At 41.1% G+C, this 57,671-nt stretch carries 56 protein-coding genes, 4 pseudogenes and 1 riboswitch (1 of these 61 running past the window's edge); of the genes and pseudogenes, 8 read left to right on the top strand and 52 right to left on the bottom strand.

Translation table 11 applies throughout. The annotated features are described in order from the left end of the window. Positions 1 to 477: the 5' portion of a YiiX/YebB-like N1pC/P60 family cysteine hydrolase gene (locus tag HFK82_RS00690; protein ID WP_154454548.1), read on the bottom strand. The gene continues 36 nt to the left of window position 1, outside the view; the window shows 477 of its 513 coding nt (coding positions 1–477); it begins with the start codon at positions 475 to 477; its stop codon lies beyond the left edge, outside the window. A gap of 98 nt (positions 478 to 575) precedes the next feature. Here HFK82_RS00690 and yaaA point away from each other — a divergent pair, with 98 nt between their 5' ends. Further along, entirely contained in the window at positions 576 to 1,307 is a 732-nt protein-coding gene (yaaA, locus tag HFK82_RS00685) for a peroxide stress protein YaaA (RefSeq protein ID WP_168260440.1), read from the top strand. Positions 1,308 to 1,364: 57 nt separating this feature from the next. Here yaaA and HFK82_RS00680 read toward each other — a convergent pair whose 3' ends face one another. The 15 genes from HFK82_RS00680 to HFK82_RS00615 all read right to left on the bottom strand — a co-directional run bounded on the left by HFK82_RS00680 (position 1,365) and on the right by HFK82_RS00615 (position 15,915). Then, positions 1,365 to 2,336, bottom strand: coding sequence for a DUF6287 domain-containing protein (locus HFK82_RS00680; protein WP_168260439.1), 972 nt, complete (start codon positions 2,334 to 2,336; stop codon positions 1,365 to 1,367). A 16-nt stretch (positions 2,337 to 2,352) separates the two neighbouring features. Continuing rightward, the gene (locus HFK82_RS08780) at positions 2,353 to 2,661 is read right to left on the bottom strand and encodes a hypothetical protein (protein ID WP_293693138.1); all 309 of its coding nucleotides are present in this window, start codon (positions 2,659 to 2,661) and stop codon (positions 2,353 to 2,355) included. 135 nt (positions 2,662 to 2,796) lie between these two features. Further along, entirely contained in the window at positions 2,797 to 3,546 is a 750-nt protein-coding gene (locus HFK82_RS08775) for an SH3 domain-containing protein (protein WP_240928792.1), read from the bottom strand. Positions 3,547 to 3,755: 209 nt separating this feature from the next. Beyond that, entirely contained in the window at positions 3,756 to 4,688 is a 933-nt protein-coding gene (locus HFK82_RS00670) for a manganese-dependent inorganic pyrophosphatase (protein ID WP_168260438.1), read from the bottom strand. A 156-nt stretch (positions 4,689 to 4,844) separates the two neighbouring features. After that, a complete protein-coding gene (locus HFK82_RS00665) occupies positions 4,845 to 5,477 on the bottom strand; it encodes a hypothetical protein (RefSeq protein ID WP_168260437.1) in 633 nt (210 codons plus the stop codon). A 54-nt stretch (positions 5,478 to 5,531) separates the two neighbouring features. Next, positions 5,532 to 6,326 carry a pyruvate formate-lyase-activating protein gene (pflA, locus tag HFK82_RS00660; RefSeq protein ID WP_206148149.1) on the bottom strand — a complete coding sequence of 265 codons (795 nt, stop codon included), beginning with the start codon at positions 6,324 to 6,326 and terminating at the stop codon, positions 5,532 to 5,534. A gap of 66 nt (positions 6,327 to 6,392) precedes the next feature. Continuing rightward, positions 6,393 to 7,724 carry a hemolysin family protein gene (locus HFK82_RS00655; protein WP_168260436.1) on the bottom strand — a complete coding sequence of 444 codons (1,332 nt, stop codon included), beginning with the start codon at positions 7,722 to 7,724 and terminating at the stop codon, positions 6,393 to 6,395. A gap of 101 nt (positions 7,725 to 7,825) precedes the next feature. Continuing rightward, positions 7,826 to 9,889, bottom strand: coding sequence for a cation:proton antiporter (locus tag HFK82_RS00650; RefSeq protein WP_168260498.1), 2,064 nt, complete (start codon positions 9,887 to 9,889; stop codon positions 7,826 to 7,828). A gap of 18 nt (positions 9,890 to 9,907) precedes the next feature. Then, positions 9,908 to 10,150, bottom strand: a complete 243-nt coding sequence (locus HFK82_RS00645) for a hypothetical protein (protein WP_154454541.1) — start codon at positions 10,148 to 10,150, stop codon at positions 9,908 to 9,910. 3 nt (positions 10,151 to 10,153) lie between these two features. Further along, a complete protein-coding gene (gene mnmM / locus HFK82_RS00640; RefSeq protein ID WP_168260435.1) occupies positions 10,154 to 10,717 on the bottom strand; it encodes a tRNA 5-(aminomethyl)-2-thiouridylate-methyltransferase MnmM in 564 nt (187 codons plus the stop codon). Next, positions 10,714 to 11,655, bottom strand: coding sequence for a tRNA modification radical SAM protein MnmL/YtqA (mnmL, locus tag HFK82_RS00635; RefSeq protein WP_168260434.1), 942 nt, complete (start codon positions 11,653 to 11,655; stop codon positions 10,714 to 10,716). Before mnmL ends, mnmM begins: the two co-directional genes overlap by 4 nt. A 101-nt stretch (positions 11,656 to 11,756) precedes the next feature. Beyond that, entirely contained in the window at positions 11,757 to 12,413 is a 657-nt protein-coding gene (locus tag HFK82_RS00630; RefSeq protein ID WP_154454586.1) for a phosphatase PAP2 family protein, read from the bottom strand. Between the two features lie 30 nt (positions 12,414 to 12,443). Next, a complete protein-coding gene (locus HFK82_RS00625; protein ID WP_168260433.1) occupies positions 12,444 to 13,007 on the bottom strand; it encodes an ECF transporter S component in 564 nt (187 codons plus the stop codon). Between the two features lie 75 nt (positions 13,008 to 13,082). Then, positions 13,083 to 13,223, bottom strand: a riboswitch (FMN riboswitch). A gap of 80 nt (positions 13,224 to 13,303) precedes the next feature. Further along, positions 13,304 to 13,849 (bottom strand): tRNA (cytidine(34)-2'-O)-methyltransferase, encoded by a 546-nt coding sequence (locus HFK82_RS00620; protein ID WP_168260432.1) that lies wholly within the window; start codon positions 13,847 to 13,849, stop codon positions 13,304 to 13,306. 218 nt (positions 13,850 to 14,067) lie between these two features. After that, positions 14,068 to 15,915, bottom strand: coding sequence for an APC family permease (locus tag HFK82_RS00615; protein WP_168260431.1), 1,848 nt, complete (start codon positions 15,913 to 15,915; stop codon positions 14,068 to 14,070). A gap of 195 nt (positions 15,916 to 16,110) precedes the next feature. Between HFK82_RS00615 and trkA the strand changes: the two genes are divergently transcribed. Then, entirely contained in the window at positions 16,111 to 17,460 is a 1,350-nt protein-coding gene (gene trkA / locus HFK82_RS00610) for a Trk system potassium transporter TrkA (RefSeq protein ID WP_168260430.1), read from the top strand. A gap of 2 nt (positions 17,461 to 17,462) precedes the next feature. Further along, positions 17,463 to 18,902: a TrkH family potassium uptake protein gene (locus HFK82_RS00605; protein WP_168260429.1), complete on the top strand. Its 1,440-nt coding sequence runs from the start codon at positions 17,463 to 17,465 to the stop codon at positions 18,900 to 18,902. A 70-nt stretch (positions 18,903 to 18,972) separates the two neighbouring features. Here the strand turns inward: HFK82_RS00605 and yidD are convergent, their stop codons facing one another. From yidD to HFK82_RS00520, 17 genes and pseudogenes are all read right to left on the bottom strand, one after another. Beyond that, positions 18,973 to 19,224, bottom strand: a complete 252-nt coding sequence (gene yidD / locus HFK82_RS00600; protein ID WP_168260428.1) for a membrane protein insertion efficiency factor YidD — start codon at positions 19,222 to 19,224, stop codon at positions 18,973 to 18,975. Next, positions 19,221 to 19,946, bottom strand: coding sequence for a pseudouridine synthase (locus HFK82_RS00595; RefSeq protein WP_168260427.1), 726 nt, complete (start codon positions 19,944 to 19,946; stop codon positions 19,221 to 19,223). The genes yidD and HFK82_RS00595 overlap by 4 nt, the downstream gene beginning before the upstream one ends. 33 nt (positions 19,947 to 19,979) lie before the next feature. Further along, the gene (gene scpB, locus HFK82_RS00590; protein WP_168260426.1) at positions 19,980 to 20,546 is read right to left on the bottom strand and encodes an SMC-Scp complex subunit ScpB; all 567 of its coding nucleotides are present in this window, start codon (positions 20,544 to 20,546) and stop codon (positions 19,980 to 19,982) included. Positions 20,547 to 20,557: 11 nt separating this feature from the next. Then, positions 20,558 to 21,292, bottom strand: a complete 735-nt coding sequence (locus HFK82_RS00585; RefSeq protein WP_168260425.1) for a segregation/condensation protein A — start codon at positions 21,290 to 21,292, stop codon at positions 20,558 to 20,560. Further along, positions 21,292 to 22,032 (bottom strand): site-specific tyrosine recombinase XerD, encoded by a 741-nt coding sequence (xerD, locus tag HFK82_RS00580; protein ID WP_168260497.1) that lies wholly within the window; start codon positions 22,030 to 22,032, stop codon positions 21,292 to 21,294. The genes HFK82_RS00585 and xerD overlap by 1 nt, the downstream gene beginning before the upstream one ends. Beyond that, positions 22,022 to 22,495, bottom strand: coding sequence for a cyclic-di-AMP-binding protein CbpB (cbpB, locus tag HFK82_RS00575; RefSeq protein ID WP_168260424.1), 474 nt, complete (start codon positions 22,493 to 22,495; stop codon positions 22,022 to 22,024). Before cbpB ends, xerD begins: the two co-directional genes overlap by 11 nt. After that, positions 22,492 to 23,016 carry a metallophosphoesterase gene (locus tag HFK82_RS00570; RefSeq protein WP_168260423.1) on the bottom strand — a complete coding sequence of 175 codons (525 nt, stop codon included), beginning with the start codon at positions 23,014 to 23,016 and terminating at the stop codon, positions 22,492 to 22,494. Before HFK82_RS00570 ends, cbpB begins: the two co-directional genes overlap by 4 nt. After that, entirely contained in the window at positions 22,995 to 24,017 is a 1,023-nt protein-coding gene (locus HFK82_RS00565; RefSeq protein ID WP_168260422.1) for a nucleoside-triphosphate diphosphatase, read from the bottom strand. The genes HFK82_RS00570 and HFK82_RS00565 overlap by 22 nt, the downstream gene beginning before the upstream one ends. Continuing rightward, entirely contained in the window at positions 24,007 to 24,840 is an 834-nt protein-coding gene (gene racE / locus HFK82_RS00560) for a glutamate racemase (protein ID WP_168260421.1), read from the bottom strand. Before racE ends, HFK82_RS00565 begins: the two co-directional genes overlap by 11 nt. Before the next feature lie 147 nt (positions 24,841 to 24,987). After that, entirely contained in the window at positions 24,988 to 25,230 is a 243-nt protein-coding gene (locus HFK82_RS00555) for a YneF family protein (protein ID WP_154454525.1), read from the bottom strand. 137 nt (positions 25,231 to 25,367) lie between these two features. Next, complete coding sequence (locus HFK82_RS00550) at positions 25,368 to 26,609, bottom strand: diaminopimelate decarboxylase (RefSeq protein WP_167510357.1); 1,242 nt, start codon at positions 26,607 to 26,609, stop codon at positions 25,368 to 25,370. Between the two features lie 115 nt (positions 26,610 to 26,724). Continuing rightward, a complete protein-coding gene (locus HFK82_RS00545; protein ID WP_168260420.1) occupies positions 26,725 to 27,414 on the bottom strand; it encodes a Bax inhibitor-1/YccA family protein in 690 nt (229 codons plus the stop codon). A 42-nt stretch (positions 27,415 to 27,456) separates the two neighbouring features. Next, a complete protein-coding gene (locus tag HFK82_RS00540) occupies positions 27,457 to 27,930 on the bottom strand; it encodes an HD domain-containing protein (RefSeq protein WP_154454522.1) in 474 nt (157 codons plus the stop codon). Positions 27,931 to 28,037: 107 nt separating this feature from the next. Further along, positions 28,038 to 28,781 (bottom strand): TrmH family RNA methyltransferase, encoded by a 744-nt coding sequence (locus HFK82_RS00535; RefSeq protein WP_168260419.1) that lies wholly within the window; start codon positions 28,779 to 28,781, stop codon positions 28,038 to 28,040. Positions 28,782 to 28,830: 49 nt separating this feature from the next. Further along, positions 28,831 to 30,104 (bottom strand): annotated as a pseudogene (locus HFK82_RS00530) (oligosaccharide MFS transporter). A gap of 17 nt (positions 30,105 to 30,121) precedes the next feature. Further along, a complete protein-coding gene (locus HFK82_RS00525; protein ID WP_168260418.1) occupies positions 30,122 to 31,498 on the bottom strand; it encodes a glycoside hydrolase family 32 protein in 1,377 nt (458 codons plus the stop codon). A 214-nt stretch (positions 31,499 to 31,712) separates the two neighbouring features. Continuing rightward, on the bottom strand, positions 31,713 to 32,711 hold the full coding sequence (locus HFK82_RS00520) for a LacI family DNA-binding transcriptional regulator (RefSeq protein ID WP_168260417.1): 999 nt from the start codon (positions 32,709 to 32,711) through the stop codon (positions 31,713 to 31,715). A 91-nt stretch (positions 32,712 to 32,802) separates the two neighbouring features. On the opposite strand from HFK82_RS00520, the gene HFK82_RS00515 reads away from it, so the two are divergent. Together HFK82_RS00515 and yidC are read left to right on the top strand one after the other, a co-directional pair. Then, positions 32,803 to 33,081, top strand: a complete 279-nt coding sequence (locus HFK82_RS00515; RefSeq protein WP_154454754.1) for an acylphosphatase — start codon at positions 32,803 to 32,805, stop codon at positions 33,079 to 33,081. A 103-nt stretch (positions 33,082 to 33,184) separates the two neighbouring features. Further along, positions 33,185 to 34,114 carry a membrane protein insertase YidC gene (yidC, locus tag HFK82_RS00510; protein WP_168260416.1) on the top strand — a complete coding sequence of 310 codons (930 nt, stop codon included), beginning with the start codon at positions 33,185 to 33,187 and terminating at the stop codon, positions 34,112 to 34,114. An 81-nt stretch (positions 34,115 to 34,195) separates the two neighbouring features. On the opposite strand, the gene greA is transcribed toward yidC, so the two are convergent. The 14 genes from greA to HFK82_RS00440 form a co-directional block, all read right to left on the bottom strand. Further along, entirely contained in the window at positions 34,196 to 34,678 is a 483-nt protein-coding gene (gene greA / locus HFK82_RS00505; RefSeq protein WP_154454756.1) for a transcription elongation factor GreA, read from the bottom strand. Between the two features lie 79 nt (positions 34,679 to 34,757). Further along, on the bottom strand, positions 34,758 to 36,437 hold the full coding sequence (gene mltG / locus HFK82_RS00500; protein WP_154454757.1) for an endolytic transglycosylase MltG: 1,680 nt from the start codon (positions 36,435 to 36,437) through the stop codon (positions 34,758 to 34,760). A 160-nt stretch (positions 36,438 to 36,597) separates the two neighbouring features. Beyond that, positions 36,598 to 37,929 carry a UDP-N-acetylmuramate--L-alanine ligase gene (gene murC, locus HFK82_RS00495; protein WP_168260415.1) on the bottom strand — a complete coding sequence of 444 codons (1,332 nt, stop codon included), beginning with the start codon at positions 37,927 to 37,929 and terminating at the stop codon, positions 36,598 to 36,600. A gap of 29 nt (positions 37,930 to 37,958) precedes the next feature. Continuing rightward, a complete protein-coding gene (locus tag HFK82_RS00490) occupies positions 37,959 to 38,552 on the bottom strand; it encodes a divisome accessory protein ZapJ (RefSeq protein WP_167829274.1) in 594 nt (197 codons plus the stop codon). Between the two features lie 180 nt (positions 38,553 to 38,732). Continuing rightward, entirely contained in the window at positions 38,733 to 41,828 is a 3,096-nt protein-coding gene (locus HFK82_RS00485; RefSeq protein WP_168260414.1) for a pilus expression-regulating Snf2 family helicase, read from the bottom strand. A gap of 128 nt (positions 41,829 to 41,956) precedes the next feature. Continuing rightward, positions 41,957 to 43,267: a ribosome biogenesis GTPase Der gene (gene der / locus HFK82_RS00480; protein ID WP_154454759.1), complete on the bottom strand. Its 1,311-nt coding sequence runs from the start codon at positions 43,265 to 43,267 to the stop codon at positions 41,957 to 41,959. A gap of 97 nt (positions 43,268 to 43,364) precedes the next feature. After that, positions 43,365 to 44,267, bottom strand: coding sequence for a primosomal protein DnaI (gene dnaI, locus HFK82_RS00475; protein ID WP_154454760.1), 903 nt, complete (start codon positions 44,265 to 44,267; stop codon positions 43,365 to 43,367). A gap of 16 nt (positions 44,268 to 44,283) precedes the next feature. Then, complete coding sequence (locus HFK82_RS00470; RefSeq protein WP_168260413.1) at positions 44,284 to 45,432, bottom strand: replication initiation and membrane attachment family protein; 1,149 nt, start codon at positions 45,430 to 45,432, stop codon at positions 44,284 to 44,286. Then, on the bottom strand, positions 45,419 to 45,916 hold the full coding sequence (gene nrdR, locus HFK82_RS00465) for a transcriptional regulator NrdR (protein ID WP_154454762.1): 498 nt from the start codon (positions 45,914 to 45,916) through the stop codon (positions 45,419 to 45,421). The genes HFK82_RS00470 and nrdR overlap by 14 nt, the downstream gene beginning before the upstream one ends. A gap of 138 nt (positions 45,917 to 46,054) precedes the next feature. Further along, the gene (locus HFK82_RS00460; protein ID WP_272869837.1) at positions 46,055 to 47,446 is read right to left on the bottom strand and encodes a sensor histidine kinase; all 1,392 of its coding nucleotides are present in this window, start codon (positions 47,444 to 47,446) and stop codon (positions 46,055 to 46,057) included. A gap of 68 nt (positions 47,447 to 47,514) precedes the next feature. Beyond that, positions 47,515 to 48,210 (bottom strand): response regulator transcription factor, encoded by a 696-nt coding sequence (locus HFK82_RS00455; protein ID WP_168260411.1) that lies wholly within the window; start codon positions 48,208 to 48,210, stop codon positions 47,515 to 47,517. 236 nt (positions 48,211 to 48,446) lie between these two features. Further along, positions 48,447 to 48,983, bottom strand: a complete 537-nt coding sequence (locus HFK82_RS00450) for a YceD family protein (protein WP_154454765.1) — start codon at positions 48,981 to 48,983, stop codon at positions 48,447 to 48,449. Between the two features lie 83 nt (positions 48,984 to 49,066). Next, positions 49,067 to 49,960, bottom strand: a complete 894-nt coding sequence (htpX, locus tag HFK82_RS00445) for a zinc metalloprotease HtpX (RefSeq protein WP_168260410.1) — start codon at positions 49,958 to 49,960, stop codon at positions 49,067 to 49,069. A 58-nt stretch (positions 49,961 to 50,018) separates the two neighbouring features. After that, positions 50,019 to 50,570, bottom strand: a complete 552-nt coding sequence (locus HFK82_RS00440; RefSeq protein ID WP_168260409.1) for a LemA family protein — start codon at positions 50,568 to 50,570, stop codon at positions 50,019 to 50,021. A 250-nt stretch (positions 50,571 to 50,820) separates the two neighbouring features. On the opposite strand from HFK82_RS00440, the gene rsmG reads away from it, so the two are divergent. From rsmG to ktrA, 3 genes are read left to right on the top strand one after another with little or no spacing between them, the layout of a single operon-like run. After that, positions 50,821 to 51,534 (top strand): 16S rRNA (guanine(527)-N(7))-methyltransferase RsmG, encoded by a 714-nt coding sequence (rsmG, locus tag HFK82_RS00435; protein WP_154454768.1) that lies wholly within the window; start codon positions 50,821 to 50,823, stop codon positions 51,532 to 51,534. Between the two features lie 11 nt (positions 51,535 to 51,545). After that, the gene (locus tag HFK82_RS00430) at positions 51,546 to 52,922 is read left to right on the top strand and encodes a TrkH family potassium uptake protein (protein ID WP_168260408.1); all 1,377 of its coding nucleotides are present in this window, start codon (positions 51,546 to 51,548) and stop codon (positions 52,920 to 52,922) included. Between the two features lie 11 nt (positions 52,923 to 52,933). Beyond that, a complete protein-coding gene (gene ktrA, locus HFK82_RS00425) occupies positions 52,934 to 53,605 on the top strand; it encodes a potassium uptake transporter gating subunit KtrA (protein ID WP_168260407.1) in 672 nt (223 codons plus the stop codon). Positions 53,606 to 53,654: 49 nt separating this feature from the next. Here the strand turns inward: ktrA and HFK82_RS00420 are convergent, their stop codons facing one another. The 5 genes and pseudogenes from HFK82_RS00420 to HFK82_RS00405 form a co-directional block, all read right to left on the bottom strand. Then, positions 53,655 to 54,485, bottom strand: coding sequence for an energy-coupling factor transporter transmembrane component T family protein (locus HFK82_RS00420; protein ID WP_154454771.1), 831 nt, complete (start codon positions 54,483 to 54,485; stop codon positions 53,655 to 53,657). Further along, positions 54,482 to 55,279 (bottom strand): annotated as a pseudogene (locus HFK82_RS09240) (energy-coupling factor ABC transporter ATP-binding protein); the annotation flags it as partial. The gene HFK82_RS00420 and the pseudogene HFK82_RS09240, both read right to left, overlap by 4 nt. A 33-nt stretch (positions 55,280 to 55,312) precedes the next feature. Then, a pseudogene (locus HFK82_RS09235) lies at positions 55,313 to 56,158 on the bottom strand (ATP-binding cassette domain-containing protein); the annotation flags it as partial. Positions 56,159 to 56,258: 100 nt separating this feature from the next. Next, positions 56,259 to 56,807, bottom strand: a complete 549-nt coding sequence (locus HFK82_RS00410) for an ECF-type riboflavin transporter substrate-binding protein (RefSeq protein WP_154454773.1) — start codon at positions 56,805 to 56,807, stop codon at positions 56,259 to 56,261. A 3-nt stretch (positions 56,808 to 56,810) separates the two neighbouring features. After that, positions 56,811 to 57,648: pseudogene (locus tag HFK82_RS00405) on the bottom strand (SAM hydrolase/SAM-dependent halogenase family protein). Between the last annotated feature and the right edge of the window lie 23 nt (positions 57,649 to 57,671).

Genomic DNA, 57,671 nt, shown 5'->3' with positions numbered 1-57,671 from the left:
CTGTGCTAATTGGCTGGGGTTGGTCCCAGGTTGATTGAATGGCACAGCAAGCCCAAGTTTATCATAATAAGCCTGCCAAAAAGGGGAAATCTCTTGATTGCCATCACCAAACTGCATGGGGATAGGGGGAAAAATAGGCAGAATACTAGCAATATATTGTGAGCAATAATAAGCATCATTGTCGGGGTAAAAGCTGTCATTGTAAGGCTTTCCGAGTAAATTTTCCGCAGCCCTAAAGACCTTTTCCACGTTTATTTGCGGATAGCGATAGACGGCAATTGCCTGCGAATGACTGGCTAAAAAAGCCGCCAAATCTTCCTTAATCACGCCCTTATCTCTCGTGGCATGGTAAATCATGTGGTCAAAATAAATGGCAACATGGCTATACTTTCCTGTTGCCTCTTGAATAGCTTGTGACAGGTCGGACGCATCCTTCACAAAAAGCAAATCCCCCGCCTGCAATTCCTGAATAGTCATAGCCTTATTATAACAAAAAACCAGCCTGACGGCTGTAAAACTTTCTCACTTAAACCGAAACATTGTAGCACGCTCTAGTGATATGCTATAATGCCAGTATGAAAATATTAATTCCTAACGCCAAAGAATTACATACCAACCAAGATGCTTTTCCAAGTCAAAACCTAACTCCTATGAGTCAAACAGTTCTCAAAACCATACGCGAATACGCTGTTGATGACTTGGCCAACTTTTACAAAATTAATTCCAACAAGGCTGACCAAGAATGGCTGCGCTGGAAACGTCTTGCTGACAGGGAAGCCAAAACCTACCACGCATGGCTATTATATGACGGTCTCATGTATCGGTATATGAAACGAACTCAGGTAACCGAAGCGGAGCGACATTATCTTGATAACCACCTTCGTATCGCTACTGCCTTATACGGTTTAATCAGTCCCATGACGTTAATCGCACCACATCGCCTTGATTTTCAAGGAAATCTCAAGATTGACAACACATCATTAAAACAATTTTGGAGACAACAATACGACGAAGAAGTCCAAGATGACGAACTCATCATTTCATTACTGTCATCAGAATTTGAGCAAGTTTTCTCTCCAAATATCCGCAAACGCATAGTTAAAATTGTCTTTATGGAAAATAGAAACGGAAAGCCAAAAGTTCATTCAACCATTTCTAAAAAAGGACGTGGTCGTTTGGTCTCACTAATGGCTGAAAAACAATTTGAAACCATTGAGCAAATCAAACACCTAACCTTTGACGGCTTCCAATTCTCACCAGAATTATCCAAAGACCAAACCCTCACCTTTATCCGTGATCAAGAATAACATCCCAAAAATAAAAAGCAAACCAATCAAACCAACGATTCGTTTGCTTTTGTTTTGTTATTCTCTATAATAATATGCTTCTGCAGGAAAGTCAATAAATTGTTGCCCAGCAATCAACCTTGATTGGGAAGAATCCGAATGATCTCCTTTGGGATTTTTGACACCAGTAGGGTAAACTTCAATAGCAAATCCACCAGGTGCACCGTTAGCTGCACCACATGCTAAGATAACTGTTCCATAAGAACTTTCTCGTGGCGAACTAATATTCATTCCTTCAAGCATTCCTTCATCACTAAATTCAAAAGTTTGCCCTCTACCATTTTTCCATGTTCCAGCTAATGATGTATAATCTCCATTAAGTATCTGGTCAATATTTAAATCACCTGAAGAAGTCTGTTCTGATGCCAAAGGTTGCCAATCCAAAATACTAAAATCAAACTCTTTTTTCCCCTTGATGTCAAAACAATCCGACAACTCTACATCTCTCCCAATCGGTACAGTAGCACTTTTTATAGTATCAATACCACTATTATCTGCTCTCAATTGATACTGGGTATCTTCCATTTTTGTTCCTGTTGACGTCCACTTAGCAGTAATAATCGTTCCATCTGTGTAAATATTTGCAGCTTCTCGATAACCACCACTTGATGCAACATAACTTTGTGCCAAATAGTCAGCTACTCCGTTATTATCATAATAAAGAGCCGCAAATTCAACTGTTCCCGTAGACTCCCAGTACCGTCCAGAAAATAGTTCATCCTGACCATTCCCATCGATATCATAATAAGCGTAATGCGTCGCTGGAGTATCACTTGTATCATTTCTAAGTTTTTCTAAAACGATATCATAAATACTATTATTACCTGTTACTTCCTCATTACTTTCTGTCTGTGATGAACTAGAAGTCGAGCTACTACTTTCATTTGAACTAGTATACCAACTGCCTGTCGCCGCTTGATTACTATCTTTTTTAGAGCAACCAAACAATATCGATAATCCCATCATTCCTAGTAAAGCTATCTTTTTCATTCTAAAATTTTTCTCCTTAATTAATTATACTATTGACGATAATAGTAAGATCAGCTGGTAAATTATATACACCATTTTGAGTTGGTACAATTCGTGGTTTAGAAGTATCCGAATTATCTCCTGTTGTCTTAAAACCAACCTTAAGCAATGCTAATAAACCTCCAGTATACCCATTACTGACTCCAATATAAGGAACACCATCACTTTCATATCTAAAAGCACCTCCCAAACTTCCTTCGCCCGTCCTTCCGCTTACTGTACTGACAACAGATCCATCTGCTTGAATGACAAGAGTATCACCTCTACCATTAACCCATGTTCCCACTAACGATTCATAATCACCTTTACTGATTGCAGTTAAATCAATATCTTTGACTGATTGTTGTTCTTGCTCATAAGCTGATTTTACTTGAAGAGCACCTGACCAAACGTAACATACTTTTCCATCAAGGATTACTTCTTACCAAGTTGAAATATCATTATATTTATCACCATTAACATAATCAGATACTTGTAGAATATCACCCTTTCGTCTTGAATCAATAATATCGGAATTTAAGCTTGGTTTAGAACGCAAATTTACCTCATCTGCATTAACAACATATTCTGTTTTATTAGGTTTTCTGTGAAAATAAACCTGTATTGCTGACTGATTTCCTTCTCCTGTTGTCAATACTTTATTTCCTTCATCATTGGCATAGCCATATAATACCTCTGTCGTTTGATCTTCTGAAAATTCAACTGTACCATTAACTCGCTGAATGTCTTCAGAAGAAATATTAATTACAATCTTAATACTCGGCATAACTGCTGTTCGACTAGGTTCTTCACCATTTACGGTCATATTTCCCGAAGTGACATAGGTTTGAATAGAATCCGATCCTTTATACTCTTCGATTGTGTATGTCCCTATCAGAGGACTTCCTTGATTATATGCCATTAGCTCTGCACCAGATCTACATAATATTGCGGTACCATCATTATTTAATGACAAGCCTCCAAACATTAATGATGATGTATTAGATTGAACATAATAATACTTATAATTTAGGTACCATTCACTATAATCTTTACTCTCTTCTTGTGATGATATATTACTACTGCTAGAAGTTTGTATTCTCTCACTACTTTGCGTTGTTTTAGTATTATTTGATTCCTGATGACAGCCTACTAATAATAAACAAGAAAAAATAAAACAAGCTTTTTTCATAATAATCTCTCATTTTTCTTTCGCTTTGTGCTCATTATATCATAACAAATACTCCTCTGAATAGATTATAGTAACTTTCTAAAAACGTTAAAAATTATGGGACAAACCCAGAAAAAAAGCGAGATACAATAATTATCTCACTTTAGTTTTAATATAAAATTCTAAGATTTTTAGACGACTCACGTCGCTTTTTTATTATCCCTTATTAATTAAGCGTTAAAGCTTTCTGTTAATTGTGGTACCACTTGTTTTTTACGTGAAACAGCGCCTGCTAAGAAAGCGTGGTTGTTTTCAAGTGTGAAGTTGAAAGCTGCTTCGACTTTGTCCATGTTTGAACCAAGTGCCAAGATTTCTGAGTTTGAGTTAAGAATATCAGTAATCATAAGTACAAAGTCAGAGTAACCATTTGCAGTATTTGCTGCTGTAATAGCTGCTTCGATTTCTGCTTGGCGTTCAAGAACTTCGTTAATATCAACTGTGTTAACTTGTGCTACACGAACTTGGTTTCCATTAAGTTCAAATGTTTTGGCGTCAATGTCAATCAATTCTTCAGCAGATTTTGTTGCCAAGTTTGTACCAGCTTTAAGCAAAGCCAAACCATATTCTTCAAGGTTTACACCTGCGATTTCTGCCAAGTCAGCAGCAACAGCTGGGTCTGTGGCATGAGTTGTTGGTGATTTAAGAAGAAGGGTATCTGAAATCAAACCAGACAAAAGCAAACCAGCCATTTCTTTAGGAATAACAACGTTATTTTCTTTGTATAGGCGGTAAACGATTGATGAAGCTGAACCAACTGGTTCTAAACGCATGTAAAGTGGGTTAGCTGTTTCAAAATTTGCAACACGGTGGTGATCAACAACTTCGATAACTTCAACGTCACGAATATCAGAGATTGATTGTTGGAATTCGTTGTGGTCTGTCAAAATAACTTGGTCAGCCCCTTCAGCTTTTGCAGATTCCACAACGCGTGGTGCTTCTACGCCAAAGTAGTCTAAAGCAAAAGCAGTTTCTTCATTTGGAGTGCCTAGGGCAACAGCTTCAGCATCAACACCAAGTTCACGTTTCAAATATGCATAAGCAACTGATGAACCGATAGCATCAGAGTCTGGATTTTGGTGACCAAAAACTAAAATTTTAGACATGTTTTCTACCTCATCATTATTATTTTACTTCTCTCTCTCATTTTAGCAAAAAAAAGCAAAAAAGGCTATATGCGAGGCGTAATACTTTCAACTTCCTAGAAGGTTGCAACAAAAGAAAAAACTCCTAGGTCAGTAATCCTCTGACTATAGAAGTTCTTAGTTTTCCTCTGTGTCCTCTTTGGAAGTTGGTGCTTGTTCTTCAGAAGCTGAAGCGTCATCGGTAGCTTTAGTTTCTGTTTGTTTGGTTTTTTCTTGTGCCAAAGCCAAACGCAACAAACGTTCTTCTTCCTCGCGGTTTTCACGATTTTGTGTGGCTTTCTTTTCCTTACGGTAAGCCATGTAGCGGCGGCTGTTATCCACCAAATGCAAACTCCGAACGCCCTTGACCAATAACCACCATACAAAAACGATAAGCGATTCTAGCAGCAGCAAAAACTCAATCAAAATGACGCCAATTAAACTCCACGCCATAAAGAGAGTTACGAGCAACTGCGAAAAGATTTTCTTGAGATTGCCCAAATCATTATTGTGGATGGCTAGGGTTTCTAAAAAGAGGTTCAAAATGCCCTGTAAAAGAGCTGATTTGGTCGAAGCCTCATCATACACAACCTTATCTGTGGCTTTTTGGCTAGGCAAAACCACTACGATATCTCCATCTTGAATATAATCAACCATATCACCCAATTTAATATCAAAATCAAATAAATCACGCGCCACTTTTTTAATCTTACCATCTTGAATCAGGTAAACAAAGGCCTCATCAAATTTTAAAACTTTGTAACTATTCATGCTTTTTTCACCTTATGCTATAACTTATCAAAGTTTTGAGGCAATGTCAATATCTCATTGGTGGATGCGTTTCATGTACTCGGTATAAGATTCGGTGTGCATCAATTCTTTGGCATTTTGGACGCGTTCCTTGGTTGGCGGTTTGACGCCTTCAAGGGTATAAGGAATCCCCAATTCACGCCACTTAAACTCACCCAAGGTATGATAAGGCAAGATTTCAAACTTATCCACATTTTTCAGCGTCGCGACAAATTTTCCTAGCTCAATCAAATCCTCATCAAAATCCGTCAAGCCAGGTACTAGCACATGGCGAATCCACACTGGCACTCCCTTGTCAGACAAGTAGCGTGCGAAGGCTAAAATATTAGTGTTAGGTTGACGCGTCACCACGATGTGTTGTTTGGGATTGATTTCCTTCAAATCCAACAAGACCAAATCTGTCACTGCTAACAACTTATCCACAACCTCGTGGTATTCTGGCGTATCGCGAAAACTAAATCCACACGTATCCAAGGTACAATGAATCCCCATAGCTTTAGCCTTGGTAAAGAGAGCCGTCACAAAATCAATTTGCAACATAGCCTCACCACCAGAAACAGTAATCCCTCCATTTTTCCCCCAATAATGGCGGTAACGAAGGGCTTCTTCTAACACATCATCAACCGTGCGTTCTCTTGATTTGTTGGTTTCCATTGCCCAGGTATCAGGGTTGTGGCAATACTGGCAGCGCATCTTGCAGCCCTGCATGAAAATCACAAATCGTACCCCTGGCCCATCAACAGAACCGAAACTCTCTGTGGAATGCACCATTCCTGTTACTTTACCATAATCTATTTCTGTCATTGTCATTTCCTTTGTAACCGTTTTTCTAATATTATTATAGCATTTTCATAAGAAAAAAGACTAAGGTTTAGCTCAGTCTTCTTCAATACTCTGTTCTATATCAGAAAAGACAACCTTCAATTTCGTGACACGGCCATCTTTCACTTTATCGTTGGTAATAGCAATATGTTTTTCTTTGGTGTCGATTTCAAAGGTTTCACGACTCTCTTGGGTTGGGATATTGCCCACACCTGTCAAGTAGAAACCAGCAATGGTATCCACATCATCGCTTTCTAGCTGCACATCAAAATAATCGTTAAACTCGTTTAGAGTCATTGTCCCAAGAACAATATAGGTATTGTCACCAATTTCGCGAACAAATTGTTCAGCCATATCGGTTTCATCATCGATTTCACCGACAATTTCTTCAAGAAGGTCTTCTAAGGTGACCAAACCAGCAACCCCACCGTACTCATCTAGCAAGATAGCCATTTGATTTTGGGTATTACGCAATTGACGCAACAAATCATCCACAAAGATAGTTTCTGGAACAAACAAAGGTTCTTGTAAAATCTTACGCAAAGCCACTTTGTCAAATCCATCGCAAAAACCAGCAGCTAACAAACGTTTGGTATGCAAGATACCGATAATCTTGTCCTTATCGTCGTCATAGACTGGGATACGTGAAAAGTTTTGTTTCAGAATTTCTTGAATATTGTCTTGGGTATCGTCGTTAATGTCAATCATGAAGGAGTCGGTACGGGGCACCATCACTTCACGCGCCATCAATTCATCCAAAGAGAAAACACCTTGGAGCATCTCAATTTCTTCTGCGCCTAACGTTTCTTCACTATTAGACAACATATAAGCAATCTCATCACGGGTCATCTTCTCATCTGCATCGTCAAATTGCATTGGAGTCAGACGCGACAAGAGATTGGTTGATGCTGAGAGTAGCCAAACAAACGGACTTACAATTTTTCCTATTAAGATAATGACTGGGGCAGAAACAACCGCTAAATTTTCCTTGAGGTTGAGGGCAATTCGTTTAGGGTAAAGCTCACCAAGAACAATGGAAATATAGGTCAAAAAGACAAGTGAAATCACACTACCTGCCGTTTGGGCCCAAACAAAATTACCAAACCAAGACGCAATCACACTTCCTAGAGAAGCTGACAAGCTCGCACCTTGGAGCAGACCAATAAAGGTAATACCAACTTGGATGGTTGATAAGAAATTGTTGGGATTGTCCAGAACAGACAATAATCTTGTATATCTCCGGTCGCCTTCTGCTGCTTTTTGCTCAACACGGGAACGGTTTAGGGAAACTAAAGCCATCTCAGAAGCTGAGAAAAAGGCATTTAGGAGCGTCAAAATCAATAATAAAACAAATTGTAATGCTAAGTTCTGACTGGGGTCTTCCATATTACATGTACTCCTGTTCTTCAAAAACTAATATGAATAAATCACTGCATCAAAATAATACAGTGATTATATTATAACATATTTTATTTTTTATGTAATCATTACTGAATAATAACGTGATTATAAGGTTCGGCTAGGTCATCTTTGAGGGAATAACTTTCAAGTTTGTTAACATTGCGGCGTAAAAAGGTCGCATAACTTGGGGTGATGTCCCCACGGCTTTCGTACTCCGCAATGACTTTTCGCTCCAAATAATAGCCACGCAACATTTCATCAATATTGTCTGAGCGCATATGAGCGATAACACGTTCGACAAAAACACCTGTTTCGATGATTTCGACTTCCTGCAAGCGAGAGCGTTTCATAAAGGCAATCAAATCGCTGTTGTAAACCCCTTCCAAATCTTGCAGACCTTCTAGCACCAATTCGGTATTGCTGAGGTAGAGTTCAGTCAGGCGTTCTCGATTTTCTTCGGTCAAGCGAATTTCTCTTGGCTGCCCTGACAAGAAACGACGCAAGGTCGGCCACAAGCTCAAACTTTCCCGAATCAAACGGCGAATGCCTCGCATGCTAATGGTAAAGAAATACGTAAAGGTCGAGATGAAACCACGGTTGATTTGACGTTCTAGATTTTGCAAATAACGTTGGTACAAGCGGTATTCTACCAACTCAATGCGGCCTTCTGAAAAGGCATGTTCCAAACCGTCACTTTCAATTCCTAAAATCATCAAACGCAAATACACCAATTCCCGTTTGACACTCGTGGGTTCTTGTTCCAAAACCAAGTGCTTGATACGGCTATTGTAATTGTCAATAGCGGCATACAGGGCTCCTTTGTCTTCGTCTTTAGTGTTTTTCAAATCATCTTCCAAGGTTTGCACCACCTCGTGCAAAATGGCGATTTGCGTGAGGTAATCGGTCTTTTCTTCACCATCTGAACTCTGAGCAAGATAAGGTAAAACCACCAAGCCCGTCACAAAACTCAATAAGGTAACCGCTGCTACGGTAAACAAAATCAAACTGTAAGCATAAGCGTTGAATTGTGGCAAAAGCAAAATGGTCGCCATAGATACCGTTCCTTTAACACCTGAAAAGGTCAAAAGGAGAATTTCTCTGATTGCTGCTCTTAGCGAACGCACCATGGTACGGTAATGAAAAGCATAGTAAAGGCTAATCATCACAAAACGCACTAAAAAGAGCAAGACCGTCACCGTCAAAACGATAGCCAGCAAACGGTAATTGTTGACTAGAGGATTGACCAAGGCTGGCTCAACGATGCGGGTTAATTCGTAACCAAAGACCGTAAAAACCAAGCCGTTTAGCATAAAGCTGACTGTTTCCCAAATAATCTGACTAACGCGGTCCAACTCAGCATCAAATAGCCGAATGCGTTTGAAACGGCGGGCTTGAGATAACCCCGCAATAACCACGGCGATGATACCTGACACCCCAAAAAGACTGGCAACAAAATAAGACACAATTGGCAGGGATAATTCTAGCAACAGCGCCCCTGTCACGTCTGCAATATCAATCTTTTCAAGGAAAGACAAAACGCCACGGTTTAGCAAGGCAAATAAGATACCGACTAAAATACCGCCGATAATAGCCCAAAAGAGGCTAAAACTCGCCGTAAGCAACGAAAAGGTTCCCGTCATCAAAGCCGCAACGGCAAATTCAAAGGAAATCAAACCGCTGGCGTCATTTAAGAGCCCTTCTAGGGTCAGGATAGACTCCACTCGCTTGGGAAATTTAAACCGTTTGGCAATGGAAAGAAAGGCGACGGCATCTGTTGGGGCTAAAGCAGCTCCCAAGGCAAAACTAGCTGCCAAGGGAATATCAACTGGCAATAATTTTCCAGTCACATAACCAACGGTCAACATGGTGATAAACACCGTTGGCAAAATTAAATAAGCCAAGATGGACTTGTATTTGACAAAGGTCATGACATCACTTTCTTGCCCCTCACAAAAGTTCAGCGGACCAATAACCAAAGCCAAAAACAGCTCCGAATTGAGTGTTAATGTGCTTTCTCTAGCTAAAACACCCACCAAAATTCCCAAGACAATCTGAATAAAAGGCAAGGGAATTTTAGGGTATAGACGATTGATGATATTAGATACAATCAGCATTAAGAAAAATGCGATAAGTAAGATAGAACTCTCGATAAGCATCACCTCTGATTCTTATTTTTGCAAACAATTCACCATAAATTGTTCCTTTTGTTTGGCAATTTTTTGGTCAATTCGTGTGACATCTCTGCCCTCTCTCAAGCAAATGCAGCGCTCTTTTTCCAAGTTTGCCAATCTTCTTTTGATAAGCAAAACACGGTCGCTCACTTCTTCTAAAGTGTAAACGGTTGGCGTTTCTGTTTCCAAGTATTTTTGGTGCATACGCTGAATGGTTTCATGAACCGTTAGGGGGTGCATAAATTAGTCCTCTTTCACTTTCTTTAATTTTTCAATCATCACAAGAAAAGGTGGTTGATTGATTTGATTTAATGGTTGGTACAACATCGCTGTAAAGAGCCTTTGGTCAAGGTTTTGCACAAAGTGCAACACAGCATCTTTTTCTTGGTCACCGCCCTCATGTCCATAATAAATCATGATGGCTAGGCGACCGCCAACTTCGAGCTGGGCCAAGATTTTCTCAATAGCCACAAGGGTTGTGTCGGGCTTTGTAACCACTGTTTTATCAGCACTTGGTAAATAACCCAAGTTGAAAATAGCCGCACGGATAGGCTCTGTGACGTACTGGTCCACCTGCTCATGCCCCGCTAAAATCAAGTGGGCATTGCAGATACCTGCTTTTTCCAAACGCTGGGCCGTACTTTTTAGGGCTTGTTCTTGAATATCAAAAGCATAAACGTTTTTTGACAAGCCAGCCAAAAAGGCTGTGTCATTGCCATTTCCCATGGTTGCATCCACAGCAATGGCTTCTTTATCTAAAACTTCCGCCAAAAAGGTATGTGACACCTGCAAAGGACGTTTTATCATACAGACACCTCTTGATTTTCTAGCTTGCAGCCTTGATAACTGCCTCGGCGCTCCATTTCTTCGTCAATGGCGTTTAAAACTTCCCATTTTTTAAGGCTCCACATTGGCCCAATAAGCATATCGCGCGGGGCATCACCCGTAATTCGGTGAATGATGATAGATTTTGGAATGATTTCCAATTGATTGCAAATGATTTGGACATATTCGTCCATTGAGAGCAATTTCAGACGCCCTTCGTGATAATCGCGTTGCATTCTGGTATTGGTCATGAGATGCAATAAATGCAGTTTAATGCCGTCAATATCGTTATCCGTCACGCAACGTCTGACATTTTCCAGCATCATCTCAGGCGTTTCCCCTGGCAAGCCATTGATTAAATGCGACACGATTTCCACCTTGGGAGCTTGTCGGTGTAGGCGTTTGACCGTTTCCACGTACAATTGGTAAGTGTGGGCTCGGTTGATGAGCTGGGACGTTTTTTCATAAGTGGTCTGTAAGCCTAGCTCAACAGTCACATGCATGCGCTCAGACAATTCCGCCAAATAAGCAATGGTTTCATCTGGCAAACAATCTGGACGAGTCCCAATGTTAATACCGACCACGCCAGGTTCATTGATGGCTTGCTCGTAACGCTCTCGAATCACTTCAACCCTATCATGGGTGTTGGTGAAATTTTGAAAATACACCAAATATTTCTGAACGCTGGGCCATTTACGATGCATAAAATCAATTTCTTTATAAAATTGGTCGCGAATCGGTGCCTCAGGGGCAACGATGGCATCACCTGAACCCGATACCGTACAAAAAGTACACCCACCGTGGGCTACCGTTCCATCACGGTTGGGACAATCAAAGCCCGCATCAATGGGAACTTTGAAAATCTTCTCCCCAAAAAGCTGACGATAATAATCATTTAATGTATTATAACGTTTTTTCATAGCACCTATTATAACATTTTACAAAAAACAAACAAACTCTTATTGCTTACTTTAATTCATCGAAAAAAGACCCAAAAGGTCTTTCCATCTTATGATGTTTTTTAATCTTGTTTGCCTTGGAAACGCCATTCAAATCGTTTTTCGGCATAAAAAGGATAGACAAATAAAACGATAGTAAAGGCTAAGAGCCAGCCACCCAAGATATCTGATGGGTAGTGTACCCCTAGATAAATGCGTGACAAGGCAGTGGCAAAAGCCAAGGCGATGAATAGCACTTGCAAGCAACGTTTAGCAAAGGTCTGTGTCAGGTGTTGGTTGACAATAACGACCAAGCTAAGGGCAACAACCATGGTTGCTGCTGCGTGCCAACTTGGGAATGAAGCTCCCATTGGCTTGGCAATAAGATAAGGAATATCTGGACGTGGGCGGTTGTAAAGGTATTTAAAACCTGTTGATAAAACGCCCATCAACAAGAGGTTACCAACCAATAAGAAAGCTTCCATCTTCCATTTCTTCCAAACATAAAAGAGAGAAGCGAGGGCAAAAACATAGATAAAGATATAGATTTCATGCCCAAAGTTGGTAATGATTTTGAAAAATGCGATCCAGTGCCGAGGCAAATCCGCACGCAAAGCGATTTGAATATCAGCATCAATACGGACTAAATCTGCTGGGTAAAATTTCACCAAGTAGCCTAGCATCATGAAAAGGACTAATGCAAATGAGCCACCTAGAAAATAAGATTGTTTATGTTTCATCATAAGAGTCATTATACCACAAAAAATGGGTTAGAGTTTAAGAAAGGTGATGCATCGGTACAAAAGGAAAAAGCAAACCGAGAAAATCACCCCTTCAATGAGGTTAAACGGAATAACCATAGCAAATAAATAATTGCCCAGTCCCAAAACAGCCTGAATATCAAAATTCGCAAACATGGCGTAAAATGGCACGGCATAGATATAATTTAAGCAGAACATGGCAACTGTCAAACCAAGTGTTCCTACAACAGAGGCAATGATGTAATTTTTAGTTGTTCGTTTCTTATTCCACAGCAAAGCCAAGGCTAAGACAAACACACCAAGAGCCACCACATTCATGGGTAAGCCAATCAGACTGGAAATGCCCCCATTATTAAGCAAGAGCTTTAAAAAGGTCCGCAGCACTAAAATGCACATAGCGCTTCTTAAATCCAAAACCACCAAGCCTATCAAAATAGGCATAATGGAAAAATCAAACTGCAAAAAGCTTGCTGCTGGAATTAAAGGAAATTGCACATACATCAGCAAAAAGGAAAGGGCTGATAAAATGGCAATATACGACAGTTTTCTTGTCCTAGACATTGTGTTAAACATAAAAAATTCCTCCAATTTTTTCAAATTGAAAGAAGCACTAAGGTATTAAGCGACACCAAAAAAGCGTAGCTAATCCTTGGTCTTCTCCCATCCAGACTATACTGTCGGTCCTAGAATCGCACTAGGTCAACTACTTCACGTAGCTCGCGGACTTTTCGCTTTGTTGCGACACAAAGCACCGCCGGTCGGGAATCTCACCCTGCCCTGAAGACATCTTTAGCATAACAAAAAAACGCCCCTGACGCAATAGATGTGACAGAAAAAAAAAGATAGCTAGAACTAGCTATCTTACAGGGTTATTTTAATTTGTCATGTGTATATGTGTGGCTCAATTCAAGGCTTGGGAAGGATTGTTGGCGAAGGGCTTCATAGACAATCATGCAGACGGTATTAGACAAGTTAAGGCTGCGAACGTGCTCATCATTCATGGGAATACGCAAGGCTTCATCCGCATGGGCACGCATAAAGGATTCTGGCAAGCCTTTATCTTCACGTCCAAAAAGGAAATAATGGTGCTTGCCGTCATTGTAATCAACGTCCGAATACACCTTGTCAGCAAATTTGCTAATTAAATGCAATTCTCCATCGCATTTATCCAAAAATTCTTCCAAACTATCGTAAAAGGTCACGTCCAGCTTGTCCCAATAGTCAAGTCCTGCACGCTTCATTTTGCGGTCGTCAATGGGAAATCCCATAGGACGAATGATGTGCAAGGGAGCGTTGGTTGCGGCACAGGTTCTTGCGATATTTCCTGTATTTTGCGGGATTTGAGGTTGAAAAAGCACGACATGGTTAATCGCTTTGCTACCTTCTTCGTGATAATCCAATTCTTCGATATTCATAGATTTCCCCTTCATTTTGACATAAAAAGAAAACCACACTGCTCGGAGTCGCGCTCAGCAAACAATGTGGTTGGTGGTGGTTCATTAACTTAAATCATAACAGGTTTGATTTAAACTAACGAATCTTCGCTAACTATTATAACACTTTGCCCTGTAAAGTCAACGGATTTGATAAGATTTTATAGCCTTTTTTACCAGCCTTTTTCAAAGATAAGGCTCTATTTTTTCAAATGATAAGAATAAGTGGCAATGATAATATCCTCATACCAACGCAAGCGGACACGTAAGCGTAGGCTCATTTGGTTGTGAAGAACGTTTTGCCAGCTGTGTTTTGGAATAAATTTTGGAATGATGACCGTCATGGTGTGGTTTTGTTTTTGGGCTTCACGGTTCATCTTGTTGACAAACAACATGGTCGGTTTAACAATATCACGGTAATTGGATTCGATATTGACAAAGGTCACTTCTGGGAAATAGGTTTTAAATTCTTTTTCAATTTCCAAGTCTTTTTGTTTGGTTTCAAGGGTGGACACGTGCATAGCAACGACGGTTTGCCCAATGCTTTTGGCATAATTGATGGCACGAATGCTGGCTTGGGTCAGATTTCCCACTAAAATCAAGACGGTATTGCCATCGTAATGAACGTTGGTCACATCCTCTGTCAAACGCAATTGCATGGCTACGTTGTTGTAGTGATTTTTAATAGAATAAAACAAAATCATCAAGGCAATAATGATTGGGAAGAATGGCCAAATCTCATTTAATCTAAAGATAAGAAGAATTAAAATGATGACATAGCAGATAATAGCCCCTAAAATATTGGCTAAAGAGTGCCTCAAAAAGCCCTTACCAATTTTGCGTTTCCAGTGAACAACCATGCCCGTTTGTGACAAGGCAAATGGAATAAAGACCCCAATGGTGTAAAGTGGAATGAGACGTTCGGTTGAACCATTGAAAATGAATAACAAGGCAATAGCACCGACGGCTAGAGTGATGATACCGTTTGAATAACCTAAACGTGCCCCTTTTTCCATAAAGAGATGCGGCATGTACTTATTTTGAGCCATGTTAAATGACAACATTGGAAAGGCTGAAAAACCAGTATTGGCTGCCACGGCCAAAATCAAGGCTGTAGATAATTGGAAAACGTAAAAGAGGGCATTTCCCACAAGAGAATCGCCAAAAATTTCCTTAGCAATTTGAGCTAAAACGGTCACATGAGCATTAGGCAAAATCCCCAACCAGTAGTTCAAGAAGGTAATGCCTGCAAACATGATTCCCAAAATCAAAGACATGATAGCCAAGGTACCAGCAGCGTTATTTTCTTTTGGTTTTTTGAAAAATGGTACTGCGTTTGAGATAGCCTCAACCCCTGTCAAAGAGGCGGAACCACTTGTAAATGCCCTTAATAACAAGATAATGGATACCCCAGGAACCACCGCACCGACGTGTGCTGTTGCGTGGTAAGGCAATTGACCCGTTACAATCTGGAAGGCACCGTACACAATCAAAAACATGGTGCTAATGATAAAGAGGTACACAGGTACCATCAAGGACCTAGCCGATTCGCGCAAGCCCCGCAAATTCATTAACATCAAGAGCAATACCAAGGCAATCGCAATTTCCAAATTGAAATTTTTGAAAGCTGGAAAGGCAGAGGTGATGGCATCTGCTCCTGAAGAAACAGACACCGCTACGGTCAACATATAGTCAATCAAAAGGCTTCCACCAGCTAATAAGCCCATGCTGGGCGATAAATTTTCATTGGAAACAATATAAGCTCCACCACCTTTGGGGTAGGCATGAATCACTTGTTGGTAAGAAATCGTCAGACTGGCTAACAAGACAAGAACCAATAGCCCGATTGGCAAAGACCACCAAATAGCTGCCGCTGAAATGGTTGTCAACACCAAAATCACTTGTTCTGGTCCATAAGCAATAGATGACAAAGCATCACTTGAGAGCATAGCTAAAGCCTGCGACTTGGACAACAAATGCTCTTCATCGGAATCACCAGCTGATTTCAATGGATAACCGATAAAAAGATTCCTTAACTTTTCAAACATTGAAATTCTCCCTTAATCTAAATAACGATTTATTATAGTTCTCTTGTTCTCATTTCGCAAGTATTTTGGGTAAATGTTATCTATTTGTAACAATTCTAACAGTAGAGTGCTAATGCTTATCGGGACTTTCAGTTTTGTCTAGAAATTTTTACAAAAAAGGAGTATCATAGAAGTGATACTTTTCGGAGGTTCAGGATGAAAATAATTGTTGTCGGTGGAGGTAAGGTCGGAACTGCCCTTTGCCGTTCTTTAGTAGAAGAAAAACATGATGTTATTTTAATTGAGGAAAAAGAGTCTGTTTTAAAAAAAGTTACCAAACGCCATGATATTATGGGAATTGTTGGCAATGGTGCCAACTTTAAAATTCTTGAACAGGCCAATATTCGAAACTGTGATATTTTTATCGCCTTGACGGCAAAAGACGAGGTCAATATGATTTCTGCTGTCTTGGCTAAAAAAATGGGGGCAAAAGAAACGGTTGTTCGTGTGCGAAACCCAGAATATTCCAACACCTATTTCAAAGATAATGATTTTCTTGGCTTTTCCCTCGTGCTCAATCCAGAATTGCTGACGGCTCGCTACATTGCCAATTCGGTTGATTTTCCAAATGCCTTGTCTGTTGAGCACTTTGCCAATGGGCGCGTCATGTTAATGGAATTTATCATTGCCGATGGCAGCAAGTTGTGCCAATTGTCGCTCAGTCAATTCCGCAAGAAATTTGGAAACTTGGTGGTCTGTGTCATTGAGCGTCAGGGCAAGCTTATTATCCCTGACGGGGATACCACGCTACGTCTTGGTGATCGTATTTTTGTCACTGGTAATCGTAACGAGATGATTCAATTCCATAATTCTGTGAAAACTAAAATCATCAAAAACATGATGATTATCGGAGCTGGACGCATTGCTTATTATGTATTGAACATCTTAAAAAATACACGCATAAGCTTAAAAATTATTGAAAATAACCCTGAAGGTGCTGCCTTTTTCAGTCGTGAATTTCCTCATGTTCATGTTGTGCAAGGGGACGGTACGGAAAAAAGCGTTCTTCTAGAAGAAAGTGTGGAAAATTTTGATGCCGTGGCTACCTTGACTGGAGTCGATGAGGAAAACATCATCACGTCAATGTTCCTTGAAACCTTAGGCGTGCCAAAAACGATTACCAAGGTCAATCGCACTAGCTTGCTTGAAATCATCGATACCAGCCGTTTTTCAAGCATCGTCACACCTAAAAATATCGCCGTAGACACCATGATGCACTTCATTCGTGGACGCGTCAACGCCCAAGACTCAAACCTTGATGCCATGCACCACATTGCTAATGGGCGCATCGAATCCTTGCAGTTTGAAATCCGCGAATCCAATAAAATGGCTGGCAAAAGTCTCTCTTCGCTTAAATTTAAAGACGATATTTTGATTGCTGCCATTATCCGCAAGGGGAAAACCATTTACCCAACTGGTGAAGACATCTTGCAAGTTGGCGACAAAATTGTTGTGGTCACATTTCTCAAAAATGTGACACGTATCTATGATTTGTTAGCGAGGTAGTTATGAATAAAAGTATGGTTCGCTACCTCCTATCCAAATTGCTCCTGATTGAATCTGGTTTGCTTTTGGTTCCTTTGGTTGTCGCTTTTATTTACCATGAACCTTCTCGCGTGGTCAGTAGCATTATCATGACGATTGCGATTTTACTGCTTATCGGTTTACTTGGAATTGCTTTTAAACCCCAAAATTACCATATCTATACCAAGGAAGGGCTATTGATTGTCGCTCTTTGTTGGATTTTGTGGTCCTTCTTTGGAGCTCTGCCTTTTGTGCTATCTGGCCAAATTCCTAGCATTATCGATGCTTTCTTTGAAATGAGTTCAGGTTTTACCACGACAGGGGCAACCATTTTACCCGACGTTAGCGTCTTATCGCATTCGATGCTGTTTTGGCGCAGTTTTGCTCACCTTATCGGAGGAATGGGGGTTCTGGTTTTTGCCCTTGCCATTATGGAAAACAGTAAGAACAGTCATCTTGAAGTCATGCGAGCAGAAGTTCCAGGACCTGTTTTTGGTAAAGTGGTATCAAAACTAAGGGAAACCGCTCAAATTCTCTACGTCATCTACCTCAGTATGTTTGCCGTAATTTGCGTTATTTTAGTTGGTGTGGGAATGCCGCTGTTTGACAGTCTGATTACCGCCATGGGATGTGCGGGGACTGGGGGATTTGCTGTTTACAACGACTCCATCGCCCACTACCATAGCTCTCTCATTACCAATATTGTTTCCATCGCGGTGCTGCTTTTCGGAATCAATTTCAACCTTTACTACTTCTTGCTCTTGCGTAAATTCAAAGCCTTTTTCAAGGACGAAGAATTGCGTACCTACATTAGTATTATCATCGTGGCAACAGCTTTGATTTGGCTCAATGTCAGTGGACTTTATGCCAGTGCTGGTAAAGGGTTAGAGATTGTTTTCTTTGAAGTATCCAATGTTATCACGACCACTGGTTTTGGTATCACCGATTTAACCGTTTGGCCGCTCTTTTCGCAAGTCATTCTTCTGATACTGATGTTTATCGGTGGGTCGGCTGGGTCAACTGCAGGTGGTTTTAAGGTAATGCGCGCCTTGATTTTGACGAAAATTTCCAAAAATCAAGTGCTCTCAAGTCTTTATCCTAACCGTGTCATGACCATTCATGTTAATCAACAGCCGCTGGACAAGGAAACCCAGCACAGCGTTTTAAAATACCTGTCGCTATACGTGACCTGTTTACTTGTCTTGACACTCTTCCTATCACTTGATAATAGCGACTTTATGGTGGTTGCCAGTGCCGCGGCTTCAACGTTCAATAACATCGGCCCACTGCTTGGCACCGACCAAACCTTCAACATTTTCAGTCCTTTTTCAAAACTGCTCATGTCCTTTGCCATGATTGCGGGACGTCTTGAGATTTTCCCAATCTTACTGCTTTTCATCCCCAAAACATGGTCTAAATACTAATCATACCGCTCCCTTTCAAAAAGGGAGCTTTTTTGGAGAAAAAAAACGACCTCAGGCCTGAAGTCGCTTCTTAGTTATGACGAAAATCTTTATGACGGCGTAGGGTGAAATAATCTGGGACAGGGTCTTTGCCACCCTCGACAAATGGGTTGCACCGTAAAATACGTGCAATCCCCATCAAAACACCCTTAATGCCATGCTTTTCAATCGCCACAATCATATAACTAGAACAGGTCGGCTCATAGCGGCAAGACGGTGGGGTCAGTGGGGAAATGAATTTCTGATAGCCCCGCACCAAAGCAATCAAGCTTTTTTTAATCATTTAGTCTTAGTCACCGCTAAATTATGTAGCTGGCTGATTTCTTTTTTATTCAAACGGCGAGATTCCCCAGGACGCAAGCCCCTCACATCTAGATTTCCAAAGCGTGTGCGGGACAATTTATCCACCAAAAGCCCAACAGATTCAAACATCTTTTTGACTTGATGATTGCGTCCTTCATGAATGGTTAATTCCACAACAGAACGGTTTTTGTCAGGATCTACTTTGATAATGTTGTAGCGAGCTGGTTTGGTTTTCTTACCGTCAATGACCACACCACGCGTCAAAGGACGTAGGTTTTCCTTGGTCGCAATGCCTTTCACACGCGCCAAATAAACCTTGTCAATTTCATTTCTTGGGTGGATCATCTCATCTGTAAAATCCCCATCATTGGTTAAAATCAACAAACCTGTAGTATCCCAGTCCAAACGCCCAACAGGGTAAATGCGTTCTTTGACATCAGGCAACAAATCCACAACTGTCTTGCGTCCCTTCTCATCTGACACGCTTGAAATGACCCCGCGCGGTTTATTGAGCACATAATAAACCTTTTCTTCATTGTAAATCGGTGTGCCTTCCACTTCGACTCTATCCCCATTTTTAACGGTGGTCGCTAGTTCTGTCACTACCTGACCATTTAATGTCACCAAGCCTTGCTTAATCAATTCTTCGGCTTTGCGTCGACTGGCAACACCTGCATGGGCAATGTATTTATTAATTCTCATGCTATTACTCCTATCCTCAAAAATAATGACTGCCTAAGCGTCATCTGTCTGCTTTGTTTCTCCAAAAAGCGACACTTCCTCATCCACCAACTCAATGTGAGAGGCGTCCACCAATTCTGTCAAGTCATTAATCCCCATAAAATCCAAGAAATAATCTGTTGTGGCATAGAGATTGGGACGTCCGATAACCTCTTTTTTCCCCGCTTCTTGAATCAAGCCCAAAGACAAGAGTTTACTCACCGCACTGCTAGAATTGACCCCACGAATGTCGTCAATCTCAATACGCGTAATGGGCTGCTTATAGGCAATAATAGACAGAACTTCCAAACTCGCACGCGACAAGCTCTGATTGACAGGCGCCTTGGCAAATTCACGTAGCAAGTCTGAAAATGTCTCCTTGGTAGCCATTTTATAACGTCCAGCCGTTTCAATCAAGCACAAGGCTGTTGTGTCGTCTGACTCGTATTTTTGAGCCAAGGTCTGCAAGAACTCTTTTAGCTGACTAGGAGTCAGCTGGAGCATTCCTGCCAAATACCTCAAGCTCAGCCCCTCTTCTCCTGCCACAAAAAGAAGCGCTTCTAATTGTGCCAAATCATTCATATAGCCTCCTCTTAAATGGCTGACGCATCAGATGGCACCTGTTTATCAGCCTTTTTCACCACAATACTACCAAACGTTTCGTCTTGTTCCACCGTGATTTCATGCACCTTAACCAATTCCAAAGTCGCTAGAAACACCGTCACCATCTCCAAACGTGTCTGACATTCCTGAAAAATACTCTCCAAACATAGGCTCGGCGTTTGATTCAAACGCTCAGAAAGAGTCATCATCATGTCTTCGATACGGTAATCATCACGTTCAATGACCGTGTGAGTGCTTGCCATTCGTTTTTGCTTTTCAGACATGACTTGCGAAAAGGACAAAAACAAATCCATAACCGTCTTGTCATGATTCAGCACTGCATCTTCAAAAATAAGCTCTTCCTTAGGTTTGGAATAAAATTTAGAGCGTTCGTCGTGCTGGGCAGACATTTCCTCGCTGATGGCTTTAAAGCGACGGTACTCCTCAATCTGCGACAAAAGCTCTTGCTCGGGGTCATCCTCTACTGGCGTTTGCTCCACAACTTTTGGTAATAGCTTACGACTTTTGATGAGCATGAGCTGACTCGCCATAACCATGTACTCCCCCGCCACTTCTAGCTTCATAGCTTGCAAGGTCGAAATATAAGCCAAATATTGTTCAATCACCTCTACAATCGGAACGTCATAAACATCCACCTGATATTTTGACACCAAATGCAAGAGCAGATCCAAAGGACCTTCAAAATCTTTTAATTTAATATCCATTATGATGTGTAATATTTCTCTAATGTTATCGGGCTTTTTAACCCCAATTGCTTACTGATTTCTAGAATAGACTTGCCAGCCTCTTTTTGGTGAAGAATGTACTGCTGCCGTAAATCTTGTGCGGATAAGGTCTCAAAACCGTATGTGCTTAAAAAAGCCTTGAGCTGAGTGAAAAACCATTGCCGTGAATAAGGCTTTCCTTTATGGTCAAAAAGATACTGACCTTCTGACAATTGTGCCACTAAATAGGGCAAAAGCCGTTCTGGCACTTGCAAAATCCTCACCATCCCAGAGCGTTTCAGACGCAAGACCGCAAATTGACTGTCCACATCGGCTGGGGTTAAGTGCTGAATTTCTTGAGGCAACAAGCCCAATTCAACTATCAACAAGGCAATCAATTGCCCTGCTTTTTGGCTCGTTTCCTGATAAAAACAACCGTAATCTAACAGTGAACAGTCCGCTGGCTGAGTTACCATTTTTTCTTGATTGTTCAGCTTATAAAACCGCTCCAGTTTGCCTTGTTCATACAGAAAATACAGAAATTGATTAACTGCTGATAGTTTGCGTTTTTTAGCCGACACTTTCAAGTCTGCTAAGGAATGCTCATACAAGGACAATTTTTCAGGTGTGATTTTGCCAGCCACCACCTCAACAAACTGCTGCAAGTCATAATAGTAAGCCTTCTTAGAACTTTCAGACAGTTGCTTACTTGCTATAAAGCGTGTGATATCATTCTTCATCATCTTTTGGCGTAATGGTGTAATGGTTGGTAAAATCGTGCAACAAGCTGTTGACCGCTTTTAAAATTGAGCGGCGTGTGATAATGCCCAAAAATTGTTGGTCATCATCTAAAACTGGCAAGAAAGGATAATCCACCAACAAGTGCATAATTTCAGTCAAATCAGCCTCTTTGCGAATGGTTTTGATTTTGGTATTGACCATTTGACCAATATCCATCTGGTTGAGTTCCCATTCTGTCAGCTGGTGCTTGACCTGATAAGACATGATATCTGCGATGCTAATGGTTCCCACGTACTTCTTGTCCTTGGTAATAACAGGCACGCGAGAGTAACCATTATTGACCAACAGCAGCATAACATGGTCTGAATTATGCGTATCAATAAAAATGGCTAACTCATCTGCTGGAATGAGGTAGTGGTCCAAATGGCTGAGCAGAAAATCTTCAAATTCTTTTGCTATCATCTGTCAAATTCCTTAGAAAGTGCAGGGTAAAGGTCATGGTGACGTGTGTAGTAAGTCACCTTGATAGTATCCTGTGTAATCTCAACTTTGGCGTACAATTTTTCTTGTACATCGCCACGTGGTTGTGACACGCTTCCTGGGTTGATAAAAATGGTTTTACCATTTCGCCAAGCGGCAGGGCGGTGCAAATGCCCATAAAGGCAAATATCCGCATCTGCTTCTTGAGCAAATAAATCCAATCTATCCCACGTGAAATTGATATTATACAAATGACCATGCGTCTGAGCAATGGTAATGTCCCCAAGTTGGGTAACCAAACGTTCAGGATAACCATTGTCATAATCACAATTGCCACGAACCACATGGATGCCTCCTTCCCAAACAGGGTCCGAACTTGGTAATTCAGAATCCCCATTGTGGAAAATGGCATCTACTTTGCCTTGATACGTTTTTTTGATGTCCTCGACAATCTCACGGTCCCCATGAGAGTCACTCATTACTATGATTGTTTTGCTTGCCATACTGAGAATGCCTCCATTAATTTCTTAACAGCCAATCCTCTGTGTGAGATGCTATTTTTTTCTTCAGCTGTCAATTCAGCTGCATGACGCCCTGTTTCACCGACCATAAACAAAGGGTCATAACCAAAACCATTGTCTCCCTTAGGTTCCATAGCGATGTAACCCGGCCAATCCGCTTCAACCACTAGGCTTTCCTTGCCTGGTGCTGCAACCACCAAGGTTGTGTGGAATTGGGCAGAACGGTCTTTGTGGTCAAAAACCATCGCCAGTTCGTGCAAGAGTTTGGCATTATTGGATTCATCTGTTGCGTCTGGTCCTGAAAAACGTGCTGACCAAACACCTGGAAGGCCACCTAGGGCATCCACTTTCAAACCAGAATCATCCGCCAAGACCATCTTACCCGTTAAATTGGAAATGGTTTCTGCTTTCAAACGAGCATTTTCTTCAAAAGTTGTGCCAGTTTCTGCGACCTCAGGCAAATCAGGGTAATCATTAAGATTTTCCACCTTGATACCTAGTTTTTCAAACATTTTGCGGAATTCTTTGGTCTTGCCTTCGTTGCGTGTGGCAATTAAAATGGTATCACCAAAAGCAGTTTCAGAAGCATTCCCAAAGAAAGCTTTGGCGTCCACGCCCCCTTTAGGCAAGTGCACCAAGAGCAAATGATCAGCCTCAGTCACCACGACGGCACCAGCTCGTTGTGCCACTTCAAACTGACGATCGCTTTCTTGGTTAATCATGTCAACCACAAAACGAATCAACTGAAAATCAGACGCTTTTTTGATAACCGTGACGTTATAGCCATTTTTGGCTTGGTCAGAATGGCACTTACCATGATCTTTATGACAAGGCTTATGCTTAGTTAGTTTTGACAATTCTGAGTTCAATCGAGCTAGGTGGTTGGCACAAATGCCTTCAAAACCACGAAGCACATTGGCGCCACCCCATTCACCGATAAACCAATTGTCCGCATCTTTGTATTCATAAATCTTATCCGTCATTTTCTAATCCAACTCCTTCATCTTGTGCTTGCAAATCAACGTGTCTGACGTCAATATCTGTATTTAGCCAATTCATGGCGATTTCTCTAAAACTTTGCGTGCTGGCTGTGGTATAAAAAACGGGTATGGATTGATTTGGGATACGGCTGTGATTGATTTGAAAATAATTAAGCAGCACGGAAACATCCCGCACACACTCTGCTCCGCTATCAATTAACTTAACCTCTGGCCCCATGACATTTTGAATGATAGGACGCAACAAAGGGTAATGTGTGCAACCAAGCACCAAGGTATCCACTTTGCCAACAAGCGATGCCAGCGTTTCATAAACCACTTTTTTGGCGACACTTGACGCCATTTCGTTTGATTCCACCAAGGGAGCAAATTTAGGGCAAGATAGACTCAAAACGGTCATTTGTGGGGCTAGGGACATAATTTTTTGGCGGTAAATATCCGATTTGATTGTCATCGGCGTGCCAATGATCCCGATTTTGCCGCTGCGCGTTGATTTAATGGCTGCGCTAGACCCTGGCAAAATCACACCCAAGACAGGAATATCCAATTTTTCCTTCACTTCTTCCCAAGCGACTGCTGTTGCAGTATTGCAAGCAAAAACAATCATCTTGACGTTTTGTGTCAATAAAAACTGCACCAATTCCCACGTGTATTTTCGAATTTGCTCGGCTGGTCGTGGCCCATAAGGCGCTCTAGCAGAGTCCCCAATATAGACAATTTCTTCATACGGAAGTTGACGCATCAACTCACGCACCACGGTCAAGCCACCAACACCAGAATCTAAAAAACCAATTGGTCTATTATCCATAACATCTTCTTTCTAATCATGGACTTATAAAAAACCCAGTTGGCGAGGCAACTGAGTCATTCATTTCTGAGCTCTGTGCTCGAAAAGTCAATCAGCCCTTAGGAGTTATGGTCTCTTGCCACTTCTCATAAGGGATGAAACGCTAGCTTATCGTCTATTTTTAGCAGCTGCTGCTTTTGATTGTTTAATAATATTTCGATAAGTCTGTTGAATTTTAGCTTCGCTCGGTTTTTGACCCATTTGGCTCATCATTTCACGAATAGCGTCTGGCGTTAAACGTGGGTGTTCAGCCACTTCTCTTTCAAATTGTCGACGAGCAATGAAAACACCACCAACAAGCCCACCAAGAAGGGCAACCAAAATTAACAGAATCCAAAGAAATGTTGTCATGATTATCTTTCTCCTAAATTTTTTACACCACTCATTATAGCAAAAATAGGGAAAAATAGAAAGAGTTTACAAACGCCTAAGCGCTTTTATCCCCTTTCTTTTTCCCTTAAAAGTTTTGGCTCAAAATGGCTATCGCTCTAGTCAAAATCAAATCCTTCAATGGTCGCAAAGTAATCCTCTGGGATTTCCGCACGACGAATCAAACGAGCAGTGCCGTCCTCTTGGTAAAGAATTTCAGCCGAACGCAAGCGACCGTTGTATTGGTAACCCATTGAAAAGCCATGTGCCCCTGTGTCATGAATAACCAAGATATCCCCGACACGCGCCTCAGGCAATTCCCTTTGTTTCGCAAATTTATCGTTGTTTTCACACAAAGACCCCACCACATCAACGGTTTCCAGTTTGCCATTTGGATTGCTCATGTTGGTAATGTGATGGTAAGCATCATACATAGCAGGACGCATTAAATTCACCGCAGAGGCATCAACGCCGATATAGGTACGGTAGGTTTGTTTACGATGCAATACTTTTGTGACCAACAACCCATGCGGTGCCAACATGAAACGCCCTAATTCTGTGAAAATCTTGACCTCACCAAGTCCCGCTGGAACCAAGACATCATCAAAAGCACGATGCACACCTTCCCCGATAACCGCAATGTCATTGGCTTCTTGACTTGGTAGATAATTGACCCCAATTCCTCCTGACAAATTGACAAAATCAATGGCAACACCTGTTTTTTCCTGGATTTCAACAGCCAATTCAAACAGTTGGCGAGCTAATTCTGGGTAGTAATCGTTTGTGACGGTATTTGACGCCAAGAAGGAATGCACACCAAAATGCTTCACACCTTGGGCTTTGAGTTCCTGAATCCCTTTGAGCAATTGCTCCTTGGTCATCCCAAATTTAGATTCGTTGGGATTGTCCATGATGTCTGTCCCAAGGGCAAAGACGCCACCAGGATTGTAGCGAAGGGAAATCGTGTCAGGCAAACCTGCCACTTCTTTCAAGAAAGCAATGTGCTCATACGCGTCTAAATTGATTGTCGCACCGATTTTTTTAGCGTATTGAAATTCACGAGCTGGGGTGTCGTTTGATGAAAACATGATATCCGTAAATCCCAGTTTATGGCTCATCAACAATTCCACTTCCGTTGCACAATCCACGCCACAATTTTCCTCTTGCAAAATCTTCAAAATCGCAGGTGTTGGGGTAGCTTTAACGGCAAAATACTCTTTAAATCCCTTATTCCAAGCAAATGCCTTATTGACAGCACGCGCTTTTTCACGAATGCCCTTTTCATCATACAAATGAAAGGGAGTTGGGTAAGTATCGGTAATAGTTTCAAGTTCTTTAGCTGAAATAAACGGTGTTTTCATCAGGACTCCTCTAAATTGTCAAAATATTATGATTATTATATCATAAAGCCACAAAATCACCAAAAGATAGCTAAAAAAAGCCAGCACCAATAGTGCCAGCTTGTCAGTTAAGGTATTAATCGTCCTTTCCGAAAATACGAAGCAAGTTTAAGAACAAGTTAATGAAGTCGAGGTAAAGGCTCAAGGCCATTGAGATAGCCCAACCGTCATTGACTTGACCACCAGTGCTTGCAAACACACGCTTAATCATTTGATTGTCATAAGCAATTAAACCTGAGAAAATCAACACAGATACAATGCTGATGATGTAACTCATACCGCCAGAACCAATGAAGAGATTCACAAAGCTAGCGATGATAATCCCAATCAAAGCCGCCATCAAAGCCTTGGTCATGCCTGATAAATCACGTTTCGTAAAGAAACCAACCATTGACATAGCAAAAAAGACTAAAGCTGATGAGATAAAGGCTTGGAAAACAGTCGCCTGCGTGTAAGCTGCTAAAACAAAGCTCAAGGTAAAGCCGTTTAAGGCCGAATAAAATAGAAATAGTGGCAAGGCCGCAGGTGTGTTGCGACGCGCAGCGTTACTTGCCATAAATACTAGGGCAAGTTCTAAAAAGATAGCAACGTAATAAACCATTGGATGATAAGTGATAATATTTACCATATTGTCTGAAAAGACATAAAGCATGAGGTATGAGACAAAGGCTGATAGCCCAATTCCCATGCCGACTAAGCCATAAATCTTAGCAAAAAAGCGACTTAATGCCCCGTCATTTTGAGCATAAATAACATTATTATCCATATACTTTCCTTTCTGTAATAAAGAGATAATGTCTATTCTATATTAACGATGATTGCTTGGTAAAATCTTGCGGCTGTAACGTCTGCGTTTGGTAAATCGTTTTCGCAAAGGCGTCATCGCTTCTTTAACCGCACAATATTTGTCAACCATCGTAACAATATAACCTTCTTTGTAGCGTGGTGGCGCAATAGTAGCCCCCCACATGTGTTTTAAAATAATATCCTCTTCACGTTTTGTTAAGTCCACCAATTTCCGTGCGTTACGAACAGCGATTCGAGGGTGAACCCAAGCGTGCCCTTTGTTAAATTTTGTAACTCTCCAATCGTAATAGAAAAAGTCATGCAAGAGTCCGCCACGTGCGGTAGCTTTTTCATCCCAACCCAATTTTTTAGCAATACGATAACTCGTATAAGCCACGTCGATGGAATGCTCCATCCGAGTTGAATAGTGGTGTTGGGTAATCTTATCTAATTTTTGAAAACGAGGATGTTGGATGATATGACCAACAAGGTCCATAAATTCTTTGTCTTTTTTATAGGCTTCCGTGTAACCCGCCCCCTTTCTCTCAACTTAATTATAGCATAATATCTTAAATTAAAGTGAAATAAGAGAAGGCTTAAGACCTAAGCTATCAAGTGAAAAAGCAAAATACCAGCTGCCACAGCCACATTCAAACTCTCTGCTTGACCAGGCATGCTAATGTGAACCAAATGGGTTGCTTGTTGCGCCATATTTTCCGAAATGCCATTGCCTTCATTGCCCATGACCAAAGCAAACTGCTGCGGAGCCGCAAAGTCCTTGTAGTCAATCGAATCTGATGACAAGGTACTAGCCAGCACAGGTAGGTTTAATGTGTGGAACTGCTCGCAAGCAACCGCCATATCCATTCGCCAAACAGGTAGGTGAAAATGGCTGCCCTGCATAGAACGCAGCGTTTTTTGATTGTAAATATCGGCTGATTTTTCCGAAATAATCACACCATCTAAGCCAGCCGCATCTGCTGTCCGAATCATGGTCCCGACATTTCCAGGGTCCTGAACATCCTCCAAGACCAAGTAGCGTCCTGCTTTTAGCGCTTCAAGGGGCAACTGCGGCATCGCAACTTCAGCAATAATGCCCTGTGGTGCCTTAGAATCAGTCAACTCCCTCAATACTTCAGAAGTCACCACTGTTACCTTTGGCAAATGGCTGATGCGCTCAACAAAAGCTTCCAAAACAAAGACATTCACAAAAGTCGCCCCTGCTTTTTCCGCCTCTTCAAACAAATGCCAGCCCTCAATCAAATAAGACGACTGCCGGTATTTCTTTTGCAATAATTTTTTCGTTTTTTTAATGAGATTATTGGATTTAGAAGTTATCGTTAGCATGTTGCTATTATAACAAAAAATCTCCCAAAAAGGAGATTTCAGCACTATTTTAGCTCATTTCTAATGGTTGTCCATTAACATCTTTATCGTCTTTTTTGAGAATAAAGAAGGCATAAATAGCAGACAACGTCACAATACCAGATACCACCAAGAAGGTTTTTTGATAACCAATCTTATCATGCAAGGCTCCAAATGGCGTAGAGAAAATAATTTGTCCTACCTGAGCCGCAATTTGGAAACCAACCATGTAAAGCGTTGTTGAAATACGTGTATCAAAGTGAAGTGTGAAGTAATGGAACATCGCTAGAATAAAGATGGCCGTTTCTGGTGCGTGTAGAAGTTTAATAATAGAAACGCCTAAAGGATTGGTCACTAAACCACAACTACCGATACGTAAAACCATGATAACCAGTCCAATAAGAAGGCTTTTACGAACACCTGTTTTGCGCATCATGATAGGAACCAATCCCATCATAATGGATTCTAAAAAGACTTCCATTGAATTGAGAACCCCATATGCCTGTTGACCAATGGCAGGTGTACTAAAGAATTTAGTAAAGAAGTCAGGGAACATCTGTTGGTCAAATACGGTATAGAAAGCCCAACTCATCATGATAAAAATGATAATTTTCCACAAATCAATCATCTTAAACACGTTTAAGATTTCAGCCATAGAAGGGGATTTATCTTCTTTTTGATTTTCAGCCAAATTCTCAAATTGCTGGAGTTTTTCTTCATCATCTTCTGGTCTAAAGAAAATAAGGACCAAGAGCAACACAACTGCAAAAGCAGATCCTACCCAGAAAATCAAATAAGCATTTATGGTAAATAGGAAACCTGCCACCAAAGCCGCCACAGCATAACCAAATGAACCCCAAGCACGCGCTTGACCGTATTCAAAGTTAAAACGTCTTCCATACGTTCTGCCAAAGCTTCAAATGTCGGCGAAGTCGCTAAAAATGTAACGGATAAGTATAAAGATCCTAGTAAAACTCCCACATAAAACTGACTTTTTAGCATAGGAACGTAAATCCATGTGAAGAAAGGTCCTAAGAAAATCTCACATCCTACACAAAACATCAAAAGTGTCTTTTTGATTCCCAATTTGTCTTGAATAGAATCATAGACAAACATCAAAATCAAGGTAATAGCAGAGTTAAAAGAATAAATGGTTCCAACTTGTGAACCTGAAAAGCCTTGCTTGCTGGTCAACCATATCTGGAAGAATGACCACCAAATTCCCTAACCTGTGAAGAAGAGCAAGATTGACAAGGAATTACTTGCATAAAAGGGATTATCAAATTGTTTTTTCAAAGACTTCATGACTCCTAGCCTCCAAATTAGTAGGTATTAGCTTCTTCTTCCAATCGATAGATGTGGGTTTGATTATCACATGCTTGGTCTAAAGAAAGTTCAATTGCATGATTCCAGTAAATTCTTTCTGTAAAGGTAACGCTACCTTCATTCACAAAAATTTCCACTGAACTCTTATCAATATAGACTTGTAACGTCATTTCATCGGTCAAGTCAAGATGAGCAACACGTTCGCCATCGGTTGTGCTACGATTTATAATTAAGCGTTGTCCAGACAAATCAACTGTTAAATCTAACTGATTGTCACCGTCACTTAGGGTTAGGAGTTTTCCTGATGTTACTCCTTTTATAGCCATCTCGAATTCACTGGTACGAGCCAATTCATATTTGCTATGAGCTTCCAACGTTCCACTAAATTCACAAGCTTCACGTAACGATTTCAACTCTTTGATTGGCAATTGATAGATTTTTCCATGACGGATAACCAATTCACGCGGAAGAGTGAGAGCTCCTGTCCAGCCATCTGCCTTTTCATACATTGGTGAATCCCAAGCATTCATCCATGCAATCATCACGCGACGTCCATCTGGCGTCAATAATGTTTGTGTCGCATAGAAATCATGACCATTATCAATTTCTATGAATGAACTACGTGATAAGGTAAAGTCTTCTTTCAATTGTCCCATAAGATAGCCTGTTTGGTTAAGGTTGCGATATTTGTCGCCTTTTGGCTCTAAACCTTGTGGCGACATCAACAAGATATCTTCACCATTTAGACGGAAGAAATCTGGACACTCCCACATGTAACCTTCATCTTCCAAGTTACTTGCTTTATCAAGGATAGGTAATTCCTTCCAGTCAATCAGATTGTGTGATTGATAAAGCAAGGCTCTTCCTAAACCATCTTCACCTTGACTTCCTAAAACCATATAAAAAGTATCACCATCTTGCCACACTTTTGGATCTCTAAAATGTTTTGTATTACCACTTGGTGTCGTTAAAACTGGATTACCTTCATATTTGGTAAAATGAATGCCATCTGTACTGTAAGCTAGATTTTGATCTTCGTAGAATTGCTCTTGATCATTAGGATCTGTATAATGATGTCCAGTATAAATCAACCACAGTTTTCCATCATACTCAACAGCACTTCCTGAAAAACAACCATCTTCAATAGTGGGTTCCAGAGCAATTGGTAGTGTTTCCCAATGCACTAAATCTTTACTTCTAGCATGTCCCCAGTGCATTGGACCCCAATCTGATCCATAAGGGTAATATTGATAGAAGATATGGTAGTAACCTTTGAAATACGAAAATCCATTTGGGTCATTAATCCAGCCAGCTTTAGCCATAACATGATAGCCAAGACGATAGCGATCGTTGTTCACAGTCATTGTTTCCATTTTTTCTCCTCTTGATATGATAACCGGTTAACATATTGTGAAATCGTTTTCCGTTAAGGAATATATTTATTATAGCGCTTTCATTTTTATATATCAACCGGTTAATATAATATTTTTTAATTTTATGTGATTAACTGAAAAAACAACCTATCCTGATGATAAATTGCTTTTATATACTTTTATATATTAGAAAGCCTTGTAGGACTTATTACCGTTAACAAGTGCCATTATCTAGGAGTTTAACAGGTAAAATATGAGTATTAGATTGACTTACTTTACCATTCATGCGATTTTCTAAGAGGTTTACAGCTGTTTTTGCCATTTGATTAATCGGTTGTTGGATTGTTGAGAGATGTGGCAACAATAATTGTGTCATATCGGCACCGTCATATCCAATAATTTTTAAATCACGAGGAACTTCACGATGATACTCTCTTGCTAAAGACAATAAAATAGCCGCATCAGTATCGTTAGAGGCAAATATGCCATCAACCAGTGGATGTTCTTCAAAAATACAACGTAGAACTTCTCTTTTTTCTTCCTGACTAATATTAAAATCAATGTGATAAGTAATCGGTTTAAGACCGTGGGCTTCCATCACACTTTCATAAGCAAGCCGTCTTTGTTGGGCAGGCGTATTCAGATTTAGTGGACCATTTGTATGCACCACATAACGACAACCTCTTTTTAGTAACCTCTCCGTGGCTAGTTTACCACCTTGAAAGTTATCAGACGACACGACTGGAATGTCATCGTTCATAATGCGGTCAATTGAAACAATCGGAAGATTATGGTGGCTATATTCCTTTAAGCCTTGATTATGAGCACCTACAATCAGACCATCTACTTGATGGGTTAGGAGTTGTTTGAGGTAGTCTTCTTCCTTATCTGGATCGTTTTGTGAATTTCCCATCAACACCTTATAACCTCTTTTATACAATAAACGCTCCATTTCAGCTTCTAATTGTGCAAAAAAAGGATTATTGACTGTAGGAAAGATTAAACCAACTAGATAAGTCTTTTGTTGGAACAATTGACGAGCAATGATATTGGGTTGATAGCCTAACGCTGCCATGGCATCGTTTACCTTCTGAATGGTTTTCTCGCTTAAGTAACCTCGATTATTTAAAACCCTAGAAACAGTTGTTTTAGAAACACCTGCTAGGCGAGCAACATCTTCTAATTTTGGACGAGTATGTGACGTATCTTTCATGCTTTCTATTATATCATAAGCCAGCCTAATCAGCTTTATGATATAATAAACGCATAAGAAGACTATAATATTATTAGGGGAGGAATTTGAGATGAAAAAAGTGCGTTTGATTGTGTCTGGTCGTGTGCAAGGCGTTGGTTTTCGCTACTCAACTTATGCAATAGCCCTTCAAATTGGGGATATTTATGGGCGGGTTTGGAATAATGATGACGGCACTGTGGAAATCCTAGCTCAATCCCAAGATGCTGCTAAAATGGCAAAATTTATTCAGGAAGTACGCAAAGGGCCGTCACAATGGGCCAAAGTGACCTATGTTGATGTCAAAATGGATAACTCTGAAGATTTTAAGGATTTTCGCATCGCCAACTAATCTTTGTCACCAAGCTATCAAAAATTAGGACCATAGATGTATTGAGAATTTGCCTAAAAAAAAGTAAAATAGTAGGGTATTATATTTTTAAAGGAATAATCAATTGAACAAAAAATTAAATCGTGTCCTCTTATCGGGACTTAGTTTATCGTTATTGTTAACTTTATCTGGCTGTGTCAGTGTCGATTCTAGTGGTAACCCAACAGGAACCGTTTGGAACATTCTTGGGGAGCCGATGGCAAAACTCATCCAGTATTTCGCTAATAACATGGGGCTTGGTTTTGGCTTAGCCATTATCTTAGTCACCGTTATTGTCCGCCTCATTATCCTACCTTTAGGGCTTTACCAATCTTGGAAGGCAAGTTACCAATCTGAAAAGATGGCTTTCTTAAAACCTATCTTTGAGCCAATCAATGAGCGTATGCGAAATGCGACAACTCAAGAAGAAAAAGCTGCTGCCCAAATGGAATTGATGGCAGCTCAAAGAGAAAACGGTATTAACATGCTTGGAGGCATGGGATGCTTGCCACTGCTTATCCAAATGCCATTCTTCTCAGCCTTGTACTTCGCAGCCCAATACACTCAAGGGGTTTCTGAAAGTACCTTCATGGGAATTGACCTTGGAACACGTAGTATTCCGTTGACAGCAGTCATCGCTATCTTGTACCTCTTCCAATCATGGTTGTCAATGCAAGGTGTAGCTGAAGAACAACGTGCAGCTATGCGTGGTACCATGTACGTGATGCCATTGATGATGGTCTTCATGGGTATGGGAATGTCAGTCAGCGTCTTACTTTACTGGTTAGTCGGTGGTATCTTCTCGATTTTCCAACAATTAATTACCATGTTTGTTATTAAACCAAGACTTCGTCATCGCATTGAAGAGGAATTTAAAAACAATCCTCCAAAAACTTACAAATCAACCAGCCGTAAAGACGTTACACCAAACGCTAACAAAGCACAATTAAATAACACTAATAATCAAGCTCGTAAGGCAAAACGTAACGCTGGAAAACAACGAAAACGTCGCTAAAACATTCAAAAGACCGTCATTCTGATAGGAATGGCGGCCTTTTTGTTGCAATAAAAAGAAGGCTTGTAAACCTTCTTGTCATTAAGCTGTTTTTTCCACGCTCAAAATTTCAACGTCATAGCTTCCAGCAGGTGATTCAATTGTAACGATGTCACCTGTCTTTTTACCAATCAAAGCTTGAGCGATTGGGCTTTCGTTAGAGATACGACCTGAGAAGATATCCGCACCAGCAGCTCCAACAATGTGGTAAACATCTTGGTCAGTTGTGTTCACTTCTTGAACAACAACGGTTTTACCAATAGCAACTTCGTCTTTGGCAACAGCTTCGCTATCAATAATTTCAGCATAACGAATTTTAGTTTCCAAAATTTGAATTTGTCCTTCAACGAAAGCTTGTTCATCTTTGGCTGCATCGTACTCAGAGTTTTCAGACAAGTCACCGTAAGAACGAGCAATTTTAATACGTTCAACGACTTCTGGGCGTCGAACCAATTTAAGATTTTCTAATTCTTGTTCTAGCTGCTCTTTTTCAGCTAGGGTCATGGGATAAGTTTTTTCTGCCATTTTCTATCTCTTTTCTATAATTTTATATAAACAACAAATACAAACATGATGCGAAACACATCATGCTTGTACGTATTTATTACTCAGATAACTGACTATTAACGTATTTGTGAACATTCTTTTCATGGTCATCGTAGTTTTCCGAATAGTAGACATTACCTGTCTTGACATCCGCAACAAAGTAATAGTAATTGGTTGTTGCTGGATTTATCACAGCTTCAATTGCTGATAATCCTGGGTTATCCACAGGTCCAGGCATCAAGCCCGTATGGGTATAAATATTATACGGCGAATCAATTCCTGTGTCAATACTTGCGTCTGCCTCCAGAGTTGTTTCCTCGCCGAGTTTGCCCATGGCGTACAAGATAGCGATATTACTTTGTAAAGGCATGCCAGCATTTAGACGGTTGTAAAAGACGCTGGCAATGTTGCGGCGGTCCTCGTCGGTTGAGCCTTCTTTTTCCACCAGTGAAGCAAGGGTTAAGACTTCATTGACTGTCATGCCTTTTGCAGCAATGGTATCGTAGTAGCTAGACATATAAGAATCCATGGTCGCAATCATTTGTTCCACCAAATCTTCCATGCTGGTTTCTTTATAGTAGCTATACGTTGCTGGGAAAAGGTAGCCCTCCAAACGATAAGTGGCTTGGTCGGCACTTGGTAAGTCACCTAACAAGCGCGGGTATTTTTCAACCATTTTGGCGATGAAGTTCTCATCTTGAACAACGTTTAAAAAGTCGTCTGAGCTAAATGGTGTCAAGGCATCCTTGTCCGCCTTGTTTTTGGTGATCGCTTCTGAGATTTGCTTAATGGTATAACCTTCTGGAATCAAGATCTTACCAAGGGCTGGTTTTTCAGGCTCTGCCGTTCCGCCTTGTTTCAACAAGCTGCAAATCTCATCCAAATCCATGCTCGGTTGCAAATTGTAGTAACCGCTTTGGAAATTGCTATAATTTTTAAACTTGGTGTAGTAATTAAACACCGTAGCACTCTTGATAACCCCTGCTTTTTCAAGGATTTGTCCGATGTATTTGTTCCCAGAGCCTTCTGGAATATCAACCGTGATGTATTTGATTGAGGTTTTATCCAAAGGTTTAATGGCACTATCTACATAATGGTAAACAAAAAAACCGGTAGCTCCGAGTGCAATAATAATCACTGTGATGAGTACCAAAGCAATGCGTTTGGCAAGATTATCTGTTCGTTGACGTTTTCTACCCACTGTGTTCTCCAAATGTTCTTCTGTTTCTGCTGGCGATTCTGGCTCAGGCTCAAAAGAGTTGTCTGTTTCTTGGCTATCTTCGGATGAGTCCTCCTCATAGAGCATCTCAATCGGGATATCTGGCATTCCCGTAGAGCCAACCCCATCTGTCGCCCGTACAAAATAGCTTTCTTGTTCCTGTTTTTCCAGCGTTTCAGGAGTAAAGGCTTGTTGAATCGTTTCTAGAGCCTCGTCAATGCTCGAACGTTCTACTTCCGTCTGAATGCGATTTTCAGCTAAAGCCGACTGAGCCTTTTCTTCAAGCTGGCATTTGACTTCATGCGTATCTTCGTCAAAAAGTTGTGACTGATCGGTCTTATTGGCAAGTGCCGAATCCTGATTGTCCTGAACTTCTGATTTGGCTGCAGCTTCTTTGACTTGCTCGGCTAAATGTTGCTGCTGACGCAACTGCCTAGCTTCCTGCAAATCCGCTAAAATCTGCTCCTTAAAACTTTTTTTCTTGTGAGTTTTTGGCTTATCGTCGTGACGTTCAGTCAAAGCTTACTCCTCCTAAACTTAATCAATCGCCATTATAACCTAAAAAGCGCTTAAAATCAACAGAAGATAGCGCTTGTTATCTATTTTTAACATTAGCATTTTTCCTGAAAATAGCCACTTTATTTCAGAAAAAAGAGAGAACAAGTGCTCTCTCTTTTCGTTACTGTCTGTTATTCGTCAAGCTTGAAAGCAACTCTTCAAATGAGCGTTCGTAGAGTTGGATATCCCCAGCTCCCATAAAGACATAAACCGCATCTTCATGGTCCAACAACGGTGACATATTCTCAACGCTCACTACTTTAGCTGGTTTCTTGATTTTCATCGCAAGGTCTTCAACTTTGACATCGCCGTGGTCAACTTCACGCGCAGAACCGTAGATATTAGCCAAATAAACCGCATCTGCTTGGTTCAATGCGTCAGCAAATTCATCCAAAAGGGCAATAGTACGAGTGAAGGTATGTGGTTGGAAAATCGCCACAATTTCTTTGATTGGGTATTTTTGTCGAGCAGCATCAAGTGTAGCAATGATTTCAGTTGGGTGATGTGCAAAGTCATCAATAATAGTCACATCGTTAATGATTTTTTCACTGAAACGACGTTTTACCCCAACAAATGATTGCATGTGCTCTGCCACCAAATCCATGTCAAAGCCAGCCACATAAAGGTTAGCCACAATAGCTGTCGCATTTAAGATATTGTGACGTCCAAAAGCTGGTAGATGGAAACTACCAATCTCTTTGCCTTCATGTTTGACTTTGAAAGATGAGCCACTTGTTGTGCGAACAATATCGTAGGCGATGAAATCATCCGTGTCATTGAAGCCATAGTAGTAAATAGCAGCATCTGACGTGATACGACGCAAGTAAAGGTCATCACCGTACAAGAACAAAGCTTTTTGCACTTGTTTTGCATAATCGTTGAAGGCTGCAAACACATCGTCAATGCTTTCAAAATAGTCTGGGTGGTCAAAGTCAATATTCGTGATGATGGAATACTCTGGATGGTATGGCATGAAGTGGCGTTGGTATTCGTCAGCTTCAAAGACAAAATAATTGCTATTGGCTGAGCCACGACCTGTACCGTCACCAATCAAATAAGAGGTATCTGTGATATTTTTGAGAACATGTGATAATAACCCTGTGGTTGAGGTCTTTCCGTGGGCACCTGCCACACCAAAACTGGTAAATTGACGCATAAATTCACCCAAGAATTCATGGTAGCGTTTAAAGGCAAAACCATTTTTCATGGCATAAGCAATCTCGACATTGTTGTCTTCACGAAAGGCATTACCAGCAATCAATTCTACATCTTCTGTGATGTTGTCTTCAGAAAATGGCAAAATCTTAATGCCTGCTTGCTCTAATCCACGTTGGGTAAAATAATATTTGCTAACGTCACTTCCTTGAACAGTGTGTCCCATTTGATGTAGCATCAATGCTAACGCACTCATACCAGACCCTTTAATTCCGATAAAATGATAGGTTTTAGACATGTTTTCTCCTCTATTTCATAACGGATGCCTTATTTGTTTGTATCCAATTGCGCCAAATTCATCTCTTGCGCTTTTTGATATTTTTTCTGTTTTTGGTTGGCATCCTTATTATAAATTTGACTATGTTTTAAGAATTCATAACTATTCTTTTTGGCTTTTTGAGTGGATTCCTTTTGTGAGCGTTGGTGGTTAAGGGGAATCTCAGCTAAAATGTAGTCATCTTGACGCATGTTAGCACTCAAATGACTGAATTTACCAGCCCTTTTTTTAGGAGGGTTTGGTTTTTTCGTTTGCAATGGTTGTTGATTTGCCATTTTTGAAGGTTTAGCCAAATTGTTTGATACGTAAGCTTGACGTTTTTTCTTCACATCTTGTCTGGCTTCATCGCGAGCCAGTTCAGCATAAGACTTGCCTTCATTGAGTGTTTTGACACGCTCGCTGTCATGGTCGTTTTCAGTCACAAAATGATAGTTATTTGTCACATCATTGTAGTCTTTTTCACGATAAGCGCCATGAATATTGGTAATTAAATCTGAATTCTCGTACAAAGCCATCGCTTTAGATGGACTGCTGACAGGTTCATCATCAGCCACTAACGGAAAACGTCTTGTCGTTTTCTTCACAATTTCACTTCCTTTCTAATGGTTGTATCGCATGCACCTTTTGAGAACAATCGTCATCAGAATTGGCATGGACTCTTAGTTTATCAGTAGGTTTTCCCTTAGAATCACGGAAAAACCCATCTTAAACATAGCATGTTTATTATAAACTAAATCAAGCTTTTTTTCAAAATTTTCAGCGGGTTAAAGCTGATTGATGCCCAGAATTTCCTTGATGTCCTCAATGGTCATGCTGGCACGCGCTTCATTGCCGTCAAGTACTGTGGTGACAAGGTTTTTCTTGTTTTCTTGCATTTCCAAGATTTTCTCTTCAATGGTCCCACGCGTAATCAAGCGGTAAACTTCCACATTGTCCTTTTGGCCAAGGCGGTGCGCACGGCTGATGGCTTGCATTTCAACAGCAGGATTCCACCACAAATCTACTAAAATCACTGTGTCGGCTCCTGTCAAATTAAGCCCGACACCTCCAGCTTTCAAGGAAATAAGAACGGCATCCTTAGAGCCATTATTGAAGGCTCGCGTCATTTCTTGACGGGCATCCGCAGGGGTTGACCCTGTAATCTTGTAAGATGTCAAACCAAGCTCAGCCATTTCATCTTCAACTAAATCCAACATGCCTCTAAACTGTGAAAAGACGAGAGCGCGGTGACCGTTGTCCTTGATTTGTGCCAATAAAATACGCAGGCTATCGAGCTTTCCACTATTTCCCTTATAATCCATAAACAAGCTTGGCGTGTCACAGATTTGGCGCAGACGCGTAATCCCTGATAGGATTTCAATCTTGTGACGGTTAATGTCCTCATCACTAGCCCCAACAAGTGTTTCTTGCATTTGCCGCAATTGAGCGAGATAAATGGCTTTTTGCTTGTCATCCAATTCATTAGGGTAATTGATTTCAATCAGGTCTGGCAATTCTGGAAGCACTTCTTCCTTGCGACGACGCATGATAAAAGGCTTGATGAAACGGGCCACTTCTTTGGCGTCCATTTTGAGAAAGGTCTTTTTATCTGGCAATAAACCTGGCAAGACAATTTGGAAAATAGACCAAATTTCCAGCAATTTATTTTCAATCGGCGTTCCTGAAAGGGCAAAGCAATGCCCAACGTCAAATTGTCTGAGGTAATGCGCAATCTTGGTTTGCGTATTTTTCATGACCTGCGCTTCGTCCAAAATCAAGTAATCAAAGGAATGCTTTTGGTATTCCTCAAAATCTTGGCGGAAAGACGAATAGCTGGTGATGGTCACTTGGTGATTTTGGGCAATAATGTCATCACGAACAGATTTCAAGCCATAGGACACCACCACGTCAATCTCAGGCGCAAAGCGTTTGAATTCATCCAGCCAATTGTAAATGAGGCTAGACGGCGATAAAATCAAGACCCGCATGTCAGGTTTTAGGCGACTGGCAAGAAAGGTAATGGTCTGCAAGGTTTTCCCAAGGCCCATGTCATCCGCTAAAATACCACCAAAGCCATAATGGTCCAGCATAGACAACCACCGCACCCCTGTTTTTTGGTAAGCGTGCAATTCTGCCTTGACAGGTGGGAAGGTCATCTCAAATTGTTCTGGGTGGGTCAAATCATAGACCAATTGTTCAAATTCTTTTGAAAAGGTGATGCGGTCATTGTCCTGCAACACATCGACCAATTGAAAGGTTGACACGGCATCCATCTGCAAATGCCCATTTTTCAATGGTTTGGCACGCAATGCTTGCAAGGATTTGCTGACTTTTTTAATCTCATCATCAAAAACCACCAAACGCCCTGCCGAATCAATAAAATAAGGCTGATTTTTGGTCAAAGCCTCCAAGGCGGCGTCCACTTGGTCCTCAACAATGGTTGAAAAATCAAACGAAATATCCAGCAACCCACTTTGAGTTGTGACCGAAACGCGTGGATTTTCCACATGGTACAAGGCTTTCAAGTCGTCTGAAAGAATGACTTGCCCTAATTTTCGAAATTGTGTCACGGTCTTTGTAAAGAAGGGATACAGGTCCTCAGGCGTCAAAGGTGCGTGGTAAGACACAAAAGCAGCTGAAAAGCCGTTGGCTTTCAAGGCATTGAAAATACGCTTTTCGTGTTTGAAATGACTAGCAAAAGGCAAATTTTCCAGTTCTTGCTTGCTGCTGACTTGAACCGTGCCATAATCAAAAGTCAGGTGCAATTCCACTTCATCATAATGATTTAAAGACAGGTTAAAAATAGGACTGAAGTCTTTGATTTCAAAGCTTCTTGGTGCGTCCACACTGCCTAATTCCTTGAAATCTAGCAAACTAGAAGCTAGCTTGTCTTGGTCCTCCCAATTGAAGAACAAATGTTTGGCCAAATCCGCTTCAATCGGAAGGCTTCGGATAGCCGTTAGCATTTTTTGCTGTTTCAAATTCAAGGCATAGACAGTGCCTCTTGTGAACAAGAAAGCATTGTCAAAAAAAATGTGGAAATCACCTTCCGTAATAATCAACTCGATAGACTGACGATGCACCACCACTTGAAAGCGAATAAGCCCCTCGCTGCCATCCAACTGACGAAAAGCCAGCTCAGAATAGGGTTGCTTATGGTACTCAAATGAAAAATGATAGAGGTCGTTTAGCAAGGACAGACCTTCTTCAAAAAACCCGCTGGTCAAGGCTAAATACCGCCCATGATTTGGCAAAATGTAGTCCGTGTCCACTTTTTCATTGTCTGGTAATACCCGCCACAAAAACCGAATGAGTTCTTGGCTGGCCTCATCAAATTGAATTAAAGATAAAGACTCAAAATAATTCTTGCCGATTTGGTAGTGGCCTTCTTTTTTGACAAGCGCTAAAAAGGACTTGATATCGCGAATGACATAGGTCCTATCACTAGGCAAGCGGTTGATTTTAAGCGTCCACCAGTAATTAGAAGAATAAGGACTTTGGTTACCATAAGCCGACAAGCGATACTTGGTCGTGTCATCGCTATTCATCTCCAAGTGGTCTAGAAAAATGCTGCCAAAAGACGTGTTTCGTTGCTCTTCTTCCTGACTTTCTTGCTTGTCTTTGAGGCTAATCGACAACTCTTTTCCTTGATGATTATTTTTTAAAAAATATTCCAAAGCAGCCAAATGTTGGCAATACCTTTTTTTGGCAAAAAGTTCACAATCACATCGAGTTTGGTCATCTTCCAAGGCGTATTGCAGGTGATGTTTCCCAATTCTGGCTTGGATTACGCCATCACGCGTGCTGGTAATGGTCACAAGACCTTTTTCATACAGTTCAATACCTTGATTACGAATGCGACCTGGAATCATTCTGCTCACTGTTAGTCACCCACCTTTTTCTTATCTCTTAATTATATCAAATTAAACTTCCTTTGAGCCAGTAAATACCTTTTTTGCAGCAGAAATCAAAAAGATCTCCCGAGCAAATTGCTCAAGAGATTAGGGTATTACTGGCGTTTACGAGCAATCAAACGAATCGGTGTGCCTTCAAAACCAAAGGCCGCACGAATTTGATTTTCCAAGAAACGCATATATGAGAAGTGCATCAGCTCTTCTTCGTTGACAAAGATGACAAATGTCGGTGGTTTAAGTGAAACTTGGGTACCGTAGAAAATTTTCAAACGTTTACCCTTGTCAGTCGGTGTTGGGTTGATCGCGATGGCATCCATAATCACATCGTTAAGCACAGCTGACGGAATGCGTTTGTTTTGGCTTGCACTTATTGCTTTAATCATCTCAGGCAATTTATTCAAACGTTGCTTAGTCGCTGCTGAAACAAAGATAATAGGGGCATAAGATAAGAATTGGAATTGGTCCCGAATATCTTCTTCCCAACGCGTCACGGTGTGGTTGTCTTTTTCAATGGTATCCCACTTGTTGACCACAATGATAATTCCCTTACCAGCCTCATGAGCAAAACCAGCAATACGCTTGTCATACTCACGAATACCTTCTTCGGCATTAATAACCATCAACACAATGTCTGAGCGGTCAATGGCACGCATCGAACGCATCACAGAATATTTCTCTGTGTTTTCATAAACTTTGCCAGATTTACGCATACCAGCAGTGTCAATCATGGTATATTCTTGACCTTCGCTATCTGTAAAGTTGGTGTCAATAGCGTCACGAGTTGTCCCTGCAATTGGGCTGGCAATCACGCGTTCTTCACCAAGAATAGCATTGATAAGGCTTGATTTCCCAACGTTTGGGCGTCCAATCAAACTAAACTTGATGATGTCTGGATTTTCATCTTCTTCCTCAACAGGGAGGTTATCCACAATCGCATCTAGAACATCCCCTGTTCCAATCCCGTGAACCGATGATACTGGGTAAGGATCACCCACACCAAGTGAATAGAAATCGTAAATATCACTACGCATTTCAGGATTATCCACTTTATTGACCACCAAAATTACTGGTTTGTTAGTGCGGTACAAGATTTTTGAAACGTATTCGTCAGCGTCTGTAACGCCTTCTTTTCCTGAAACCACAAAAACAATCACATCTGCCTCATTCATCGCGATATCAGCTTGGTGCTTGATTTGCTCCATAAATGGGGCATCAACGTCGTCAATTCCCCCTGTATCAATCAATGAAAACTTACGGTTCAGCCATTCTCCAGTTGTGTAGATGCGGTCACGCGTTACGCCTTCGACATCTTCCACAATGGAAATACGCTCACCTGCAATACGGTTAAACAAAGTCGATTTGCCCACATTTGGACGACCGACAATAGCAACGGTAGGTAAAGCCATAATTCTTCTTTCCTGCTTCTTGCTAGAGGCATTTTTCAAAACACACCCTAGCCAAGCCTTCCTTTCTAGTTCATTTCGTTATGAGTTATTTATGCTGTCAACGTCTGTTATCACCTTGTAAATGAATCTCTTTAGCAAGGTAGCGAATCCGCTCCATAATTCGTTTGGCTTGCCATGTTTCATCACCTGAGCGTGATGTAGCAAAATGAGCCTCTAAATCCTTAAAATCAAGGTTAGACGTGAAAAACGTCAATAGATTTTCTTGCATGCGGTACTGTAAGATCACCTGCAAGACATCGTCACGAATCCACGGGCTAAATTGTTCCGCCCCGATATCATCCAAAATCAAAATTTCTGCCGCTTTGAGCTGATCAATTTCTTCCTTGACGGTACCTGTATTGATCGCACTCTTGATGCCAACACAAAAGGTTGGAAAATGCAACATGGTTGTTGATTTGCCGTACTTGGCAGACAAACGATTGGCCAAATAAGCCATCAAGTAGGATTTACCAACCCCAAACGTCCCAAAAACATACAGACCTTTTTGAGTCGTCATGTCAAAACGATTGATGTACTCGGTGATATAATGGTAAATCTCAATCCGATTGGGATCGTCCAAATCAATGTCATCCGTTGAAATCTGCTTGAAGCTAGATGGCAAGCCCATCAAAGTCACACGGTTCTTGATATCTTGCTGCTTTTTGGCCTCAACCAATTCACGCGTTTCCAAATACACCACATCGGCATAGCCTTCATTCATGCTGAGGGCTGGCCTGTAACCCTTGGCAACGTAAGAAGCATCACCTTGTTGAAACTTGTCGCGTTCCACCATAAATTGATTAAATTTAGGCAAGCTGCGTGTGATTTGCTCTTGTGTGAGCCCATGAGAACTAATAAAATCAACAATTTCAGTATCCATCAAAATCTTTTGCGTCAAGGCATTCAAGTCATGACGTTTGTTGTGAAGCTGTTTTGCTAAAGTATCTCCTATTTTTTCCATCGCTCGCTCCTTTCCTTTAATCTTCTAGCATGCTACGTTTGAGGGCTTCCAATTTGGCTTTTTCCTCAGCTGTTGCCTCGTGTTTGTAATCTTGTTCAGCCCATTTAGGGATATTTTTCTTGCTTTCTTTGGCCGTTTGTTTTTGATCCTTGCGTCGTTGTGAGAATGACCGCATTTGCAACATAGCCGCCTCGGCCGTGGCAATCTTGTGGTAAGCAAAGTCATTAGCCAATTTTAAGATATAAGCCTTGTTGAGGTTGGCTGACTTCGTTTTATTTAAAGTGTACAAGACCATGATGTTAATCACTTCATCCAAAAAGCCCATGTTGGCCAACTCTTCCAAGAGTTGACGTTCACTCGCAATGACTACCGCATGACGTGGCGATTTGATTTTAGTCAGAAAATCGCTGGCACTATCTTGCTTGGCTTCACGGAGAATAACCTGCTCTTTGGCACTAAAGGTTTCGCCAGCGGGAGCCGGATTTTCCTTGCTTTGTTCCAATTGCACCAGCATCCGTTTAGGCGAAATAGTACCACCGATAGCCGTTTGTTGAGCCAAACGATAGGTATCAAACCAATTAAGACGGTGCTTATCTGCAATCCCGTAAATGGTCAACACATCTGATTGCTCGTCCTTGAAACGCAGTCCATCACGCGCCATTAAACGTTGGAAACTCCCCAAATCAAAATGATTTTTAGACACTGGCCGCTTGATAGCTGGCGCTTCCGCAGAGAAAATATCCGAAAAGTTTTTGGAAATGTCCCTAGCATCCTGAGGAAGGCTCATATCCAATTCTGCCACGGCAACCTCACCGATTTCTTTTTCTAACAAACGGCGGTAAATGGGATTGCCCAAAAAAGCTTCGCGAGACAAGGGCTGGACTAATTTAAACACATAACCGTTACGCGTTTGGTACAAAACCAGCAAATCAATCGCTGTTAAAATAGCTAATGCTTCTTCCAAATCCCCCATGCTAACCTGAAGGTGATTGAGGATTTCACTAAATTTATGACGCTTAGCACCATTATCAAAAAAGGCATTTAGATAATGATAAAGAGCTGTCGCTTGATTACCGATAACAGGAAGATAGAGCTGCGTTAGGCTATCTGAATCCAAGACAACCTTATTGTTCTTGATATACGAAAACTCTTCAATCGGTCTCATCTACATTATCACTTCTTTTTTTCTTGCTGCGAACACGATTAGTGATTTGTTGGAGCAACTCCTCAATCTCATCGACATCTTTGAAAGACTTATAAACTGAGGCAAAACGGACATAAGTGATTTCATCTAGCTCTGCCAACTCGTCCATCACCAAATTACCGATGACGGTGCTTGGCACCTCACTATCATAATCGCTTCGAATGCTCTTTTCAATGCGCGACACCACTTGTTCAAGGTCATCGCTAGAAACTGGGCGTTTTTGAGCACTTTGGAAAATCCCATTTAGCACCTTTTCACGCGAAAATTGTTCCCTCGTTCCATCCTTTTTAATGACCAACAAAGGCAACTCTTCGATGCGTTCAAAAGTTGTAAAACGCGTATGACAGTTTTCACATTCTCGACGACGTCTTATGGTATTGCCATCTTCAGCCTGACGGCTATCAATAACACTCGATTTATGATAATTGCATTTTGGACAACGCATGCTCACACCCCATTCTACCCATTGTAATATAGTACTTTATTTTACCATAAAATAGAAGATTATAAAAGGCATTACCCTTGGGAGCTACTATCAACAAGAACTTTGGCAGACAAAAAGAGCTAGGTTAAAACCTAACTCTTAGCGGCATTCAGGAAATAAGACCTTGAACTTTGTTCCCTCGTCAATGACACTGTTAACTGTCACTTTTAAGCGGTAAACTTCGGCAATTTGTTTGAGAACATTTAAGCCAATGCCAAGCCCTTGCACCACTTCACTAACAGGTTGCGAGGTGTCAGAACGATAAAAGCGCTCGAAAATGTAATTGATTTCTTCCTTCGCCATCCCATTTCCCTCATCTCGAATTTTAAGCAAAGGTTGCTTGTCTGACAATTCCAACGTAATGTGAATGCGTTTGATTTTTGTTGAGTACTTGACCCCATTGTCAATCAAAATGAGCATTAACTGTTCAAAATGATGCTGGTAGATATTTGCCATAATGCTCTTGTTCTCAGGAAGAGAAACGTTGAAGGAAACATCTGGATAAACGACACGGATTTTTTCCAATAGTTTTTCAATAGACGCTTTCAAATCAGTCTTTTGATCCCTATTTTCAATAACTTCATTTTGGAAACGAATGCTATCCAAAATCTCATCGATCATCATGGACATTTTTTCTGTTTCATCATAGGCAACGTCCAAGCTCTCCTGTAAAATCGTTGAGTCTTCTTTACCCCAACGTTTAAGCAAGCCCAAGTGTCCCTTGATAATAGCAACAGGTGTCCTAAGCTCATGGCTGACTTCACTGATGGCTTGCGATTGGTGTTTAGTGTAATCCGCCACAACTTCTAAATAATTATTGGCATTTTGTAACAATTCCAATTCCTGCTCCAAAGGATTCTTCCATTTGGTATTACCTGTTTCTTCTGGTGAACTGCTAATGGTTTCAGCCAACGATTTAAGATCCTCCAAGGGTTTCAAATAAGGCTTAGTCATCCGTTTAAAGAGCAATAAGATAACAATAAGAGCAACTACTTCAAGCACTATCAAGAAGAGCAAGAGATAACGACGCGTTTTTTCATACAGTTTTAAGTCTTGAAAAACGATCACGTAACCAATGGTTCCATGGGTTTTCTCGGATACAACCTTAGTCGTTAAATAATACCCTCTCGTCCCAACTCTGTGGTAGTTAGATGATTCGGCCAACAGATCCTCTGACTGACTAGAATCCGAATCAGTCGTTAACAGCAGGTGTTTGTCCGCATCAAAAATAGCTACCGTCTGCTCACTCGAAATATATTTAGACAGACCATCGTTTTCAAGGACAACAGATGATTGGTCTTGATCATCACCATCTACATTAGACAAATGATCCGCATTAAAAAGGGATACCAAGACAGATGTCGTCAATTCAGATTCCTTAGACAAGACTTTTGTCATTGAACGGAGGTCTTTTTTCATTTGATAACGGTCATTTGCCAAAAAAAGCTGCGTAAATCCTTGATAAAGGACAATATTGAAAGCCGTTATCATCAAAAGCAGTGGCAATATCGACGATCGCGATAGTCGCTTATTTAAAAGCTTTTCTTTCAAACGATTCATTAATTTTCTCGAATAATATAACCCATGCCTCGAACAGTTTGGATGTAAGAATCCTTACCTGGGATATCTAATTTTCCACGAAGGTAGCGAATGTAAACATCCACAACGTTGGTTTCAACGTCTTTGTCGTACTTCCAAACATTAGACAACAATTCTTTACGTGTCAATACACGGTTTGTATTAGACAAAAGAATTGACAACAAATCGTATTCGCGTTTGGTCAATGGAATATCTTCTTGGCCTCGAATAACTGAACGGTTTTGCGGGTTTAGTTTTAAGCCCACAGCATCTTCTTTATTTTGACCTTCTTTTAGGGCTTTGTACTCTGCATCTTGACGACGGAAAACCGCACGAATACGAGCAAGCAATTCTTCAATTGCAAATGGTTTTACAATGTAATCATCTGCACCGCGGTCCAAACCAGCCACGATATCCATTGTTGAATGACGAGCCGTCATCATAATGATGGATAAGTATTCTTTTTCCAAGCGAAGACGGCGTGTGATTTCATAACCGTCCATATCTGGAAGCATCAAATCCAACAAAACAAGGTCAAAGTCTTCGTTCAAAGCCAATTGCAACCCTTGACGACCATTTTCTTCTGCAACAACCGAATACCCTTCGTGTTGTAATTCCAAAGACACAAACCGTGCTAGATTTTTTTCATCTTCAATGATTAAAATTTTTTTACTCATGTGTCCAACCTACCATTTATTATTATTTTTTCTTTTTCACTTTTTCCAGCAACACTTATCTCTAATCCCTAAAAATAAGTCATGTTGCACAGCTTTAAAAGTATATCAAAGTGATTATGAAATTTCAAGACAATTCTCAAATAATCTCATATTATTAAAAAGTTATTTGAAAACGACCAGACAAAAAAGCCTCTCCTGAAGCTTTTTCATCGTCCCTTACGTTTTTATGAAGTGATTTACTCATCATCAAATAAGCCACCTAAAGAGGCAAAAGGATTATTGGCCTTTTTCTTTTCGTCTTGGAGAGCATCGTATTGCTCTTCTGTCAAAACAGACCAATGATTGCCTGATGGCATTTCTGCTGAAGCTTGCTCTTCTTCACTCAAAACTTGCATCGGAATACCTAGCAAAATGTTATCAATGACGCTTTCTTCTAAATCGATAAAACCATCTTCGATAACCATGGCTAAATTTTCTCTGACTAATTCTTCCTTGTCCGCAAGGTCTGATGCTTCAACGAAAATCTCTGAAACGAGTTCTTCTTGATGAAACTCAACAGGCTGCATCGAACGACTAGACGGCAAGGTCAACGTATAGCCCAACGTGTATTGGAGCAAATACAAGCCGTCATCGTAAGAAAGATGACCAGTCGCACGAACGTCTTTGACATCTAAAATGTCCTCGTCACGCGCTTGAAGTTTTTCTTTAATATCTAAGGAACGGTCAAAAGCAATACCGTCACTATTTTTCTTTATTTCTAAAATTGAAAACATATCTTTAAAACCTCTATTTGTCGTATCGGGGAGATAGCCTAAAAACCTCCCTTACACCATTATACCACAGATATGCCTTATTCTCACATCTGACGTAAGCGCTCGATGCGGTCGGAAATAGATGGGTGCGTGCTAAACAATGAGGTCAAGCGTTCTTCCTTCTTGATAGGGTCATTGATGTACAATGCTGCGCTGGCTGCATCAACAGGTTGCTGCATTGGAGCAGATTGTTGCAATTTTTGAAGGGCATTAATCATGCCTTGTGGGTTGCGGGTTAATTCTACCGAGCTAGCATCTGCCAAATACTCACGCTGCCTTGAAATAGCCAATTGAACCAAGGTCGCTGCCAAAGGAGCTAGGATTAAAGACAAAATGGAAAAGAGAAAAACCAAAAGCCCTGTGCCATTGTCACGGTCATCTGAACGACGACGCCCACCGCCAAACCAAATCATCCGACTACCAAGGCTAGATAGTAAGGTAATGGCACTCGCTAAAGCCACGGCAATGGTGGAAATACGGATATCATAATTGCGAATGTGGCTCACCTCATGCCCAATGACTCCTTCTAATTCTTCACGGTTCATCACGGCTAAGAGGCCTGTCGTAGCCGCAACGGCTGCATTTTCAGGGCTAGAACCTGTTGCAAAGGCATTAAGCGATTGGTCCTCGATGATAAAGACACGAGGCATAGGAATTTGCGCCACCATCGCCATATCTTCAACAATGTGATAAAGTTGCGGAGCTTCTTGCTCGGTCACCTCACGCGCATGGTTCATTGACATGACAACATTGGTGGATTGGAAAATCATGCTCATGGCATAAATAGCACCGATAATCACGGCAATGACTACCCCAAAAGTCATATCTCCCAACCAAAGGTAACCAACCGCCGCACCAATTGCCGCTAATAGCATGAAAAACACAATAAGCAAGACAACGGTTCGTCTTTTATTACTGGAAATTTGATTATATAGCATATTTTGTTAAAAGCCTTCACATGAGGCTTTTTGTATTCCTTTCTCTGTGACGTCAGATTTAAAAATCAAAGGTTACTTTTGGAACATCTTTCTCTTCTTCAGGTGTTTCCAAAAATTGGCTTGGTTTAAACCCAAACATTCCTGCAATAAGATTGCTTGGGAAGGTTTCTAATTTCATGTTATAATTTGCCGTTGTGGTGTTAAACAACTGGCGTGAATAAGCGATTTTATTTTCAGTATTGGTCAACTCGTCTTGGAGCTTGATAAAGCTGTTGTTGGCTTTCAAATCAGGGTAGTTTTCTGCCACAGCAATGAGGTTTGACAATTGATTTGTCAAGGCATTTGAAGCGTGCATGGCTTCGGCTGGTGTTTTGGCATCTGCCACTTGTTGACGCAATTCTGTGATTTTAGCAAAGGTTTTTTCCTCGTAAGCAGCATAACCCTTAACCGTTTCAATGAGATTAGGAATCAAGTCATTTCGGCGTTTCAACTGCACGTCAATTTGACTCCAAGATTCTTTGGTTTGCATACGGCTTCTAACCAAGCCATTATAAAGGGCAATGCCCCAAAGAATTAAGACGATAATTACAACAACTATGATCAAAGCCATATCATTCTCCCTTAACAGTCAGGCATCCAAATGGACGCATATTAACAACAATAATCAGACATTTCCAATGTCTTTTAACTAGGCATATTATACCAATTTTAAAACCATTTTCAAAATGATAAGTGACGAAATAGAAGGCTTTTTGGGCAATGACATTTTCAGCCTGTTATCAAGTCGTATTTGTGGTAAAATAAGAACTGTTTAGAATTACTAGGAAAGGAAAGTCGGGCTTTTTTCCGACAAGATAAAGATGACACCAGAAGAATTTTACCAGCAATTGAGCCAGCAAGGCTTTGATTTGAGTGATAAGCAAAAGCAGCAATTTGAAACTTATTTTCACTTGCTTGTGGAGTGGAATCAAAAAATCAATTTGACAGCAATTACTGAAAAAGAGGATGTTTACCTCAAGCATTTTTATGATTCCGTGGCTCCTGTTTTGCAGGGTAATATTACCAATCAAGCTATCCGCCTCTTAGATATTGGGGCTGGGGCTGGTTTTCCAAGTATCCCAATCAAGATTTTGTGTCCTGAGATTGATGTCACTATTATTGATTCGCTCAACAAACGCATTCAATTTCTCAATCTCTTGGCAGAAGCCTTGGAGTTGGATGGTGTGCATTTCTACCATGGGCGCGCTGAAGATTTTGGACAAGACAAGACCTTTCGTGCCACTTACGATATCGTAACCGCACGCGCTGTTGCCCGTTTGCAAGTTTTGACTGAATTGACCATTCCTTTCTTAAAAGTAGGGGGACGATTGGTTGCCTTGAAAGCCTCAGCTGCTGAGGAAGAATTGGCAGATGCTCAAAATGCTATGAAGCTGCTCTTTGCCAAGGTTATCGAAAACAAACACTACACCCTACCAAATGGTGACCCTCGTCAGATGACCGTTTTGGAAAAGAAAAAAGAAACCCCAAACAAGTACCCACGTAAGCCAGGAATGCCCAATAAAAAGCCACTCTAAAAAGGAGATGAATGGTGATTACGTTTTTTAAATCCTTAACAAGCATACAACGGTTAACGTTTAGTTTTATTATTGTTATTATTATCGGGAGCCTTTTGCTCTCTATGCCTATCACGCATTATCCAGACGCACCTGCAACGACCTATCTTGACCATTTATTCAATGTTGTATCCATGGTTTGCGTGACAGGGCTATCGGTCTTTCCCGTAGCCTCTGTTTATAATGGTTTAGGGCAAGTGATTGTGATATTGCTCATGCAAATTGGTGGTTTAGGCTTGGTGACCTTAATTTCTGTCAGTCTTTACCTCATGCGCCGTCGCATGAATTTGTCTGAGCAGCATTTGCTGCAATCTGCACTGAACTATGACAACAGCAATAACTTGCGGCAATATTTGTTTAGCGCTTATAAATTCACCTTAGTGTTTGAGTTGGCAATGGCGGTGGTCTTGCTATTTGACTTCATTCCTCGTTTTGGGGTGGGACATGGGATCTTCAATGCCATCTTTTTATCAGTTTCCGCCTTTTGTAATGCCGGTTTTGACAACCTCGGTGATGCTAGTCTAAGACCTTTTGTTCTCAACCCTTTGATCAATATAGTCCTTGCTATTTTGATTTTCTCAGGTGGGATTGGGTTTGCGGTTTTGCTGGATTTGAGAGATGCCGTCAAACGCTTTTTGACTGACAAGCCTTATCGTTTCACAACTTTTTCACGTTCTTTGAGCAATCAAACACGGCTGGTTTTAGCAACAACAGGGATTGTTTTGCTACTGGGTACCGTCTTGAGCTGGCTCATGGAATACAAAAACCCAAAGACCATCGGGCATTACAATATTTTCCAACAATGGATGGTATCTTTCTTCCAATCCGTTACTATGAGAACGGCTGGTTTTTCAACCATTTCTTATGTCGATACGCATCCTGTTACCAATGTCTTGTATATGCTTCAAATGATTATTGGTGGTGCTCCTGGCGGTACGGCTGGTGGGGTCAAGGTCACTGCAGCTGCTATTACGTTCTTGCTCTTTAAGGCAGAATTAACAGGGCAAACTGAAGTGACCTTCCGCAATCGCGTTATTGCCAACAAGGTCATCAAACAGACCTTTACCATCTTGATTTTCTTTTTCACCATTTTGACGGTAGGTTACATGGCACTCTTGCTCTTTGAACCTCATCACAATCCTTTAGCCCTACTGTTTGAAGCTATTTCTGCTATTGCGACAGTGGGAGTGTCAATGGATTTAACCCCGCAATTGTCAACTGGGGGACGCATTGTCATCATGGTGCTAATGTTTGTGGGGCGTGTCGGTCCCATCACGGTTCTGTTGAGCCTCTTGCAACGTAAGAGAAAAGATATTCATTACGCACAAACAACGATAAATATGGGATAGAAGGAAAAACTATGACGAAAAAAATTATTGGTGTCCTTGGTTTAGGGATTTTTGGTCGCACAGTCGCTGAAGAACTCAGCAAATTTGAACAAGACGTCATCGCCGTGGATTGCAAGGAAAACAGCGTCCAAGACGTGGCAGAATTTGTCAGCAAAGCCGCTGTTGGTGACATCACCGATATTGAATTTTTAAAAGCGGTGGGCATCGCCCAATGTGACAAGGTGGTGATTGCGACAGGAACTAGTTTAGAATCTTCTGTCCTAGCCATCATGCATTGTAAGAAATTAGGGGTCAAAACCATCTTAGCCAAGGCCAAAAATGCCACTTACGAAGAAGTGCTTTATGGCATCGGAGCAACCAAGGTCATCACTCCTGAGCGTGATTCGGGAAAAACCGTTTCCTCAAATATGCTCCGCCACCGCATTGATAACATCGTGCATTTGGAAGATACGGTGTCTATGATTGAATTTTCCATTCCAGATTCTTGGGTGGGTAAAAATCTGATTCAACTAGATTTACGCAACAAATACGCCTTGAACTTGATTGGTATTCGCCGAAAAAATCTGACCACGCTTGATACCGATATCAATCCTAGTGAGGTCTTTGAGCCTAATACCAAAGTGGTTGCCATCGCTAGTGACAACACCTTTGAAAAATTCGATTATTTAGGGTATTTGAAATAAAAAAGAATCTTATCACCAGTCCCAAAAGGGCCTGATGATAAGATTCTTTTTAGTGCCATGGATTGTAAAAACGGCCACCGTTGAGATGAAAGAGCCAAAGGCTCACTCCAACAATCACGAGCGCCAAGAGAATGGTTAGAAAATCATCTCTGGTTAATTGCTTGTAAGTGTACCAAGTGCGTTTTTTATTTTTCCCAAAACGGCGCAGCGCCATAGCTGTCGATACCGTGTCAATGCGTTCTAGGGAACTAAAGATAATGGGAATGACGATTTGCAGGTTGCCTTTTATGCGCTTAACTAGTGATTCTTTCGAAGACAATTCCAAGCCACGCGCTTCTTGTGACATACGAATCATGTAAAATTCTTCCTGCACATCAGGAATATAACGCAAAGTCAAGCTAATCGCGTAAGCAATTTTATAAGGCACCCCAATCTGATTAAGACTAGAGGCAAATTGGCTGGGGTGAGTGGTCATCAAGAACAAGATGGCCAGCGGTACGGTACAAAAATACTTCAAGGCCAAATTAAACAGGTAAAAAAGTTCCTGAGCCGTGAGGTTAAACCGCCCGATGCCTTGCCATAAAATGATCTTGCTACCGTAAATCATTTCCCCGTAATCTGGGGCAAACAGGTAAACCATCAAAACATTTAACAAGGCAAAAACAGCAACAAAGGTGATGACAAAGGACACTTGGTGCCAACGAATGCCCGCCATTTTAAATAGTAAAACCGAAAAAATACCGATAGCCAAAATCAAACGGGTGTCGTAAGTGGTCATGCAGGCAACAGAAACCAAAATAAAGAAAATGAGTTTGCTGGCACCTGACAGGGAGTAGAGAAAACCACGACCACTTTGAAAACCAATCAGGCGATTTGTCATAGCGGATTGCCTCCTTGTTGTTCAATGTAATAATGCGTCAAATCAATGGGGTCCACACCCAAAATCTCAGCCAGCTTAAATAATCTGGTCTTTTTAAGATTGGCTTGTTTCAAAATAGACGGTTGACTAAATAAGGCGACTGGGGAACAATCTGCAATAATCTGCCCATCACTAATCACCACACTGCGGTCTGAATGTTCCAGCATCAGTTGCATATCATGCGTTATCATCATAATCGTATGCCCTGCTTGGCTCAATTCGTCCAAGAAGGTCATAATCTCAGTATAATTCTTCTTGTCTTGCCCTGCTGTTGGTTCATCCAGCAAGAGAATTTCTGGATTCATCACAAGGACCGAAGCGATGGTGACGCGTTTCTTTTGCCCAAAAGACAAGGCTGAGATAGGCCATTTTCGAAAAGGAAATAAGCCACAGATTTTCAAGGTGTCAAGGACACGCTGCTCCACACTAGCCTCGTCAATCCCACGTAGGCGAAGGCCTAGTGCTACTTCGTCAAAGACCATGGTTTGGCTAATCATTTGATTGGGATTTTGCAAGACATAACCAATCTTTTCAGCACGTTCCTTGATGGAATCAGACATGACGGATTGGCCTTGGTAGAAAATATCCCCATCTGATGTGATAAATTGGCAGATGGCTTTGGCAAGGGTTGATTTGCCTGAACCGTTCTTGCCGACAATGGCAATGCGTTCCCCCTTGTGGACATCTAGGATCATTCCTTTTAGCACTGGCTGGTCTTTTTGGTAGGCAAAGGTTAGGTTTTGCACACTGAGCAGCGGTGCTTTCGTTGGCTGCTTGTCAGCAAATCCGTGCGACTCCAAGGTGATTTGGGGAAGTTTGAGATCTGCAATGCGTGATAAATTGTCCATGGCTTCAATATCCACACCCAAATCTTTCAAAGCCGTGATGTAAAGCGGTTCGCGGATCCCATTTTCCATCAGCAAATCCGTTTTTAAAAGGCTATCTGGATCGCCGTCAAAAAGAATGTGTCCGTCATTGACCAAGACAATCTTATCCACAGGTCGGTAAAGCACGTCCTCCAAGCGATGCTCGATAATAATAGTCGTCGCTTCTTCTTCCTTGTGAATGCGGTCAATCAAATCAATGGTTTCCTGACCAGACTTGGGGTCAAGGTTAGCCAAAGGTTCGTCAAATAGCAAAATCGGACTTTCGTCAATCAAGACCCCAGCCAAACTCACGCGCTGCTTTTGCCCACCTGACAAATCTTGTGGACGATACTGCAAAAAGGCCGTCAAATCCAAGCGCTCCGCCCAAGATTGAACCTTGGACTGCATTTCTGGCAAAGGCACACAGTCATTTTCCAGTGAAAAAGCCAAGTCCTCCGCCACAGTTAAACCGATAAATTGCCCATCTGGATCCTGCAACACAGTGGAAACCAAGCGGGATTTATCATAAACCGATTGGTCAAAAACATCCTGACCATCAATAAGTAGCTGACCTATTTTTTCCCCTTGGTGAATGTTTGGGATAATGCCATTTAAACAATGACCAATAGTGGATTTGCCTGACCCTGAAGCACCTACAATCAAGACCTTTTGACCTTTTTCAATCGTCAAGTCAATGGCCTTTAACGTTGGCTCCGCTTGAACATCGTATTTAAACGTGAAATCCTTAAATTGTATAAAGGGCTTCATATGATTCTCCTAAAAAATAATAAAAGTGGGATGTTGTCATGATTTTACCCATCAATGTGCACCCCACTCCTTCGTTAGCTAAAATAGCTTGTCAGACCGTCTAGTCTTTGGTCAAACTGCCTGATTGTGTCCGTGTACGTGAATAGACAGCAAGCAGTAAAGAACCACCGATAGCAATCGTCAAACTATTGATAAAAGCAGATAAAAATCCTTGTGCAAAGACTTTATTGGCTGGTTCGCTGTAAATCAAAATGTCACCATAAGGTGCGATAATCCCCCAGCCCACGACATTCGCAAGAATTTGCACCACATTAAACAAAACGTAATCCTTAGCAGTTAAGGGATTTTTCTCAATATTGATGCGTTTTGACAACAAACCAATAGCTAGTCCAATCAAGCCACTAACTAAAGCCCAAGTCCACCACGGAGAACCGTATTGAAGGGCGTCTTTTAGGGCGTGTCCGATAAAGGCTGAGAAAAAGCCAACCGTTGGACCATAAATAATCGCAAAGAGGGCAATCACAGCATACTGCAGCTGGATATTCGTGTTTGGAATTGGCGTTGGGATGTTGACTAAAGTCCCGATGATGATAAACAAAGCAGCCCCAATTCCTGTCGCAACAACGGTTTTGATTGATTGATTTGTCATGAACTATCCTCCTAATTTTTTAATTTCGATATGCCAGTTTGAACCCACACCGACATTATAAGCTTTGGCAAAAGAACCTTGGTTAATGGCTAAACCAACACGGTAAAGAGAATTGATATAGAGAATTGGCTGACCAATGCGAACATCCGCAAAAGATTTGCCATAGGTGACTTGATTTTGATAAACCAACATATCGTTGTTGGAAATGGTCACTTCAAAGCGGTCACCAAATTCAGGTTCTAAGGTGTAGAAATCTTCACGTTTGATAGATGTCCACAAAGACCCAAAACGCACATCCAAGATATCCACAGCTCCACGAACAAAATTGTCCCCAATCACCGTTTCAACAACAGGCAATTCGAGCACAGCATCCACGGGCAATTCTGGTCCAACTTCTTCAAAAGTGATGTGCCCGCTGGCTAATTTAGCACCTGTATAGGCATAGACATCACGACCGTGGAAAGTGTAAGAATACTCGGTGTTTTGGCGTCTATTTTTGACTTCTGAAATTTCACGAATAGCCTTGATACCCATATGAGTTTTGATGTACGTCAAGGTACCGTTGTCAGGCGTCACGATGTATTGATTGTTTTCGGTCAAAGCCACCACACTTTTACGTTTTGAGCCAACTCCAGGGTCAACAACAGAGATAAAAGTAGTGCCTTCAGGCCAATATTCCACCGTTTGGAACAAACGGTAAGAGGCTTCAAAAATATTGTAAGGAGTGATTTCGTGCGTTAAATTATGGATTTTCATCTTGCAAAGCTATCCCAACCATAGCCGCAACGGCTCCGTCAACCAGACCAAAATCTGATTGCAAAACAAGTAGATGATTTGTCAAAATAGTCTTTTTTCTCCTTTTTG

Origin of the sequence: Streptococcus alactolyticus, assembly GCF_012277075.1 — a bacterium.
In the GTDB taxonomy this organism is placed as follows: Bacteria; Bacillota; Bacilli; order Lactobacillales; family Streptococcaceae; genus Streptococcus; species Streptococcus alactolyticus.
Note: the sequence above shows the minus strand (reverse complement) of the source record. Positions and strands in the feature narration are given on the sequence as shown.

What these genes read in the sequence shown, in the direction of transcription:
- yaaA (WP_168260440.1), top strand. Translation starts at nt 576, where the DNA reads ATGAAAATATTAATTCCTAACGCCAAAGAATTACATACCAACCAAGAT.
- HFK82_RS00680 (WP_168260439.1), bottom strand. Translation starts at nt 2,336, where the DNA reads ATGAAAAAGATAGCTTTACTAGGAATGATGGGATTATCGATATTGTTT.
- HFK82_RS08775 (WP_240928792.1), bottom strand. Translation starts at nt 3,546, where the DNA reads ATGAAAAAAGCTTGTTTTATTTTTTCTTGTTTATTATTAGTAGGCTGT.
- HFK82_RS00670 (WP_168260438.1), bottom strand. Translation starts at nt 4,688, where the DNA reads ATGTCTAAAATTTTAGTTTTTGGTCACCAAAATCCAGACTCTGATGCT.
- HFK82_RS00665 (WP_168260437.1), bottom strand. Translation starts at nt 5,477, where the DNA reads ATGAATAGTTACAAAGTTTTAAAATTTGATGAGGCCTTTGTTTACCTG.
- pflA (WP_206148149.1), bottom strand. Translation starts at nt 6,326, where the DNA reads ATGACAATGACAGAAATAGATTATGGTAAAGTAACAGGAATGGTGCAT.
- HFK82_RS00655 (WP_168260436.1), bottom strand. Translation starts at nt 7,724, where the DNA reads ATGGAAGACCCCAGTCAGAACTTAGCATTACAATTTGTTTTATTATTG.
- HFK82_RS00645 (WP_154454541.1), bottom strand. Translation starts at nt 10,150, where the DNA reads ATGCACCCCCTAACGGTTCATGAAACCATTCAGCGTATGCACCAAAAA.
- mnmM (WP_168260435.1), bottom strand. Translation starts at nt 10,717, where the DNA reads ATGATAAAACGTCCTTTGCAGGTGTCACATACCTTTTTGGCGGAAGTT.
- mnmL (WP_168260434.1), bottom strand. Translation starts at nt 11,655, where the DNA reads ATGAAAAAACGTTATAATACATTAAATGATTATTATCGTCAGCTTTTT.
- HFK82_RS00630 (WP_154454586.1), bottom strand. Translation starts at nt 12,413, where the DNA reads ATGAAACATAAACAATCTTATTTTCTAGGTGGCTCATTTGCATTAGTC.
- HFK82_RS00625 (WP_168260433.1), bottom strand. Translation starts at nt 13,007, where the DNA reads ATGTTTAACACAATGTCTAGGACAAGAAAACTGTCGTATATTGCCATT.
- HFK82_RS00620 (WP_168260432.1), bottom strand. Translation starts at nt 13,849, where the DNA reads ATGAATATCGAAGAATTGGATTATCACGAAGAAGGTAGCAAAGCGATT.
- HFK82_RS00615 (WP_168260431.1), bottom strand. Translation starts at nt 15,915, where the DNA reads ATGTTTGAAAAGTTAAGGAATCTTTTTATCGGTTATCCATTGAAATCA.
- trkA (WP_168260430.1), top strand. Translation starts at nt 16,111, where the DNA reads ATGAAAATAATTGTTGTCGGTGGAGGTAAGGTCGGAACTGCCCTTTGC.
- HFK82_RS00605 (WP_168260429.1), top strand. Translation starts at nt 17,463, where the DNA reads ATGAATAAAAGTATGGTTCGCTACCTCCTATCCAAATTGCTCCTGATT.
- yidD (WP_168260428.1), bottom strand. Translation starts at nt 19,224, where the DNA reads ATGATTAAAAAAAGCTTGATTGCTTTGGTGCGGGGCTATCAGAAATTC.
- HFK82_RS00595 (WP_168260427.1), bottom strand. Translation starts at nt 19,946, where the DNA reads ATGAGAATTAATAAATACATTGCCCATGCAGGTGTTGCCAGTCGACGC.
- scpB (WP_168260426.1), bottom strand. Translation starts at nt 20,546, where the DNA reads ATGAATGATTTGGCACAATTAGAAGCGCTTCTTTTTGTGGCAGGAGAA.
- HFK82_RS00585 (WP_168260425.1), bottom strand. Translation starts at nt 21,292, where the DNA reads ATGGATATTAAATTAAAAGATTTTGAAGGTCCTTTGGATCTGCTCTTG.
- xerD (WP_168260497.1), bottom strand. Translation starts at nt 22,032, where the DNA reads ATGAAGAATGATATCACACGCTTTATAGCAAGTAAGCAACTGTCTGAA.
- cbpB (WP_168260424.1), bottom strand. Translation starts at nt 22,495, where the DNA reads ATGATAGCAAAAGAATTTGAAGATTTTCTGCTCAGCCATTTGGACCAC.
- HFK82_RS00570 (WP_168260423.1), bottom strand. Translation starts at nt 23,016, where the DNA reads ATGGCAAGCAAAACAATCATAGTAATGAGTGACTCTCATGGGGACCGT.
- HFK82_RS00565 (WP_168260422.1), bottom strand. Translation starts at nt 24,017, where the DNA reads ATGACGGATAAGATTTATGAATACAAAGATGCGGACAATTGGTTTATC.
- racE (WP_168260421.1), bottom strand. Translation starts at nt 24,840, where the DNA reads ATGGATAATAGACCAATTGGTTTTTTAGATTCTGGTGTTGGTGGCTTG.
- HFK82_RS00555 (WP_154454525.1), bottom strand. Translation starts at nt 25,230, where the DNA reads ATGACAACATTTCTTTGGATTCTGTTAATTTTGGTTGCCCTTCTTGGT.
- HFK82_RS00550 (WP_167510357.1), bottom strand. Translation starts at nt 26,609, where the DNA reads ATGAAAACACCGTTTATTTCAGCTAAAGAACTTGAAACTATTACCGAT.
- HFK82_RS00545 (WP_168260420.1), bottom strand. Translation starts at nt 27,414, where the DNA reads ATGGATAATAATGTTATTTATGCTCAAAATGACGGGGCATTAAGTCGC.
- HFK82_RS00540 (WP_154454522.1), bottom strand. Translation starts at nt 27,930, where the DNA reads ATGGACCTTGTTGGTCATATCATCCAACATCCTCGTTTTCAAAAATTA.
- HFK82_RS00535 (WP_168260419.1), bottom strand. Translation starts at nt 28,781, where the DNA reads ATGCTAACGATAACTTCTAAATCCAATAATCTCATTAAAAAAACGAAA.
- HFK82_RS00525 (WP_168260418.1), bottom strand. Translation starts at nt 31,498, where the DNA reads ATGGAAACAATGACTGTGAACAACGATCGCTATCGTCTTGGCTATCAT.
- HFK82_RS00520 (WP_168260417.1), bottom strand. Translation starts at nt 32,711, where the DNA reads ATGAAAGATACGTCACATACTCGTCCAAAATTAGAAGATGTTGCTCGC.
- HFK82_RS00515 (WP_154454754.1), top strand. Translation starts at nt 32,803, where the DNA reads ATGAAAAAAGTGCGTTTGATTGTGTCTGGTCGTGTGCAAGGCGTTGGT.
- greA (WP_154454756.1), bottom strand. Translation starts at nt 34,678, where the DNA reads ATGGCAGAAAAAACTTATCCCATGACCCTAGCTGAAAAAGAGCAGCTA.
- murC (WP_168260415.1), bottom strand. Translation starts at nt 37,929, where the DNA reads ATGTCTAAAACCTATCATTTTATCGGAATTAAAGGGTCTGGTATGAGT.
- der (WP_154454759.1), bottom strand. Translation starts at nt 43,267, where the DNA reads ATGGCTTTACCTACCGTTGCTATTGTCGGTCGTCCAAATGTGGGCAAA.
- dnaI (WP_154454760.1), bottom strand. Translation starts at nt 44,267, where the DNA reads ATGGAAAAAATAGGAGATACTTTAGCAAAACAGCTTCACAACAAACGT.
- HFK82_RS00470 (WP_168260413.1), bottom strand. Translation starts at nt 45,432, where the DNA reads ATGAGACCGATTGAAGAGTTTTCGTATATCAAGAACAATAAGGTTGTC.
- nrdR (WP_154454762.1), bottom strand. Translation starts at nt 45,916, where the DNA reads ATGCGTTGTCCAAAATGCAATTATCATAAATCGAGTGTTATTGATAGC.
- HFK82_RS00460 (WP_272869837.1), bottom strand. Translation starts at nt 47,446, where the DNA reads ATGATAACGGCTTTCAATATTGTCCTTTATCAAGGATTTACGCAGCTT.
- HFK82_RS00455 (WP_168260411.1), bottom strand. Translation starts at nt 48,210, where the DNA reads ATGAGTAAAAAAATTTTAATCATTGAAGATGAAAAAAATCTAGCACGG.
- HFK82_RS00450 (WP_154454765.1), bottom strand. Translation starts at nt 48,983, where the DNA reads ATGTTTTCAATTTTAGAAATAAAGAAAAATAGTGACGGTATTGCTTTT.
- htpX (WP_168260410.1), bottom strand. Translation starts at nt 49,960, where the DNA reads ATGCTATATAATCAAATTTCCAGTAATAAAAGACGAACCGTTGTCTTG.
- HFK82_RS00440 (WP_168260409.1), bottom strand. Translation starts at nt 50,570, where the DNA reads ATGGCTTTGATCATAGTTGTTGTAATTATCGTCTTAATTCTTTGGGGC.
- rsmG (WP_154454768.1), top strand. Translation starts at nt 50,821, where the DNA reads ATGACACCAGAAGAATTTTACCAGCAATTGAGCCAGCAAGGCTTTGAT.
- HFK82_RS00430 (WP_168260408.1), top strand. Translation starts at nt 51,546, where the DNA reads ATGGTGATTACGTTTTTTAAATCCTTAACAAGCATACAACGGTTAACG.
- ktrA (WP_168260407.1), top strand. Translation starts at nt 52,934, where the DNA reads ATGACGAAAAAAATTATTGGTGTCCTTGGTTTAGGGATTTTTGGTCGC.
- HFK82_RS00420 (WP_154454771.1), bottom strand. Translation starts at nt 54,485, where the DNA reads ATGACAAATCGCCTGATTGGTTTTCAAAGTGGTCGTGGTTTTCTCTAC.
- HFK82_RS00410 (WP_154454773.1), bottom strand. Translation starts at nt 56,807, where the DNA reads ATGACAAATCAATCAATCAAAACCGTTGTTGCGACAGGAATTGGGGCT.